52 protein-coding genes, 1 tRNA gene and 2 pseudogenes are annotated in these 56,604 nt (G+C 63.4%); 32 read left to right on the top strand and 23 right to left on the bottom strand.

Annotated features, from left to right (window positions below):
* Window positions 1-301: 301 nt before the first annotated feature.
* The 4 genes from GR328_RS21915 to GR328_RS21930 all read left to right on the top strand — a co-directional run bounded on the left by GR328_RS21915 (window position 302) and on the right by GR328_RS21930 (window position 4,034).
* Window positions 302-1,465: an acyl-CoA dehydrogenase family protein gene (locus GR328_RS21915; RefSeq protein WP_160887663.1), complete on the top strand. Its 1,164-nt coding sequence runs from the start codon at window positions 302-304 to the stop codon at window positions 1,463-1,465.
* Window positions 1,466-1,473: 8 nt separating this feature from the next.
* The gene (locus GR328_RS21920; RefSeq protein ID WP_160887665.1) at window positions 1,474-2,940 is read left to right on the top strand and encodes an HWE histidine kinase domain-containing protein; all 1,467 of its coding nucleotides are present in this window, start codon (window positions 1,474-1,476) and stop codon (window positions 2,938-2,940) included.
* 141 nt (window positions 2,941-3,081) lie between these two features.
* Window positions 3,082-3,393 carry a transposase gene (locus tag GR328_RS28090; RefSeq protein ID WP_160887667.1) on the top strand — a complete coding sequence of 104 codons (312 nt, stop codon included), beginning with the start codon at window positions 3,082-3,084 and terminating at the stop codon, window positions 3,391-3,393.
* 14 nt (window positions 3,394-3,407) lie between these two features.
* Window positions 3,408-4,034 (top strand): transposase, encoded by a 627-nt coding sequence (locus GR328_RS21930; protein ID WP_160887669.1) that lies wholly within the window; start codon window positions 3,408-3,410, stop codon window positions 4,032-4,034.
* Here the strand turns inward: GR328_RS21930 and GR328_RS21935 are convergent.
* From GR328_RS21935 to GR328_RS21945, 4 genes and pseudogenes are all read right to left on the bottom strand, one after another.
* Window positions 4,031-4,813 (bottom strand): helix-turn-helix domain-containing protein, encoded by a 783-nt coding sequence (locus tag GR328_RS21935; protein WP_160887671.1) that lies wholly within the window; start codon window positions 4,811-4,813, stop codon window positions 4,031-4,033. The genes GR328_RS21930 and GR328_RS21935 overlap by 4 nt on opposite strands.
* A gap of 305 nt (window positions 4,814-5,118) precedes the next feature.
* Window positions 5,119-5,395, bottom strand: a pseudogene (locus GR328_RS27675) (transposase); the annotation flags it as partial.
* Between the two features lie 184 nt (window positions 5,396-5,579).
* Window positions 5,580-7,772: a PAS domain-containing protein gene (locus GR328_RS21940; protein ID WP_205790211.1), complete on the bottom strand. Its 2,193-nt coding sequence runs from the start codon at window positions 7,770-7,772 to the stop codon at window positions 5,580-5,582.
* Window positions 7,773-7,827: 55 nt separating this feature from the next.
* Entirely contained in the window at window positions 7,828-8,010 is a 183-nt protein-coding gene (locus GR328_RS21945) for a type II toxin-antitoxin system ParD family antitoxin (RefSeq protein ID WP_160887675.1), read from the bottom strand.
* A 720-nt stretch (window positions 8,011-8,730) separates the two neighbouring features.
* Between GR328_RS21945 and GR328_RS21950 the strand changes: the two genes are divergently transcribed.
* From GR328_RS21950 to zupT, 15 genes are all read left to right on the top strand, one after another.
* Window positions 8,731-11,679 carry a PAS domain S-box protein gene (locus GR328_RS21950; protein WP_246216028.1) on the top strand — a complete coding sequence of 983 codons (2,949 nt, stop codon included), beginning with the start codon at window positions 8,731-8,733 and terminating at the stop codon, window positions 11,677-11,679.
* Between the two features lie 533 nt (window positions 11,680-12,212).
* Entirely contained in the window at window positions 12,213-13,346 is a 1,134-nt protein-coding gene (locus GR328_RS21955; RefSeq protein WP_160887677.1) for a sensor histidine kinase, read from the top strand.
* Between the two features lie 523 nt (window positions 13,347-13,869).
* A complete protein-coding gene (locus tag GR328_RS21960) occupies window positions 13,870-14,103 on the top strand; it encodes a hypothetical protein (protein WP_160887679.1) in 234 nt (77 codons plus the stop codon).
* A gap of 89 nt (window positions 14,104-14,192) precedes the next feature.
* The gene (locus GR328_RS21965) at window positions 14,193-14,912 is read left to right on the top strand and encodes a Crp/Fnr family transcriptional regulator (RefSeq protein WP_246216029.1); all 720 of its coding nucleotides are present in this window, start codon (window positions 14,193-14,195) and stop codon (window positions 14,910-14,912) included.
* 347 nt (window positions 14,913-15,259) lie between these two features.
* Window positions 15,260-15,808, top strand: a complete 549-nt coding sequence (locus GR328_RS21970) for a sigma-70 family RNA polymerase sigma factor (protein ID WP_160887683.1) — start codon at window positions 15,260-15,262, stop codon at window positions 15,806-15,808.
* A complete protein-coding gene (locus GR328_RS21975) occupies window positions 15,801-16,562 on the top strand; it encodes an anti-sigma factor (RefSeq protein WP_160887685.1) in 762 nt (253 codons plus the stop codon). The genes GR328_RS21970 and GR328_RS21975 overlap by 8 nt, the downstream gene beginning before the upstream one ends.
* 17 nt (window positions 16,563-16,579) lie before the next feature.
* A complete protein-coding gene (locus GR328_RS21980) occupies window positions 16,580-17,296 on the top strand; it encodes a Bax inhibitor-1/YccA family protein (protein ID WP_160887686.1) in 717 nt (238 codons plus the stop codon).
* Between the two features lie 32 nt (window positions 17,297-17,328).
* Entirely contained in the window at window positions 17,329-17,895 is a 567-nt protein-coding gene (locus GR328_RS21985; protein ID WP_160887688.1) for a DUF2076 domain-containing protein, read from the top strand.
* A 156-nt stretch (window positions 17,896-18,051) separates the two neighbouring features.
* Window positions 18,052-18,507, top strand: coding sequence for a PRC-barrel domain-containing protein (locus tag GR328_RS21990; RefSeq protein ID WP_160887690.1), 456 nt, complete (start codon window positions 18,052-18,054; stop codon window positions 18,505-18,507).
* 135 nt (window positions 18,508-18,642) lie between these two features.
* Complete coding sequence (locus GR328_RS21995; RefSeq protein ID WP_160887692.1) at window positions 18,643-19,311, top strand: exopolysaccharide biosynthesis protein; 669 nt, start codon at window positions 18,643-18,645, stop codon at window positions 19,309-19,311.
* Between the two features lie 72 nt (window positions 19,312-19,383).
* Entirely contained in the window at window positions 19,384-20,070 is a 687-nt protein-coding gene (locus tag GR328_RS22000; protein WP_343039450.1) for a CNNM domain-containing protein, read from the top strand.
* A 90-nt stretch (window positions 20,071-20,160) separates the two neighbouring features.
* Window positions 20,161-20,625, top strand: coding sequence for a hypothetical protein (locus tag GR328_RS22005; RefSeq protein WP_160887694.1), 465 nt, complete (start codon window positions 20,161-20,163; stop codon window positions 20,623-20,625).
* Window positions 20,626-20,685: 60 nt separating this feature from the next.
* Complete coding sequence (locus tag GR328_RS22010) at window positions 20,686-21,444, top strand: TerC family protein (protein WP_160887696.1); 759 nt, start codon at window positions 20,686-20,688, stop codon at window positions 21,442-21,444.
* A gap of 72 nt (window positions 21,445-21,516) precedes the next feature.
* Window positions 21,517-21,963 carry a 4-aminobutyrate aminotransferase gene (locus GR328_RS22015; RefSeq protein WP_160887698.1) on the top strand — a complete coding sequence of 149 codons (447 nt, stop codon included), beginning with the start codon at window positions 21,517-21,519 and terminating at the stop codon, window positions 21,961-21,963.
* Window positions 21,964-21,984: 21 nt separating this feature from the next.
* Window positions 21,985-22,779 carry a zinc transporter ZupT gene (gene zupT, locus GR328_RS22020; protein WP_160887700.1) on the top strand — a complete coding sequence of 265 codons (795 nt, stop codon included), beginning with the start codon at window positions 21,985-21,987 and terminating at the stop codon, window positions 22,777-22,779.
* A gap of 136 nt (window positions 22,780-22,915) precedes the next feature.
* Here zupT and GR328_RS22025 read toward each other — a convergent pair whose 3' ends face one another.
* The 3 genes from GR328_RS22025 to GR328_RS27680 all read right to left on the bottom strand — a co-directional run bounded on the left by GR328_RS22025 (window position 22,916) and on the right by GR328_RS27680 (window position 26,765).
* Window positions 22,916-24,406, bottom strand: a complete 1,491-nt coding sequence (locus GR328_RS22025) for a TrkH family potassium uptake protein (RefSeq protein ID WP_160887702.1) — start codon at window positions 24,404-24,406, stop codon at window positions 22,916-22,918.
* Window positions 24,407-25,801 (bottom strand): Trk system potassium transporter TrkA, encoded by a 1,395-nt coding sequence (trkA, locus tag GR328_RS22030; protein WP_160887704.1) that lies wholly within the window; start codon window positions 25,799-25,801, stop codon window positions 24,407-24,409. It abuts the gene before it with no gap.
* Window positions 25,802-26,465: 664 nt separating this feature from the next.
* The gene (locus GR328_RS27680; RefSeq protein ID WP_170304151.1) at window positions 26,466-26,765 is read right to left on the bottom strand and encodes a hypothetical protein; all 300 of its coding nucleotides are present in this window, start codon (window positions 26,763-26,765) and stop codon (window positions 26,466-26,468) included.
* Between GR328_RS27680 and GR328_RS28650 the strand changes: the two are divergent.
* Window positions 26,709-27,280: pseudogene (locus tag GR328_RS28650) on the top strand (multinuclear nonheme iron-dependent oxidase). The gene GR328_RS27680 and the pseudogene GR328_RS28650 sit on opposite strands and share 57 nt — an antisense overlap.
* On the opposite strand, the gene GR328_RS22040 reads toward GR328_RS28650, so the two are convergent.
* From GR328_RS22040 to GR328_RS26945, 3 genes are all read right to left on the bottom strand, one after another.
* The gene (locus tag GR328_RS22040; protein ID WP_160887708.1) at window positions 27,243-28,472 is read right to left on the bottom strand and encodes an MFS transporter; all 1,230 of its coding nucleotides are present in this window, start codon (window positions 28,470-28,472) and stop codon (window positions 27,243-27,245) included. The pseudogene GR328_RS28650 and the gene GR328_RS22040 sit on opposite strands and share 38 nt — an antisense overlap.
* 333 nt (window positions 28,473-28,805) lie before the next feature.
* Entirely contained in the window at window positions 28,806-29,237 is a 432-nt protein-coding gene (locus GR328_RS22045; RefSeq protein WP_160887710.1) for a hypothetical protein, read from the bottom strand.
* A gap of 646 nt (window positions 29,238-29,883) precedes the next feature.
* Window positions 29,884-31,842 carry a PAS domain-containing protein gene (locus tag GR328_RS26945; RefSeq protein ID WP_246216032.1) on the bottom strand — a complete coding sequence of 653 codons (1,959 nt, stop codon included), beginning with the start codon at window positions 31,840-31,842 and terminating at the stop codon, window positions 29,884-29,886.
* 900 nt (window positions 31,843-32,742) lie between these two features.
* On the opposite strand from GR328_RS26945, the gene GR328_RS22055 reads away from it, so the two are divergent.
* Window positions 32,743-33,579 (top strand): hypothetical protein, encoded by an 837-nt coding sequence (locus GR328_RS22055; protein ID WP_160887712.1) that lies wholly within the window; start codon window positions 32,743-32,745, stop codon window positions 33,577-33,579.
* Window positions 33,580-33,695: 116 nt separating this feature from the next.
* Here GR328_RS22055 and GR328_RS22060 read toward each other — a convergent pair whose 3' ends face one another.
* From GR328_RS22060 to GR328_RS22070, 3 genes are all read right to left on the bottom strand, one after another.
* Window positions 33,696-34,031, bottom strand: a complete 336-nt coding sequence (locus tag GR328_RS22060) for an SUMF1/EgtB/PvdO family nonheme iron enzyme (protein WP_343039454.1) — start codon at window positions 34,029-34,031, stop codon at window positions 33,696-33,698.
* Between the two features lie 9 nt (window positions 34,032-34,040).
* The gene (locus GR328_RS22065) at window positions 34,041-34,688 is read right to left on the bottom strand and encodes a hypothetical protein (RefSeq protein ID WP_160887716.1); all 648 of its coding nucleotides are present in this window, start codon (window positions 34,686-34,688) and stop codon (window positions 34,041-34,043) included.
* Between the two features lie 394 nt (window positions 34,689-35,082).
* A complete protein-coding gene (locus GR328_RS22070; protein ID WP_160887718.1) occupies window positions 35,083-35,901 on the bottom strand; it encodes a DUF1194 domain-containing protein in 819 nt (272 codons plus the stop codon).
* Window positions 35,902-36,143: 242 nt separating this feature from the next.
* Here GR328_RS22070 and GR328_RS22075 point away from each other — a divergent pair, with 242 nt between their 5' ends.
* From GR328_RS22075 to GR328_RS22090, 4 genes are all read left to right on the top strand, one after another.
* On the top strand, window positions 36,144-36,689 hold the full coding sequence (locus GR328_RS22075) for an RNA polymerase sigma factor (RefSeq protein WP_160887720.1): 546 nt from the start codon (window positions 36,144-36,146) through the stop codon (window positions 36,687-36,689).
* On the top strand, window positions 36,686-37,399 hold the full coding sequence (locus GR328_RS22080) for a hypothetical protein (RefSeq protein WP_160887722.1): 714 nt from the start codon (window positions 36,686-36,688) through the stop codon (window positions 37,397-37,399). Before GR328_RS22075 ends, GR328_RS22080 begins: the two co-directional genes overlap by 4 nt.
* Window positions 37,400-37,505: 106 nt before the next feature.
* The gene (locus tag GR328_RS22085; RefSeq protein ID WP_160887724.1) at window positions 37,506-38,864 is read left to right on the top strand and encodes a sulfite oxidase; all 1,359 of its coding nucleotides are present in this window, start codon (window positions 37,506-37,508) and stop codon (window positions 38,862-38,864) included.
* 2 nt (window positions 38,865-38,866) lie between these two features.
* Window positions 38,867-39,250, top strand: coding sequence for a hypothetical protein (locus tag GR328_RS22090; RefSeq protein ID WP_160887726.1), 384 nt, complete (start codon window positions 38,867-38,869; stop codon window positions 39,248-39,250).
* Window positions 39,251-39,314: 64 nt separating this feature from the next.
* Here GR328_RS22090 and GR328_RS22095 read toward each other — a convergent pair whose 3' ends face one another.
* Both GR328_RS22095 and GR328_RS22100 read right to left on the bottom strand, forming a co-directional pair.
* Window positions 39,315-40,628, bottom strand: a complete 1,314-nt coding sequence (locus tag GR328_RS22095; protein WP_160887728.1) for a hypothetical protein — start codon at window positions 40,626-40,628, stop codon at window positions 39,315-39,317.
* 712 nt (window positions 40,629-41,340) lie between these two features.
* A complete protein-coding gene (locus GR328_RS22100) occupies window positions 41,341-41,601 on the bottom strand; it encodes a LuxR C-terminal-related transcriptional regulator (protein ID WP_160887730.1) in 261 nt (86 codons plus the stop codon).
* A 467-nt stretch (window positions 41,602-42,068) separates the two neighbouring features.
* Here GR328_RS22100 and GR328_RS22105 point away from each other — a divergent pair, with 467 nt between their 5' ends.
* The gene (locus GR328_RS22105) at window positions 42,069-43,022 is read left to right on the top strand and encodes a carbohydrate kinase family protein (protein ID WP_160887732.1); all 954 of its coding nucleotides are present in this window, start codon (window positions 42,069-42,071) and stop codon (window positions 43,020-43,022) included.
* Between the two features lie 8 nt (window positions 43,023-43,030).
* Window positions 43,031-43,951, top strand: a complete 921-nt coding sequence (locus GR328_RS22110; protein WP_160887758.1) for a pseudouridine-5'-phosphate glycosidase — start codon at window positions 43,031-43,033, stop codon at window positions 43,949-43,951.
* 262 nt (window positions 43,952-44,213) lie between these two features.
* Here GR328_RS22110 and GR328_RS22115 read toward each other — a convergent pair whose 3' ends face one another.
* The 3 genes from GR328_RS22115 to GR328_RS22125 all read right to left on the bottom strand — a co-directional run bounded on the left by GR328_RS22115 (window position 44,214) and on the right by GR328_RS22125 (window position 45,909).
* On the bottom strand, window positions 44,214-44,636 hold the full coding sequence (locus tag GR328_RS22115) for a hypothetical protein (RefSeq protein WP_160887734.1): 423 nt from the start codon (window positions 44,634-44,636) through the stop codon (window positions 44,214-44,216).
* A gap of 178 nt (window positions 44,637-44,814) precedes the next feature.
* The gene (locus tag GR328_RS22120) at window positions 44,815-45,300 is read right to left on the bottom strand and encodes a hypothetical protein (protein ID WP_160887735.1); all 486 of its coding nucleotides are present in this window, start codon (window positions 45,298-45,300) and stop codon (window positions 44,815-44,817) included.
* 60 nt (window positions 45,301-45,360) lie between these two features.
* Window positions 45,361-45,909, bottom strand: coding sequence for a dihydrofolate reductase family protein (locus GR328_RS22125; protein ID WP_160887736.1), 549 nt, complete (start codon window positions 45,907-45,909; stop codon window positions 45,361-45,363).
* 255 nt (window positions 45,910-46,164) lie between these two features.
* Between GR328_RS22125 and xth the strand changes: the two genes are divergently transcribed.
* Window positions 46,165-46,950 carry an exodeoxyribonuclease III gene (gene xth / locus GR328_RS22130; protein ID WP_160887737.1) on the top strand — a complete coding sequence of 262 codons (786 nt, stop codon included), beginning with the start codon at window positions 46,165-46,167 and terminating at the stop codon, window positions 46,948-46,950.
* A 313-nt stretch (window positions 46,951-47,263) separates the two neighbouring features.
* Here xth and GR328_RS22135 read toward each other — a convergent pair whose 3' ends face one another.
* The 5 genes from GR328_RS22135 to lipB all read right to left on the bottom strand — a co-directional run bounded on the left by GR328_RS22135 (window position 47,264) and on the right by lipB (window position 52,257).
* Complete coding sequence (locus tag GR328_RS22135) at window positions 47,264-48,103, bottom strand: tetratricopeptide repeat protein (protein WP_246216033.1); 840 nt, start codon at window positions 48,101-48,103, stop codon at window positions 47,264-47,266.
* A gap of 437 nt (window positions 48,104-48,540) precedes the next feature.
* A complete protein-coding gene (locus GR328_RS22140; protein ID WP_160887738.1) occupies window positions 48,541-49,368 on the bottom strand; it encodes a protein-L-isoaspartate O-methyltransferase family protein in 828 nt (275 codons plus the stop codon).
* 56 nt (window positions 49,369-49,424) lie between these two features.
* Complete coding sequence (locus GR328_RS22145) at window positions 49,425-51,032, bottom strand: carboxyl transferase domain-containing protein (RefSeq protein WP_160887739.1); 1,608 nt, start codon at window positions 51,030-51,032, stop codon at window positions 49,425-49,427.
* A 110-nt stretch (window positions 51,033-51,142) separates the two neighbouring features.
* Window positions 51,143-51,469, bottom strand: coding sequence for a hypothetical protein (locus GR328_RS22150; RefSeq protein ID WP_160887740.1), 327 nt, complete (start codon window positions 51,467-51,469; stop codon window positions 51,143-51,145).
* 95 nt (window positions 51,470-51,564) lie between these two features.
* Window positions 51,565-52,257, bottom strand: coding sequence for a lipoyl(octanoyl) transferase LipB (lipB, locus tag GR328_RS22155; RefSeq protein WP_425487066.1), 693 nt, complete (start codon window positions 52,255-52,257; stop codon window positions 51,565-51,567).
* 260 nt (window positions 52,258-52,517) lie between these two features.
* Between lipB and GR328_RS22160 the strand changes: the two genes are divergently transcribed.
* The 4 genes from GR328_RS22160 (at window position 52,518) to GR328_RS22175 (ending at window position 56,601) form a co-directional block, all read left to right on the top strand.
* Window positions 52,518-52,602 (top strand) — tRNA-Leu (locus tag GR328_RS22160).
* Between the two features lie 221 nt (window positions 52,603-52,823).
* Window positions 52,824-54,248 (top strand): magnesium transporter, encoded by a 1,425-nt coding sequence (gene mgtE / locus GR328_RS22165; protein WP_160887742.1) that lies wholly within the window; start codon window positions 52,824-52,826, stop codon window positions 54,246-54,248.
* 92 nt (window positions 54,249-54,340) lie between these two features.
* Window positions 54,341-55,240, top strand: coding sequence for a glycoside hydrolase family 25 protein (locus GR328_RS22170; protein ID WP_160887743.1), 900 nt, complete (start codon window positions 54,341-54,343; stop codon window positions 55,238-55,240).
* 188 nt (window positions 55,241-55,428) lie between these two features.
* Window positions 55,429-56,601: an isovaleryl-CoA dehydrogenase gene (locus GR328_RS22175; RefSeq protein ID WP_160887744.1), complete on the top strand. Its 1,173-nt coding sequence runs from the start codon at window positions 55,429-55,431 to the stop codon at window positions 56,599-56,601.
* The last annotated feature ends 3 nt before the right edge of the window (window positions 56,602-56,604 follow it).

The following is a 56,604-nucleotide window of genomic DNA, read 5'->3' on the forward strand; positions in this document are numbered from 1 at the left end:
ACCTGAGACAAAGACGGCGGGATACCTCGACGCCCATGGGATGAGGTGAACCAGACTTGCAGCCCCTGCTTTCACGGAGGCTCGCTCAAGGCCAGCAAAAAGACCAAACGTGACTTCCCAAACCTGCCAGTTCCAGACCATCGGCGGGCATCGCCCTTCCAAAAAGAAACGCGCAAGCCACACGGCCCAGGTTGATGTTCTCGTTCTCGTACTCTAAATCTGCCGAGCTTCCGGGTGACGAGCAGGGCCCGGTTTCCTACGAGCGTGCGGTGCAACTCGTGCTATCTTGGGACAAGCTTTCATGGATGCAAATTTACCCGCAGGGCTGGTGAGCCTACAGTCCAGGGCCGCCGGGATTGCCGCCGCCATCCTGGCCCCCAATGCGGAGCGGGTTGACCAGGACGCCCAATGGCCGGCAACGGGCATGGAAGCCTTAGGAGAAGCTGGCCTGCTCGGCCTCCATGTTCCCCGCTCTCTCGGCGGCCATGGCGAGGGGCTGCTCGCCCTCTCCGTCATCACGGAAGAGCTCGGCAAGGCGTGTGGCTCGACCTCCATGTGCTACGGCATGCACTGTGTTGCCACCCAGGTCATCGCCGCCAAGGCAACCCCGGATCAGGAAGAGCGCTATCTGCGCCCGATTGCCCAGGGCCGACATATCAGTTCGCTCGCCCTGAGCGAGCCTGCTTCGGGCGTGTTTCTGTACCTCCCCCGGGCCACCTTCGAGCATGCCGGAGAGAGTTTTCTCCTCAATGGCGACAAAGCGTTTATCACCAGCGGAGGCGTAGCGGATTCCTATGTAGTCTCAGCTGTGGCCCAAGGTGACGAGCACGACCCGAGCACCTTTACCTGTGTGCTCGTCGACAAAGGCAGCGAAGGCCTTCACTGGGGCAAGCCGTGGAATGGGTTCGGCATGCGGGGCAACAGCTCGCGCTCGGCGCGCTTGCACAACGTCCGTGTTCCGGCGACCAACCTTCTGGGCCGCGAGGGGGACCATATCTGGTATGTCTTCGAGGTGATCGCGCCCTTCTTCCTGACCGCCATGGCAGGCACCTATATCGGCATCGCTCAATCGGCTCTGGATGGGGCAATCGCCTCATTGAAGGGGCGCCGTTTCGCGCACGCGGCGGAACCCCTGGCCGACAATCCCGTTCTTGCTCACGATGTCGCCGAGATGTGGCTGCGCGTGTCCCGGGCACGTCAATTGACCCACTATGCCGCAAAGCTCGGAGACGCTCGCTCTCCAGAGGCCGTTCAGGCCCTCTTTGCCGCAAAGATCGAAGCTGCGGATGCTGCCGTGGAAGTCACAAGAATGGCCATGACCGTAGCCGGCGGACGTGCTTACCAGGACGGTGGTCCTCTTCAGCGCGCCATGCGCGATGCCCAGGCGGCGCCCGTCATGTCGCCGACGACCCACCTCCTGAAGACTTGGCTTGGGCGCACGGCCCTCGGCCTGCCCCCACTCTGAGGCGTCACGTGCGCTCGTCCCCGACACGCCCCCACGTCGTCGCACTGGCAGGCGCAGGAGAGGCGAACGCACTGCGGACACTCCTGTCGGATCCTCTGCTGAGCGATCTCAGGGTCGATGTGGTGTCCGATGGGCCGAGTGCCCATCATATCCTGCGGGAGAATGGCGGGACATCGGTACCTATCGTTCTGATCGGATCGGAGGTGAGTTCCCCGTTGGCTGCTGCCAGGGACCTCAGGCGGGACAACCAAAGCCTAAGCATTCTCTTCCTGCTGGACGTGGACCGTTACGAGTCCTTTGCCCGCATGCTGCCGTTCGTTCCCGAGTTGCACGGGGCGCTCGTGATCACGAAAGCGGCGGATGCTGGGGAGCTCAGGCGCCTGCTGATGGGAGCCTTTGCGAGTGCGCTGCGCCAGTCCGAGGCGGCCCTCGTTCGCGAGTACATCAACCGGCGACTTACTCAGACCTCAAATTCGGGCGAGGCGCACCAGCAGCACCTGCTGTCACAAAGCTATTTGACCACTCTCCTGACCTCCACACCGGATGCCATCTTCGCGGCAGATCAGGATGGAAAGCTGCTCGCGTGGAACGAGGCAACATCCGACCTCTTCGGAGTTCTCCTCGACGACAGCATCGTCGGCCGCAGTGTTTCGTCTCTTTTTCCCTTGGATCTTCAGCCTGAGACCGAGCGGTTGCTAAGCCGGGTCAAGTCGGGTGAAGTGGTCAGGGAGCATCACACGAGGATCGTACGCCCGGACGGAATCTTGATCGACGCGGAAATCAGTGTTGCACCGGTCTATGTGCAAGCCAGGCAACTGGCAGGAATTTCCTTCACCGCCCGGGACATCACTGAGCGCAAACAGGCTCAGCGCCGCCAGAGTCTTCTGATCAACGAGCTCAACCATCGCGTGAAGAATACGCTGGCAACGGTTCAGTCCCTGGTTCAGCAGACGCTTCGGAATGCACCCGATCCATCGGTGTTCCAGGCAGACCTGATGGGGCGACTCATTGCGCTCTCTCGCACCCACGATCTGCTAACCCAGAGCAGTTGGGAAGGAGCCTTTCTGAACGACGTCTTGGACGTGGAGCTTGCTCCCTATGGTAGAGGTGGCGAGCCGCGATATGAGGTGAGGGGTCCGCGGCTGTACTTGCCCTCACAGGCTGTGCTCTCCCTTGGTTTGGTCTGCCATGAACTTGCGACGAATGCCGCAAAGTATGGTGCATTCTCCAGGACGGAAGGTTGGGTCAGCGTATCCTGGTCCCAAAGCCCAACGGGTATAAGGATCGAGTGGGTTGAGCGGGGCGGGCCGCCTGTGGCCGCCCCAACACGGAAGGGCTTTGGCTCACGGCTGATCGAGCGCTCGATCAGGAACGATCTTGGAGGCGAGTTCCTGGCCGAGTTCAGGCCTGAGGGGTTCCGGGCAGTCATGACTCTGCCACCCGAGCAGATGCCCGCCGGCTACATCACACCATAACAAGCCTGCTACTACGGCGCTGCCCTCAACAATCACGTTGTAAATGTCAGCCTTGGCTGCGGCCGACTGCGCCAAGGCAAGGCTGCCCTCCAGCTGTCCCGGGAGCTCGGCGTCCAGCACAAGGCCGACTGGGTGCTCCTGATGAAGCTCAGGGAGGTCGTGGCGGCCCGCCCGGACGAGATGGTTCTGGAGGATGAGGACGAGAGCGACGGCAAGTATGCGGGCGGGCACGTGAGGCCCCAAAACAAGGCCGAGGATTGCATACGACTGCCGCAAGGAAACCGCAGCCCGAGCCGTCTCTGTGCCCTGGCAATCCGGCAGCGTGGGTTCCTCGGCCGGACCTTTACCCGCCCCCGCGAGGAGGACAGTGACGCTGCCTGGTCGGCCGGCAGGGACCATGTGTCCGGTGATGCGAAAGTCTGCGCGGACGAGCACGGCAGCTACATGGCCTGATCGGCTTCAACCGCATGGGACGGGTGAACCAGTCGAAGGCGTGTTCTACCGAGGACGGCACCAACACCAACTTCATCGAGAGCTTCTTCAGCCGCATCCAGCGGGCTTATGCCGGTGTCCATCACCGCTTCTCGACCCGATATTTCGACTGGTACGTCGCCGATCTCGTGCGGAAGGAGGATGCCCAGCGGATGAGCAACGGGGCGCAGACGCAATCAATGCTCGCACAGGCTCTCCGGAGGCGGACGTCAGGGCACCTGTATAACCAGATCCACCTCGTCCTTGCGGGTGACATTGTGCCCGGTCGTGAAACCCGTCGGGCATGGAGCCGTCTTCGGCAGTCCCGTGTCGTGGGCAACATCGTCACGAGCTCACACGGCCATCTTCACCTGAGGCTGAAGCTCGAAAATGGCAACGGCTCCGTGCGCGAACTCCTTGCCGACGATGCCCTCGGTCGGCAGCCCGAGACCATCGCGGTAGAACGCGACGGCTCGCTCCAGATCCTCGATCCCAAGCGTCAACACCGAAATACGTGGTCTCATTCGCCCTCCGTCCATGCACGGACCGCCATCAGGCCAGCACCACCGGATCACATCGTGGTCGAGTTGGAGGAAATCATCTTGAACAAAGCGGCCAGTTAGGCCGCCACCTGGCGCACGAACTCGCCCGCCGTCATCCCGCACAGGGACTGGACCTCGCGCGTGAGGTGGGCCTGATCGGCATACCCGGCGCGGAGCGCGAGGGGGGACAGCCCCTCATCCGCATTCGTTCGCGCGAGGACCTGGAATCTCTGGAAGCGCAGGATCCGGGCGAAGGTCTTCGGGCCGTAGCCGAAAAACTCATCACATTGGCGGCGCAAGGTTCTCTCGCTGATCCCAAGGCGTTCGCGCAGCGCCATGATCTTGCGCCCTTCAGCACTCGCGTCCGACCTGGGAAACTCAAATATCATTGTCGCCCCCTGGCGCGGGTGCTCCACCTCCGGTGCCTCGGCGGCGGGAAACTCCTGTAAGACGCGGAGCTTATCTCCTACCGAGGAGGCAACTCCGATCCCATCCGCGACGCGGTCGGCCGTACCACTCCAGAACTCTGCCATCGGAACTTCCCGTCCGATGATCTCCGCCAGAGGCTGACCTAGCCACTTGGCTGCGGCTCCAGGCGTGAAGCGAATGCCGAGAACAATGGAGCCCGGTCTCAATTCCGGGGTCGCGGCGGCGATGTCGGGACCTACCACCGTGAACCGACCTTCCCGCCAGAGGAGATCGAAACAGCCATCGGGAACGACGACGACAGGTCCTGAATGGTCCGGAGAGACTGAACTCATCCACACGGACTGAAAATGCGGGAGCAGCCGGGCGACCGGACGCGCCTCGACATATCGCCCGGGACGGCTGGCCAGGATCGGTTCATACGCACGCGGCATGACCGATCACCCCTTCCGAACGGCTCCCGACCCATCCGCAAAATGCCATTCGGGAGGTGCATCTTCAATGGGCCGAACCTGGCCTTCTAAAGGAACGGCGGCTCGATCTTCTATCCTTGTGCGATGCATCGCTCCGTTGCGATCTCCCACAGGTGCCTACGGCCATGACCGGTTCCGACCAGGTGCACGCGTTTGCGCTTCTTCAGTGCGCTCAAGGCGGCCGAGACATGCGTCACGAAACGGGGAAGGACCGGGTCTTGGAGAAGGTGGAGGGGTCCTGCACCTCCCTCCAGCCCAAGGCGTCAGAACCAGCGTCAGGCCAGATTGAGGTGCCCCTCCCTCGCACAAGCGCCGCTTGGAGCTGATGCGGCGGACGCCACCGATCAGCAGCATGCGGATCATCAGCTCGCGATCAACAGAGGGCCGGCCTGTCGTTCCGGAAAAGCTCGCCAGATGCTGACGCAACTCGGAGCAGTCAGCAACGCGGTCGATGCGCCGCAGCAGGTGATTGGAGGGTGCATGGTCCTCGGGCCGGAACGCCTAGAACAGGCTCTCCTGCATCGCCAGACGTTCGCCCGTCATGCCCCGATCCGCCGCCCTTCGCGAAGACATTCTCATCGGAATCATCCACAAGCAGATGAGGTGGATGGCTCCCTCTGGCGGCCTCTGAGGGCCAGGATGGGTTGTGTCAGGCAACCCCGGAGAAAAGAGCCATCCGCCGTGGCAGTTCCCACGATCGGCCTGGATTTGGTTTAGACATCATGGTTCATGCGATCGGAGCGTCAACTGTGCAGACGACGCCGGTTACGGCAAACAGGATCTGTGCCTCACCATTAAGATCCTGGGCAAGGCTGCGTTCGATCAGGCGTGTGCCGAAGCCACGGCGGGTCGGCGGCGCCACGATGGGTCCTCCGGCCTCCCTCCATTGCAGATGAAGGCGGGCAGGAACTTGGAGATCATCAACTTCCCAAGTGACCCTAATCATGCCTGTGACATTGGAAAGAGCGCCATACTTACCCGCATTGGTGGCAAGCTCCTGGAGCGCCATGGCGAGCGCAAGAGCCATCCGGGGCGGCAGGCGAATCCAAGGTCCTTCGAGGTGGAAACGATCTTCGCCTTGGCCCCTGTAGGGCTCTACTGCCTGCTCTACGATCTCGCGCAGCTCCGCGCTCTCCCAGTTCTCCCGGGTAAGCACATCGTGTGTTCGTGAGAGCGCCAGGAGGCGTCCCTCGAGAGCATCCTTCGCATCCTGAGCAGTCGCAGCGTTGCGAAGTGTCTGCGAGGTGATCGACTGTACCGTAGCCAAGGTATTCTTCACCCGGTGATTCAACTCGTTGATGAGAAGGCGCTGGTGCTCCTGAGCCTTCTTCTCAGCGCGGATGTCACGCACCTCGATGATGGTGCCGATGGTGTTGGCTTCCTCATCCGGGATCGGGCTGGCCGTGAATGCAACCGGATAAAAGCTGCCGTCCTTATGAACGAAGACTTCCTCGCCCTGCACCTGGTGCTCGTCCGGGAACGCCCGATCGATGAGGCAATCCTCGAGAGGAAAGTGGCTGCCGTCAGGGCGGGTGTGGTGGATCACGTCGTGTAAGGGACGTCCGGTCACCTCTGCAAGGGTGTAGCCCGTGAGCTTCTCGGCAGCCGCGTTCATGTAGACACAGTGCTGCCGCTCATCCATGAGGAAGATCGACACTGAGGCGTTGTTGAGCACCGCGTTCAGCCGCCGCTGGCTTTGCCGCAGGGCTTCCTCAGCTTCTTTGGTTCCAGTGATGTCGCGCGAGACGGAGAGGAGCTTTTCGACTTCGCCGTGTGCCCCCCTGATCGGGGTCACCGCGACGTCCCACCATTTAGGCGTTCCTTTGGCTGTGGGCGTCGGCCCCTGAAAGCGAGCAGTGCCGCCCGCCAAAGCGGTCTCCACGGCTTGCCGTGCCTTCCCATGCTCCGGACCTGACCAGAAGGAGCGCCAGTCACAGCCTTGAATGGTGCCGAAATTATCGACCTCCATCACCTGCATGCCTCCCTGGCTCATGAACTGAAGCCGGGCGTCGCTATCAAGCACCTTGATGCAGTCGCTGGAGCTGTCCAGGATACGGCGGTTGAACTCCTCACTGGCGCGGAGAGCCTCCACGGAATGCTTGGCTTCCGTAACATCGTAGCCTTCGACGAAAATGCCGGTGACCTGCCCATCGGCATTCTTGATCGGCTGATAGATGAAGTCGACGAAGCGCTTCTCAAGCAGGCTGCCAGGCTCCCGTTGAATGCGAACGGGCACACCCCGCCCAACGAATGGCTCCCCGGTTCTGTGGACCTCATCCAAAAGCTCGAAGAAGCCTTGACCTTCAAGCTCGGGCAAGGCCTCTCTCACCGGTTTGCCGGCAAGCTCCCGGTGCCCGACAAGCCGCAAGTAAGCATCGTTTGCCAATTCGAAAACGTGGTTCCGACCGCGCAGCATGGCCATGATGCCCGGGGCCTGCTGAAACATCTGCTGTAGCAACTGGCGCTCTGCGACATTCCTGCGCTCTGCCAGCACCTTATCGGTTGTCTCTGTCACCGCGCAGAACATGCCGGCGATCTGGTCATTTTCGTCCCAAACGGGCGTATAGGAGAAGCTGAACCAAGCCTGCTCCAGATAGCCATGCCGCCGCATGGGGATTAGGAGATCTTCATGCCAGCTCGGCTTGCCCTCCAGTGTACTGTCGACCAAGAGCTTGATCTGGCTCCAGATGTCAGACCAGACCTCGGCAAAGGGGCGGCCCAGCGCATCCGGGTGCTTGGCCCCGAAGATCGGTGCGTAGGCATCGTTGTATAGAAAAGCGAGTTCCGGCCCCCAGACGATGAACATGGGCTGCTGGGCATTCAGCATCACACGCACGAGCGTGCGCAGGGACTGAGGCCAGATCTGGGGATCACCCAATGGCGTGACAGACCAGTCGTGAGCGCGTATGCGAGCGCCCATTTCGCCGCCGCCTTTGAGGAAGCTCGGTATCGCCGGAGCCGCGTCCAACGGGCGCTTAACCAGCATTGAAAGTCTCAGAGCACGCTTTTTGGTTCGTACCGATCAGGCGTTCCCTCGCGTCGAGCAGGCGGAGAGCGACGCGCACCACCTCACTGGCGCTGCGGCGTCGCCCTGAAGCGACCTTGCAGTTGACCAAGGATTGCAGCTCGGGAGTGAACGAGGTGTTGCGGATTGCCATGGATGAGGTGCGAAGGAGGGGTAGAAGTGTCACAACGCTTGACACAGCGCTTCGTTCCAAGTTGAAGCGCCCCTTGGATAATCCCTCCCGGAAACGGGTGTTGCGCTTCACGCTTGTGGAATCACACCCCCCTGAGACGCAGAACCTCTGGTTTTGTACTTAGTTGCCCCACCCTCATGAATGTGAGCCGTAGGTACGCGCTCCGGCAGAGCTGGGCTGAAGCCCTGCCGCGTGGGGCACAACAGGCGGGCTGTTCGGGTCAACCTATCCAACCTGAGGCACAACTCGTCCTTGAAGCCAAAGAGGTCCTCGGGTCCGCCGCCAGGAAAGTATGCCCATGAAATCCTTGCCGCTCATTCCAAGAGCGGGAGTACCGCCCCTACCTCGGCACTGATGCTGATGATTCGCTCGCCATTGCAGGGCTGGCTCTGATCCAGGATTTCGGGGCGGCAACCGAACAAGACGCCCTATCCTATGCACGTTGTCCACGGTCGCGGAGTAATGTTCGGAGGCCGCCTTCCAAGCGGTCGCGCGACTAAGAGCGGAGAGGCGTCGTCGAGCCAATCCGCCCCGATCCGTCGATCGACGGTACCGCCGAGGTGGAAAATGCAGCCCACCTCTTGGAGCGGTCGGAGGTGGTGCCAGGCTCTTGTCAAGCCAGAGGCTGAACCATAGTTATGCGCCGAACTTGGCCATCGGGTACCTGCGTCAATGTCATCGATGTTACACGTCCCCTCTACCGAAACGGCGGACGCAACGAATCTCGACTTTCTGGGCAACAGCGAGATGGGCCTGCGCACGCGGAGCTATGACTGGTCGCGTACCTCGCTCGGGCCGATCTCGGCGTGGCCACAGAGCCTGAAGACCACAGTCGGGGTTCTCCTGCGCTCCCCGGTTCCCATTGTCCTGTTGTGGGGACCTGACGGCGTCATGATCTATAACGACGCCTATTCGGGCTTTGCAGGTGGCCGTCATCCACTCCTGTTCGGCTCGAAGGTGCGCGAGGGCTGGCCCGAGGTCGCCGACTTTAACGACAACGTGATGAAGGTCGGCCTAAGCGGTGGCACCCTGTCCTACCGTGATCAGGAACTCACACTCTACCGCAAGGGTGTTCCCGAGCGGGTGTGGATGAACCTGGATTACAGCCCGGTTCTGGACGAGAGCGGCCGACCGGCGGGCGTGCTCGCCGTCGTGGTGGAGACAACCCAGCGTATCCTCGCCCAGCGGGCGCTGGCAAAATCCGAGGAGCGCCTGTCCTACGCCCTCAATGCGGCGGGCATGGTCGGCACCTTCGACTGGCACATCCAGACCGATACGTTCTATTCTGACGCGCGGTTCGCGGCGATGTTCTCGGTCGACCCAGACAAAGGAGAAGCCGGTACGTCGCTTGCAGAGTACCTCGGTGGCATCCACCCCGACGACCGGGAGAGGATAGGCGACGCGATCAACCACACCATTGCGACCGGCGAAAAGTACGCGCAGGTGTATCGCCTGCTTCAGAAGGACGGCACGATCCTTTGGATCGAGGCACGGGGCGAGTGCCTGTACGATGACGACGGCAAGCCCTGGCGCTTTCCCGGCACCGTAGTCGACATCACCGAGCGCAAACGCGTCGAGGAGCAGCTTGCCGAGACCTCGCGCCGGCTCGACGCGATCCTGAACAACACCAAAATGGCGGTGTTCATGATGGACGACCGCCAGCAATGCGTCTACATGAACAAGGCGGCCGAGGACCTGACCGGCTACACGCTCGCCGAGACGCAGGGCCGCCCCCTTCACGACGTCGTCCATCACACCCGCCCCGACGGCACGCCGTATCCCCTGTGCGAATGCCCCATCGACCAGGCTCTCCCCGAAAACAATCAGGAGCAGGGCGAAGAGATCTTCGTCCATAAGGATGGCAGCTTCTATCCGGTGGCCTTCACCGCCAGCCCGATCCGGGACGAAGCCGGGCGGCCCATTGGTACCGTGATCGAGGCGCGCAACATCGAGCAGGAGCTTCGGGCCAGGGCTGCGCTCGAAGCGTTCAACGCCACACTGGAGCAGCGCGTAACGGATGCCATCGCCGAACGGGAGAAGGTCGAGGCTCTGCTTCGTCAGTCGCAGAAGATGGAGGCGCTGGGCCAGCTCACGGGCGGCGTGGCGCACGACTTCAACAACCTGCTCCAGGTAATCAGCGGCAACCTGCAGCTTCTGGCCAAGGACATCGCCGGCAACGAGCGCGCCGAAGCGCGCGTACAGAACGCGCTTGCGGGCGTCTCGCGCGGCTCCAAGCTGGCGTCCCAGCTCCTGGCCTTCGGGCGGCGCCAGCCGCTGGAGCCCAAGGTCGTGAACATCGGTCGCTTCATCAAGGGCATGGATGAGATGCTGCGCCGGGCCCTGGGCGAAGAGATCGAGGTCGAAACGGTGGTCTCGGGCGGATTGTGGAACACCCAGATCGATCCGGGCCAGATCGAGAACGCGATCCTGAACTTGGCGATCAATGCCCGTGACGCGATGAACGGTCAGGGGCGCCTGACGATTGAGGCGGGCAATGCCCTGCTCGACGACCGCTATGCCCTCCAGCATGATGTGGCTGCCGGCCAATACGTGATGCTGGCGGTGACCGACACGGGAAGCGGCATTCCACCCGAGATCCTGGATCGGGTGTTCGATCCCTTCTTCAGCACCAAGCCCGAAGGCAAGGGCACTGGCTTGGGCCTGTCGATGGTCTACGGCTTCGTCAAGCAGTCCGGCGGCCACATCAAGATCTACAGCGAGGTCGGCCAGGGCACCACAGTCAAGATCTACCTGCCGCGCGTCCATGAGCAGGAGGACGTGCTGACCGATCTGCGCACCGCGCCGGTGCGGGGCGGAACCGAGACCATCCTGGTGGTGGAGGACGACGACGAGGTCCGCGAGACGGCAGTCGCGCTCCTGTCGGACCTTGGCTATCGCGTGCTCAAGGCCCGCGACGCGACCAGTGCTCTCAACGTGATCGAGAGCGGATTGGAGATCGATCTTCTGTTCACCGACGTGGTCATGCCCGGACCGCTGCGGAGCCCTGAGCTCGCCCGCAAGGCGCGCATGCGCCTGCCGCACATCGCGGTGCTGTTCACTTCGGGCTACACGGAAAATGCGATTGTTCATGGAGGGCGGCTCGATCCCGGAGTCGAGCTTCTGGCAAAGCCCTATTCCCGCGAGGATCTCGCTCGGAAAATCCGCCATGTGCTGGCCAACCAGCAACAGCGCAACCTTGCCGCATCCGCGCCGCCGCCTCATGCGGAGCCTCGGGCCACGAAGGTCGCCAACGTGGTGAGTTGGACTGTTCTGCTGGTGGAGGACGACGATCTCATCCGGAGCAGCACGGCCGAGATGCTGATCGGGCTTGGTCACAAGGTACTGGAGGTTGCGGATGCCGCGTCGGCCCTGAAGGCGCTCGAAGGGAATGCGGTCGACATCCTGGTTACTGATGTTGGACTTCCAGATATCTCTGGAGCCGACCTGGTCCGACGCGCCCTGAGGATCCGGCCCGGGTTGGGAGTGGTCTTCGCCACGGGAGATGAGGCCATATCGGCTGAGCAGGATATGAAAAGTGCGGTGCTGCTGGTGAAGCCCTATGCCGAGGAGGATCTGGCGCGGGCTCTGGCTTCCTCGGTATCCAAATCCAGGTTGGACGCAGCGGAATAATCCGCTGCTCTCACGACGAACGAATAGCTTTCCCGATGAGCCCGGGATGCACGAGCGTGGATCACCGGCGGGCGATCACTCCGGTTCTGGAAGGCGATTCGTGCCCCCGTGCCCGATGGAGCAACGCCCTTCGCGCATAGCATCGCCCGAGCGGCGGGCGGTGACGGCAGAGAGGGTCCCGAAGTGCCCCTGGCCTAGAGGCGGAACCTGTCGGCATGCCACTTGCTTGAAGCCCTTCAAGCTATGGTGCAGTGGCGGCATTACGAAGAACCCGCGAGGCTCGACCGGGACCCGCGTTCTGGCCTGCCTGTCATCTGGGTTGGCGTTTGAAGCCCCTTCCGTCCCGCGAGCTCGTCGGATCGCCCGATGAGCTCGCGCTATGTTTGGAACTCGGACGTTACGATCGCAAGCCCCGGATCGGGGCCGCCGCTGCCTGGCGCCTGGAACAAACTTCTCTATTTCTGAGTTCTCGGACTGCCCAGGTCGAACCTTACGACCAGGGCAGAAATCGATGTGTATACTCCAGAGTTTCTATGCCGGAGCCTACGCCACCTTCCGAGCGCACCAGCTTCCGCCGCACGCCCGCGGGGGACTTGTTGAAAGCGATCGAGCGCTTGGCGAGCGCGGGAGAGATCGAAGAAGTGATCGAGGTGGTCCGATCGACGGCGCGCCGGTTGATCGGGTCCGATGGCATTGCGGTCATCCTGCGAGAGGGGGACGCCTGCTGCTATGTGGAGGAAGACGCAGTCGGCCCGCTCTGGAAAGGCCGTAACTTTCCGCTTTCGTCGTGCATCAGCGGCTGGGCCATGCTCCATCGCCGGACGGTTGTGATCGCAGACATTCGCCTTGACGAACGGATCCCGCAGGATCTCTACCGTGAAACCTTCGTGCGCAGCCTCGTGATGGCGCCTGTGCGGTCTGACGACCCGATCGGCGCGATCGGCGCTTACTGGGGCCAAGTCTACGAGCCAACATCCGACGAGGTCGAGACCCTGGAAACCCTCACCCGTGCGACCGCGACCGCGATGGAGAATGTGCGCCTGGTGAAGGCCCTGTCGCGTGCCCTTGAGGAAGCGGAGTTCGCGCGTGACGAACTTCGGCACCGCGTGAAGAACGCCTATACCGCCACGGAGGCACTCGCGAGGTTGACCTTGCCGCCGGAACATGCGCGAGCGCTCTCCGCGCGGATCGCCGCCCTGGCTCGCGCACACGATCTGCTGGATCGGAAACTAGCGCAGCAGGACCAGATCACGTTGGGCGAGCTCCTAGAGGCCGAACTCGAACCATATCATGTGGACGCTCCCGGGCGGTTCATCATAGGCGGTCCGGCTGTCACATTACCGGGTCCGCAGGCGCTGGCTCTCGGCCTTGCTATCAACGAACTCGCTACTAACGCGCTTAAATACGGCGCGCTCTCTGTCCCGACGGGCCGGTTAGAGGTCAGCTGGAGCCGGGATGCTCAGAATCTGGTGTTAGAGTGGCGCGAATCCGATGGACCGATGGTGAAAGGCGCCGCGCTCGAGAGCTTCGGCTCGCGGTTGCTGAGGCGGTTGGTGGAGGGTCAGCTCGGCGGTTCATTGCGTCGGCACCTGCAGGATTCCGGCGTGACTTGTGTCATCGAATTCGCCGCACCGACCATGATCGGCTCCGACCGAGTCGACACGTAGCGGCCACAGCCGGCAAGTGAACCGAGAAAAGCAGCCATGGCATAACGCAGATGGCGGCTCCACGGCGCCCGAAGAATGGGGCTTTCCGTCCACTACGGGCTGGACCACGGCGACAGCCTGCCCCCAAGTGGTTCTCGTATTGCAGCGGCCAGCGCGTTATCCTGGAGGATAGGCAAGCGGGTGTGCGGCTCATGATCATCGCACGCGAATTGGGCACCCGTGCCTTCAATGGCAGGGTAGATCGGAGTCCTGGGAAGGTGCGCCTTGGGTCAGCCGCGGTCATAGAGCTCCGCATAGGAAGGTCCGCTCGTGCAGCCGAGGCGGCAACCCAGACAACATCAATCTGTGCCGACAAGCGATGCTCCAGTGTGTTTCCACACCTCGAGCGGGAGAGCTCTCAGCGATAGTACAGCCGTGTTCCATCCGAGATTTCCACCAGTGATCCAGGAGCTGATGATGATTACGGCAATCGTGCGCTTTCCCCTGCCCCAGGGCCTCTCTCCTGAGGATGTGAAGTCCACCTATGAGCACTCCGCCCCTCAGTTCCAAGGAGCGCCAGGGCTCGTCCGCAACTACTATCTACTCGGAGCGGACCAGACCGGAAGGGGGTGTGTACCTGTGGCAGAACCGTGAGGCCGCTGAGGTATTGTACTCCGATGACAGGCGCCAGCGGATTGCCGAGCGCTTCGGCGCTCCCCCGACGATCGAGTACTTCGACACGCCGCTGATCATCGACAACGCTGAAAGCGCCGGGTGATCGTAGCGCACCTGTGATCCTAACCTGTGTTGTGGCGGCGATCCCAGCCTCTCCACACGGCTTGAGTTTTGATGGGGCGGAAGGCTGTCATGGTGCTCCAAACATCGAAGGCCACCCACCGCAGCAACTGGCTTCTGGCTGCCCTTGAGCCCGAGGATCTGGGTTACCTTGAGCCGCACTTGGACATTGTGATCCTCCCCAAAGGCACGATCCTCTATGAAGCCGGTGATCCGATCCGCTACACCTACTTCCCCCATGATGCCATCGTGGGCCTGATCAACGTCATGGAAGAGGGGCAGTTCGTCGAGGTGGCGTCGTTCGGGCGGGAGGGGCTGTTCGGCCTGATCAGCGCCATCGTCTCGCGAGAAGCTTTCGGGCGCTACAAGGTACAGGTGCCCGGCACCGCCTCGCGGATTGCCATCGACCGGATGCGGGAGGCGATGCGCGCCCGCCCCAAGGTGCAGCGGCTGGTGCTCAGCTACAGCGAGGCCCTGCTGGCCCAGACGTTCCAGACCGTCTCCTGCAATGCGATCCACACAGTCGAGGCCCGCTGCTGCAACTGGATCCTGAGCACGCGGGATCGGATTGAGGAGGACCTCCTGCCCCTGACCCATGCTGATCTGGCCGAACTGCTCGGGGTGCAGCGCTCGACCGTCAGCACGGTGCTGCGCACCTTCCAGACTCAGGGGCTGATCACGCAGCAGCGCGGGGGCATCATCATCGCGGATCGGGCAGGCCTGGAGGAGATGACCTGCGAATGCTATGCCAGGATCCGTCAGACCTTCGCACGCTTGCTGCCAGTGCCATAGCGTCCGCTGTGCGCTCCCAAGCTGACCAATGCGTGAGGTCCGAGAAGTACCATTACGGGACCTTTCTGGCTTGTCGCAAATTCCACTATGGTTACGAAGGTCGTATCCCGTGAACCGCACGCCCCACATTGGCGGCGCACAGAATGAGATCAATCGGCCCCCTGAATGATCTCCCTCACGCCCCAACATGACAGTAAGAGTGTCCTGGCGGTTCGACGCCGTGGCGGGGCTGGCGGCAATGTTTATGTTCTCGGCAGTGGAGTGTGAGAGCCGATCCGGTTCGGAGCCGCAAAGAAAAAACGTCGCATCATGGGGATTAGAAACATCGTAGGCTTCGTATACCTCGCATGAACGACACGAAAGGCACGGATGTGATCGGGCTGCTGGGGCCCTTGCGGCGCTATGCCCGCTCCCTCGCCCGGGACGAGGCGCAGGCCGAGGACCTGGTGCAGGACACCCTTGTCCGCGCCTACGAGCGGCGCGGATCCTTCCGCCAGGGCGGCAACCTGCGCGGCTGGCTGCTGTCGATCCTCCACAACGCCTTCATCGACAACCGCCGCCGACAGGTGGCGGAGCTGCGCCGCGTGGAGCAGGCCGCCAGCCTCGCGGACACAGCCGCCCCGCCCGAGCAGGAGAGCCGGGTGCGGCTCCAGCAGGTCCAGACCGCCTTCATGAGCCTGCCGGACGAGCAGCGCGCCGCCCTGCATCTCGTGGCAATCGAGGGCCTGTCCTACCAGGAGGCCGCCGCCGCCCTGAAGATCCCTGTCGGCACCCTCATGTCCCGTCTGGGCCGCGCCCGCGCCGCGCTGCGGGGGTTCGAGGCGGGAAGCGAGGTGCCGCACCCCTCGCACAACAAGCGTCCGAGCCTGCGCATCGTGGGAGGTTCCGATGTCTGACCCCGTCACCGAAGCGGACCTTCTTGCCTATGTGGACGACCAGCTCGACCCAGCCCGGCGGATCGAGGTGGAAGAGCACCTTGCCCACGATCCTGAAGCCGCCGCGCGGGTCATGGCCGACCTGAAGGACCGGGACGCCCTCCGGCTGCTCCATGCGGCTCCCCTGCCCCGCCCTGCCGAACCTGTGCTGGCGGCGGCGAGCCGGCTTGAGCGCGCTCTCGCCTGGCAGGAATTCTGGCAAAGGCTGCGCCGGGTCGCCGCCGTGGCGGCACTCGTCGGCTTCGGCTGGTTCGCGCACGGGCAGGTGGGCTTGAGCGTTACCGACAGCGCGGCCTCGCCCAAGCCGCCCGCCTTCGTCGAGGACGCCCTGCACTCGCACGAGACTGGCCTTTTGCGCGCCCGCATGATCTCGCAGCCCGAGGTCGAGGCCTACGACCCCGCCGAGATTCTAACCGAGACCGGGATCCGCCTTCCGGCCCTGCCCGACGACTGGCAGGTGCTGGACGCGCAGGTCTTTCCCTCGCGATATGGCCACAGCATCGAGATCGTCGTCGACGCCGGCGGCCTCGGCCGGGTGTCGCTCTTCGCTGCCCAGGCGCCGGTCTTCGACGTCATCGCCCCGACCCTGGCCAGCTTCGACACGGCGAAGGCCGTGTACTGGCAGACCGGCCCACTCGCCTACGCGCTGACCGGAACCGGCAGCGCCATAGCCCTTGAACGGGCGGCCCTCCGGCTGTCCCACACGGTTCGGTAAACCTTGGAGAAACATCGATGAATACCCCTTACGCTTGGCAGACTGCCTCGACCCGTGCGAGCGGCGCCCTCTTCGACGAGGGCCTGCGCCAGCACATGCTTCGGGTCTACAACACCATGGGCATCGGCCTCGTGGTGACGGGGCTCGTAGCGTTCTTCGTCGCCGCGACACCTGCCCTCTACGTGCCGCTCTTCCAGACTCCACTCAAATGGGTGGTGATGCTGGCGCCCCTGGCCTTCATCTTCTTCTTCTCCTTCCGCATGGAGCGGATGACGGCGGCGTCCGCGCGCATGGCATTCTTCGCCTTCTCGGCGGTGATGGGCCTGTCGCTCGCGTCCGTGTTCCTGGTGTTCACCGGCGCCAGCATCGCCCGCACCTTCTTCATCACCGCCGCCATGTTCGGCGCCACCAGCCTCTACGGCTACACCACCAGGCGCGATCTCTCGAAGTTCGGCTCATTCCTGATCATGGGCCTGATCGGCGTCATCATCGCCTCGATCGTGAACATCTTCCTCGCCTCGAGCGCCCTGCAGTTCGCGATCTCGATCATTGGCGTGCTCGTGTTCACGGGGCTGACCGCCTACGACACCCAGAACATCAAGGAGCAGTATGCCGAGGGCTTCGGGCACGAGACCAACGACAAGATGGCCGTGTTCGGCGCGCTCTCGTTGTACCTCAACTTCGTCAATCTCTTCCAGCTGCTGCTGAACCTCACCGGGCAGCGGGAAGAGTAATCCCCTCCATTGCCAGCAAAGGATCGTTTTACATGGACCATCAGGACCGTCAGGCCATCGAGCAGCTCTTCGGCAGGCTAGCCCAGGTTGAGCGCCAGTCCACGTCCCTGGACGCGCAGGCGGCGGATTTCATCCGCGCGCGTATCGGCCAGCAGCCGAACGCGCCCTACTACATGGCCCAGACCATCGTGGTGCAGGAGCAGGCGCTCAGCGCTGCCCATGGCCGCATTCAGCAACTCGAGCAGGAACTCGCCAACCGTCCAGCGGGCGGGGCCGGCTTCCTGGCCGGCCTGTTCGGGGGCGGACAGCCGCGTTCCCAGCCGCAGCAGCAACCCTATCAGCCGCAGCACGGCATGGCGCCTCCCATGGCTCCCGGCATGGGCGGCATGGCTCCCCGTCCAGGGGGCGGCTTCCTGGCCGGCGCGGCCCAGACCGCCATGGGTGTGGCAGGCGGCGTGCTGCTGGGCAACATGATCGCCAGCGCCTTCTCGGGCGGCGATGAGGCCGGTGCGACCGATGCGGCGCAGCCCGAGCCGCAGCAGGCCGCCACCGAGGACTTCGGGGATACAGGCGAAGACTTCGGTTTTGAGGACGTCTAGCCGCTAACAGCGAGAGGGGCGAGGGTCCAGATCCGGTCGCCACGCCCCTCTGGCGGCTTGCCCATTCGACATCAGTGTTCAAAGCAACGCGTTGCGCACCTGAAGTGACTTGGCCAGAGCTGGCCGGATGAGTGACTTGGCCAGATGAATGAGACTATGATCACCAAGCCTATCCTTGTTCCTGCTGCCACTATGGCGATATTCATCTCTGTTGCGGCGCAATCTCAGCCGGCGCCTTCAAGCCAGGAAATGACCACGGACTCTACGACCCGCACGTCGCCTTTGAGCTCCCCCTCAACAGCACTCACCGTCAGCTCGCTGAAGGGAATGGAGCTGGTTGCAGCAAACGGAGAGGAAATCGGCACCATCGAAGGGATTCTGGTGAGCACCCCCGACAGGAGACCATTCGCTCTCATTGAGCGCGGCGGTTTCCTGGGCCTTGGCGCCAAGGAATTTGCGATCCCACTGGAGAACGCCACGGTGGCGGGCGACCAGATCGCCGTGACCGACGTCAAGGCTGGTCAGCTTGACGGAGTGGTCGAGTACGACGAGAGTGACGCTGCCTTCCGTGAACTCGACGATATCCAGCCTGTGATCCTTCGACAGGGATAGAATACGTGGCGGCACGATCAATCATCGGTTCTCCGTGGCGCCGCCAGCCATTGCTGCACTCGGTCTCACTGAAGCCAAGAGCTTTCGCCCATCCGCCACTCGAATACATTCACCTTGTTGAGCATAGACAGGACCATGCTAGACCCTTCGAGTAGTCTCTCCACCGTCGTGTCACCGGACGACGATGTGGAGCCCCGACAACGGTTCTCCGAGGTCCTGAGCAACCTTGCCCGCCAGCCCAGTCCGGTCATCAGCATCGGCAATGTGCTGAACGTCTTCGGCGGTCGGGCCTTCGGCGCTCTGATGCTCCTGTTCGCCGCCCCAAACATGCTCCCGCTGCCGCCCGGCATGTCGGCCGTCTTGGGAGCTCCCCTCCTGTTCCTGACGGCCCAGTTGATGCTCGGGCGCCCAACCCTGTGGATGCCCCGCTTCGTCTGCGAGCGGTCGATCCCCCGCAGCTTCTTCGCCCTGCTGGCGGCAAGGCTCAGTCCCATCCTGCGCCGGGCCGAACGCCTCCTGCGGCCTCGGATGGGCCTGCTGCTTCACCCGTTGTCCGAGCGGATCGTTGGCGCAGCCTGCCTGGTGCTAGCCGCTATCCTGTTCCTGCCGATCCCGTTCGGCAACATTCCCCCGGCCTTTGCGATCTCGGCGTTCGCCCTCGGCATCCTGGAGCGAGACGGTCTTGCCATGCTCATCGGCTGGCTTGCTGCCATCGGCAGCCTGCTGATCCTGGCGGCGATCTCGTCGGCGATCATTGCCGGCATCAAGGCCTTTCTCGACCAGCTTTGGATTATCATGGGATGAGGAGGCTCGCCATGAACCCTGCGGGTACACGATCAGTATCGCTGGAGGGGGGCCGCAGGCGCCTGAGACACCGTGCTTGAACTCGTCACCGTTTTCATCCTCAACGGCCTCTTTGCCCTGTCCGGACTTGCCATCGTGTCGGCTCGCAAAGCCCGCCTGAAGATGATGACGGACAACGGCCCCGCAGGAGCCAGCACAGCCTTGAAGCTGGCCGAGGATCCAGGCCGCTTTCTTTCCATGGTTCAGATCGGCATTGCTGTGGCCGGCGTGCTGACCGGTGCCTTCTCGGGCGCAGCGCTCGGCGCCGTGCTCACCGGTATCCTGAAGGCGCTAGGGGTGCCGGACGAGGCCGCGGAGCCCCTGGGCTACGGCCTCGTGATCGGCTCCATCACCTGTCTCTCCGTCGGGGTCGGCGGGCTGGTGCCCAAGTGTCTGGCGCTCAGGAATCCGGAAGGGGTCGCCTGCGCGGTCGCGCCCCTGATGGCGCTGATCTCGCGAATCGCTGCGCCGGCCGTTTGGTTTCTTGATGCCTCGCCGAAGCCGATCTTCCGACTAGCGGGCCAGAGCACCGAATTCGGGACCGCCGTGACCGAAAAGCAGCCTGAGGCGATGCAGCGGGCGGACGGCTCGGGGCTGTTGGCCGACGAGATGGCCGACAAGGTCGGCATCGCCTTATCCGAGCGGCGCGATTACGAGACTGTTGCCGCCCCCCCTGATCGGCATATTGCAGCACATGCCGGAAACGGGCGGAGCGGTTGAAACCATGGGCTGGAGCTTCGGGGTGATCGACCTCGACGGGCGCCGCATCGACAAGGTGCTGGCCACCCGTGTTGAAAATCGTGAGGCGGCATGAGCATGGGCAGGTACTCCGCTCTCTTCATGGTCGCACTGGTCATGCAGCCCGGCATGGCGGCAGCCTGCAAGCTGGAGAACGCGACCTTCCGGCCGAAGTACTCTGCTGAGCACTTCGAGATCCGCAGCAGCCGAGACGGTCGTGGTTACGTCTTCGATCTTATGGTCTGGAAGACCAACGAACAGTTCCGCTTTCGGGTCGATGTCGACGCGAGCACGGGCGCAGGGACGATCAGGTCAGCTCCCGACAGTGCAGGCCAGAACCCCGGGATCAGGACGAGCTTCCGGCTGCTGGACGGCAAGAGCCTGGAGACCACGCTCGATGGAGAGATCGGCCGCGTGTCGTTTCTCGACATGGGGCGGGCTTTCGTCGATTTTCGGATGCGGAGCAGCCGTAGCGTTGAGCCGTACACCTCTCCGCCCTCGGGCCTGTGGAACGTGACGAACTGCCGATCGAGCTAACGGCACGCAGAAGCTGGCGATGCGGCCAACCCTGAACCTGACACAAGTGAGGATTTTACAATGGACTTTTCCTGGCTCTCCGATCCGACGGCCTTGGTGGCCCTGGCAACCCTGGTCGTGATGGAGGTGGTGCTCGGCATCGACAACCTGATCTTCATCTCGATCCTCACCAACAAGCTGCCTGAGCACCAGCGCTCGAAGGCGCGGCGCATCGGCATCGGCTTAGCCTTGATCCTGCGCCTCGGGCTGCTGGGCACCATCGCCATTATCGTCACCCTCACAGAACCGATCTTTACCGCCTTCGGACATCCCTTCTCCTGGCGCGACCTGATCCTGATCGGCGGCGGTCTCTTCCTCGTCTGGAAGGCGACCAAGGAGATCCACCACAACGTGGACCCCTCCCCGTCCGACGACGTCTTCGACACGGCCAAGGCCGCCATGACCTTCGGCTCCGCGATCACCCAGATCCTGCTGCTCGATCTTGTGTTCTCCCTCGACAGCATCATCACGGCGGTGGGCATGACCGACGTGGTGATGATCATGGTCATCGCCGTGATCGCGGCCGTGACAGTGATGCTGCTGGCCGCCAACCCTCTGGCTCAGTTCATCAACAACAACCCAACGGTGGTGATGCTGGCCCTGGGCTTCCTGCTGATGATCGGCATGACCCTGATCGCGGAAGGCTTCGGAGCGCACGTGCCGAAGGGCTATATCTATGCCGCCATGGCCTTCTCGGCCTTGATCGAGGGCCTCAACATGCTCTCCCGACGCGCGGCCCGCCGCAAGCGCCCCGAAACCTCCTCCGAACCGAAACATTGAGGTCTCACGTCGGGAGGCTGCTGCAAACGCAGCCCCCCGTCAGCTCGGTTTCGCCTGAAAAGGAGCTCTTGAATGGTCCACCGGAAACGTTCCGCCACCCTGGCAGTCGCTGGCGTTCTTGTTCTGTCCGCAACCGCCGCCCTGGCTCAGGCCAACAGCGCTTACAGGAGCACGGACGCGATCGCCGGCAAAACCCACCGTCTCGGGGTCTATGGCAACGTGCGGAAGGATTGCACATCTGGGCCACTGCCGACGGTCCGCGTGGTGACCCCGCCCAGGCACGGCGAACTGAACGTGCGCAGCGGGAAACTCAAGGCCGGCCGGATTCCCCGTTGCCCGACGCTGGAGCCGACGGCGCAGGGGATCTTTTACAAGGCCAACCCGACCTACAAGGGAACCGACGAGGTCAGCTATGAAGTCAGGTCCGCCAGCGGCAAGGTGGAAACTCACACCGTCAGGATCAGCGTGAAGGATGCGCGAACCCTGGATGCCAAGCCGGATCAGGACGCCGAGCTGTGATGGGCGCCAGGCTCGATTGAGATGAGCGGGCTGTTCTCGTCGGAGGTGCTGGTCGCGCTTGGCGTATGCGCCAGCGCGGGTCTCGCTACGGCGCTGGGCAGTCTGTTCGTCCTGAGGATGGACAAGACAAACCCGCATCACCTCGCCATAGCGCTCGCCTTCGCGGGCGGCGCGATGGTGTATGTCTCGCTCGTCGAGATCTTCCCCAAATCGGCGGCATCGCTGGGCGAGGCTTATGGCGCCAAAGCGGGATATTCCTGGACCACCGTGGGGTTCTTTTGCGGTATCGGTCTGCTCGTTCTCCTCGACCGCCTCGTTCCCAATCCTCATCCGGACGTGGCCGCGACCTCGCGGCGGGACAAGGCGGCCGTCGCCCGCATGAGCTTGCTTACCGCGGCAGCGATCACGGCCCACAACCTCCCCGAGGGGCTCGCGACGTTCTTCGCCACCCTGGATGATCCTGCCGTCGGGGCCTCCCTCGCCGTCGCGATTGCGCTTCACAACATCCCCGAGGGCGTCTCGGTTGCCGTTCCCGTCTATTACGCGACCGGAAGCCGTTCGAAGGCTGTCCTGGCGTCCCTGATCTCCGGCCTCGCCGAGCCCCTCGGTGCCGTTCTCGGCTATCTGGCTCTGGCGCCGATCATGTCCCCTGCCACTCTCGGTCTGGTGTTCGGGATCCTGTCCGGGACCATGGTGTTCCTTGCATTGGAGGAACTGCTGCCGGCGGCCAAGCGCTATGCCCAGGGCCGCGAGACCGCCTACGGTATGGTGGCCGGCATGGCGGTTGTGGCGCTCAGCCTGATCCTGTTGCGGTGAGCGCCGATCCGGTCCTGATCGGCTTTCGAGACTTGCTGCTCTTCTTTGCTCCGGGCGAGAAGGGAGCCCGCGGCTATGCGATCGCCGACTTGGCAGTGCAAGAGGGAGCATCGGATGGCTCATCGGCGGTTCAGCCCTATCCGCGCCAGAACTGGGGAAAAAACAGGATCAGCACCGTGAACAACTCCAGGCGTCCCAGCAGCATGCCGAAGCAGAGGAGCCACTTGGCGGCATCCGGGAGCGTGGCGAAGTTGCCCGCCGGACCTATGATCGGCCCTAAACCCGGCCCCACGTTCGACAGAGAAGCCACAGCGGCGCTGGCGCTGGTCAGAAAGTCGAGATCAACCGCCATCAGAGCCACTGTGAGCGCGCTGTAGCAGATGAAGTAGAGCGAGAAGAACACCACCACGGACCCGATCACCTCGTCCGGCAGCGCTCGTCCGGCATAGACCCGCGGGAACACGCCTCTTGGATAGAGCAGGCGCAGGAATTGGCTCTGGAGCATCCGGATCATCACCTGAAAGCGGAAGATCTTCATCCCGCCCGACGTGGAGCCGGTGCAGCCGCCGACGAACATGAGGCCAAAGAACAGGCCAATCATGATGTTGCCCCACACCGTATAGTCCGTCGTGGCATAGCCGGTCGTCGTCACCACCGACACGACATTGAAGGCAGCCAGCCGGAGCGCGTCAGCGGCGCCGTGCCCGCCATATGCGATCAGCCATGCGGCAACGGCGATGATCACCACGGCAAGGAGACTGACCAGAAACCAGATCTGGCTGTCGCGCAGGGCATCCTGCTGTCCCTGTAGCAGGCGCAGGTAGAGCACGAATGGAACCGCTCCGGAGAGCATGAACAGAGTCGCGATCCAGTGCAGGGTAGCGTTATCCCAGCGCCCCATCGAGACGTCGGAGGTTGAGAATCCAGCGGTTGAGACGGTTGTCAGCGCATGGGCCAGAGCCTCGAAAGGCGGCATGGCCACCAGCCAGTAGGCGAGACCGCAGACCACCGTGAGCGCCACGTAGATCAGGACGATACCGGTTGCGATCTCCCGCACGCGCGGCATGACCTTTTCGGAACGGTCGGAGGATTCCGTGCGGAACAGTTGCATGCCGCCGACCCCAAGAGCGGGCAGGATGGCGATTGCGACACCGATGATGCCGATGCCGCCCAGCCATTGCAGGAGTGCCCGCCAGAGAAGAATACCTCGTGGAGCCTCATCAAGGCCGATGATGACCGTTGCGCCGGTTGTGGTCAGGCCCGATACGGACTCGAATAAGGCGTTGGTGAAACTGTCCCGCAACTGGGCATAGTCGGAAATGTAGAGAGGGATTGCTCCGAACAGCGCGATGGTCGTCCAAGCCACAGGAGTCAGGAGGAACGCTTGACGCAAGGTGAGGCCCCCGGAGAGCTGGCATCGCGTCATGCGGATCAGGGCAAACCCGCAGGCGAAGGTGATCACGCTGCCGATCAGAAAGGCCCTCCAGTTCGGATCGCCCGTGAGCGCATCGATCGCCACAGGCAGGAGCATGGCCGCTGCGAGAGCCAGGAGCATGCGGCCTGTCAGGTAGAAAACCGGACGGATATAGGGTGGCGCCCATGCGCCGGAGAATCGTGCCTCGCCCATCTATTGACCCGCACCGACCGCCGCGCTCGGTGCACCAGCCAGGATAGCCTCGGCCTTGCGGAGGGCCCGGTAGCTCACAACAGCGATGATGCTGTCGCCGGGGTACACCCGCGACGAACTGGTTGGAATGATGACCTCGCCATTGCGCACGATGGCGCCCACCAGCATCCCATCCGGCAGCTTGGCGTCCCGCAGGGTGCCCCTGACCAGCCGCGACTCCTCCTGGGCGGTCGCCTGGATCACCTCGCCGAAATCCTCCCGGAGCGTATAGAGGGCGGAGATCGACCGGTGGCGCACATGCCGCAGAATGGTCGAAATCGTGATGGCGCTCGGACTGACGACCGCATCGATACCCAGAGTTGGCAGCACGTGCTCGTAGGAGGACTTGTTGACGAGGGTAATGGCCCGGGCGCAGCCCTCGCGCTTGGCCAGGACCGAGGCGAAGATGTTGGTTTCGTCGTCGTTGGTGACGGCGATGATCGTCTCGGCGCTCTGGACATTGGCCTCGAGCAGCACGTCCTTGTCGAGGGCATCGCCATGGATCACCACGGCGGCATCGCGGAGTTCTCCCGAGATGAACTCGGCCCGCTCGCGCGAATGCTCGACCACTTTGAGCGAGACCTGCGGAGCCTTGCGGGCGATCCGGCCGGCCAGGTTCAGACCGACATTCCCGCCACCTACGATCACGATGCGCCGGGCGACCTGCTCCTCGTGGCCCAGGAAGGCCATGACGCGATCCACTTGGCTGGTCTCGGTGATGACGTAAACATCATCGCCCCGCTGCACCTGATCGTCTCCCCGGGGCACGAAGGCTTGACCGTTCCGTACGATGGCCCCGACGACGATGCCCGAACCGCCTGCGGATGACAGTTCCTTCATCCGCCGCCCGACCAGGGCGCACGCGCCGGTATTGCAGTGGACGCCGAGAAGCTGGACCCGGCCATCGGCCAGCGCGACGGTATCGAAAGCGCCAGGCGTCCGGAGGCGGCGCACGATGCCATCGGCGACCTCGACCTCAGGTGAGATGATCACATCGATAGGCAGTTGGTCGGAGGCGTAGAGCCCCCGCCAGATTGGTTCCAAGTATCCATGGTGACGGACACGGGCGATGCGGCGGGGAACTTTGAAGAGGGAATAGGCTACCTGGCAGGCAACCATGTTGACCTCGTCCGAGCGTGTCACCGCAATCAGCATGTCCGCGTCGCGAGCACCGGCTCGCTCAAGGACCTCGGGATGGGAGGCGTGGCCGACCATCCCGCGGACGTCGTAGCTCTCATCCGTTCGCCGCGCCTGCTCCGGCGAAATGTCCACCACCGTCACATTGATGCCCTCGGTCGCGAGGTGGCGGGCAATGGTCGAGCCGACCTGGCCCGCACCGCAGACGATCACTTTCATGCCGACCTCATCATCCGAATACGCTTGACATCAGGGTATTTAGGGCAGCTTTCCCGCAAGTTGTGCGGATATGTTGAAACCACTCGTGGGCATAGGGTCTTGCGGGCGGATCCCCCTCATCCGCTTCCGGCTCAAGGCGGTTGCCCTGGTGCTTTGACACCGCCGCTTCCGCACTGGCCGCGGGAGCTCGGAACGGGCTGCCGGAAGCGCTCCTTCCACGCCGCGGGAGATCATATCGCCCTGCTCCACTAAACCGGCAGTAAGATGGAAGTGGCGCGCAGCCCCGCGAATGCCGAGCCTGAACATGCAGCCAAGGAGGTGAATGCTTCTCAATTCAGCCCATGAGGTTCACGTCTGAACCAAGCCGGTGGCGGTCACATCTGGTTCAGAAAGTTGAGGTGCAACCCTCAGGGAAGGCGTGCGTTCACCATCGGTACCATGGACACCGTGAGGCTGGCGATCAAGCGCGGACAGTCCGCGTCCCGATCACTTTCTGCCCCACACGTCCTGAACATCAAGCATTAGAGGTCGATCGATGAACGAGGTGGACGGAGTTCCATCTCCCCGATACCGGCGGAGCCTTCAGCCGCTTCAAGGACACGGACCTGACCCTCAAACCGGCCGCAGGCCGACGCTCAACCATAAGGGGAGGTCCCCGTCTCCTTCATTTGCCTCCTGACAGACAGCGAAAGGACACCACATGCTCAAAGTACTCGGAGGAACCATCGGCATCATCTTCCTGATCGGCCTCGCGGTTGTGATCGGCATCCTGGCGCTGATCTTCTGACGGCCGGACCACGAAGCCTGCCGATGCCGAGGTCCTGGCCGCGGCCGCGCCAGGCATCGCGTCCGCCCCAATCCGCAAGCGACCGAACTTCTGACCGAGATCGCAAGCCATTACCCGATCTTGATCCATACGGTCGGGGCATCCATCGGCAGCGCCAACGGGATCGATCGTCGCCATCTTCGACGGATGCGCGGTCTCTCCGGCTTCATCGATCCGATCCTCGTCTCCGGCCATACCTCATCGGGAACCCATCCTCATATGTCGGGTTCCGGACGTCGACCATGACCGAGATTGAGTTCCTGTCGGAGCTGGTGCGCCGGACTGGTCGCCGGCTCCTGTGCGACGTGAGCAACGTATATCTGAGCGCCCAATGGGCTACGGCGCCTACGCCCATCACGACGGCCTGCCCGCCGTTGCCGCGGACTTCGTCCGCTGGTTCCCGCCTCCGGCTCCTGGCATCGCCGAATACGGCAAGGGTTTCCCAATCAAGCTTTCTTGCGCGCCGCCCCGGCGCCGAGCGCGTTCCTACGTCCGGCGGCTTGCCCGCCTCAGATGCCTCCTGGACAAGTGGCATTGCCCCTCGACGAGCCTCCACTGCGCGTGGAAAGGCTCGCCGTTTTCGAGTCGTCCGTTCTTCCCGAACTCGTTCCCTGCCTATCGTGACCGAAGCCTCAGTCGCGGCGCGACCATGACGAGGAGGCAGGCAGAAACCAGAGTGTAGGCCGCCAGCATCGCGAGCTGGTGCGTGACCGTCACCCCGGCATCGAACAGGTAGCCCATCAGTCCCGGTGCGAGGGCCGAGGCCAGGACGCCCCCGGAGGATGCGAGCGCACGGATGGAGCCCAGGTGCCGCGTCCCGTACAGCTCGGCCCAGATCGCACCCAGGACCGTGTTGGCGCTGCCGAGGCTGAGGCCGGACAGCACCATGAACGCTGGCGCCGCATAGGGGTTATCCGAGGCCGTCAGCACCGCCACGCCGGCGACCAGGGGCAGGAGAAAGCCGGGGAGAACGCGGGCCGCGCCGAAGCGGTCGATGGCCCAACCCGTCGCGAGGGTCGCGATCACGGTGGTCGCCGCATTGGCGGCGTACCAGCCCACGAACCAGGTCAGGTCCCAGCCCTTGGCATGCACGATGGTGATCTGGTGGAAGAAGATGCCCGTGACGACGAAGGGCGAGGTCAGCACCCCGGGCATCAGGACGTAGAAGATCGGGTCCCGCAGGACTTCGGCCCGTGTCCACTGGCGCCGTGCAGGCACAACCCTCGGGTCGGCGCCGTGCATGGCGGAGCGTTCCGGCTCGTGGGGCTCATTGCGAAACAGGAGCAGGATCAGAGGGATCGACAAGAGGGCCACGGCGGCGGCGCTCAGCCACCACGTCATGCGCCAGCCATACGCTCCCGTGAGGGCGATGGCGATGATCGGCAAAACCGCCTGGCTCGCGGGGAAGCCCATCGCGGCGATGGCGATGGCCCGCCCACGGCGGGCGACGAACCAGCGTGCCATCGCGGTCAGCGAGATGTGCCCGGGCAGCCCTTGCCCGAAAAGGCGCAGACCGAACAGGACCGGAAACAGCATCCACGCCGCCGTGACACTCGCCATCGCGGCGGCCGTCAGGGCGAGGCCGGCCAGCGTGAGCACGGACACCCGTTTCAGGTCTCTCCGGTCTGCCACGCGTCCGACCCACATCAGCACGGTAGCGCTCGCGAGGGTCGCTGCCATGTAGAACGTCCCGAAGGCCCCATCGCTCAGGCCGAACTCGCCCTTGAGGTCACTGGCAAAGAGCGCAATGAAGAACGTCTGCCCAAACGCAGAGGAGAAGGTCAGCAGGAAGCCGCCGGCGAGCCATTGCAACCTTTGGAGGCCGCTTGTCTGAGGACTATGCAATGTCCGATCCGTATGAGGAGAGGCGTCGTTGAAGGGTTCCAGAGTGTTCGGCACAAGGAACGGCAGTTCGATCCTACACCGATCAGGCCGAGAACGTGCACCTGTGCTGGCGCAGGGCAGCCTTGCTGAAGTGCCTGGCTCCGCCAGTCGGCTGCCCTACCTAAGGCCACGCGAGAGGCGGAAAGGCCGCTTAGGGTCAAAGACGACCCTTGTGAGCAATCACATGTGCGGCGGCTCACCGCCCCGTTGCAGAAATTCGCCCAAGGCGAACCTTGTGCCAATTTCAGCCATTTGCCGCGGTTGTTCAGGCATCGTAGGGCAGGCCAGATGAGTTCACTCTTTTCCAGAGGTCTCATCCTCCGGCGGCACTAGGATGGTTTCGATGGAGATCCACCCGATGCAGGTCCTCATGATTGGCGCCAGATAGGCTTGGCTGCCACTGATTTCCACCACCCGGCACGGATAGGCTCTCTGGTCACCAGCAGGCCGGTAAATCACCGTCAACCCAGGTCGGATATCTTGAGTTGCATCAGACTGGGAGGACTTAGCAACGTTGCGGTTCTCAGCCACTGCGGGCCCCGGAACGGCAACGGCCTCACTGCCGGCCCTCATCCGCTCAAGGGCAGCAATGACTACGCGGGCCTGCTCCCGATAGCGCTCCGTCACAGCCCTCAGAATAGGCCCGTGCTGGCGTCCTGGATACCAGGCCGTCCCACCGATCTTTGCCAGTTCCTCAGCAACGACTTCGATTTCCTCTTCGGTCATGCCGCTCTGCGCCTGGTGGAGATGCAAGTCTGGCCATGCTCGTGTCCCGTGCACAGGCACTGGAACAGGTAAAAGCCATTCAACCCGTTACCGGCGGCGGCAGCCCGCTCACGGAAGCCCGGTGGCGCACTATCTGCAGGGCCAAGCGAGCCCTCGCGTAGCCACTGCTCCTCAAGCAGAAACCCGGGCAGCGGGCGATCGGCCGCCACGGCACAGAGAAGTTGAGGCCGCGGCCCATTCCGGAAGAGGTGATAAGTGAAATCGCGCCTGGCACCGCACGGCTCTTGAATCACTGGCAAGGTGTTTTCCTCATGGCTGATGCCTCGCAAGCTTGGCAAGCCGATACAACCAGCATGCATTGCGCCGGCCGAGTGTCATGGCGGACTATTCCTACGTAGAAGACCGGTATCCTTCAGGCCTGCATCCCAGCGCATCAGCCGCGTACTTTGGCACCTGTCGCCCTGATGGTGATGTGCTCCCGGTGGCAAGCCAGGAGCACATGCGTTCCCGACCGCTGCGGCTGAGCTCAGGGCTTCTGATCCGTCAGAGGGCCGCCCTGCCCGGCGGCATCGGAGAAGCCAAGGCGGTGGATGGAAGGGACCGGCCAATGCGCTGCACAACTTGCCGCTCTTATCTGAGCGCCGGCTCAACGGACTGGTGGTCTGGCTTGCAGCCCTGCCCCGACCGCAATCTGCACCAGCTCAGGCAGACTTTGGGCCCCCAGGCGCTCCATGATGCGAGCCCGGTGCGCCTCAACCGTCCGCGGGCTGAGCCCAAGATCGCGCGCAATCGTTTTGTTGGTGCCGCCTGCGAGAAGCCCATCCAGCACAGCCCGCTCACGGGGTGGCAACGCTGCAACGAGCGCCCTCACGCGCTCGGTGGCTTGATCCTGCTCGGCCCTCTCTCGGATGCTCGCCTGGGCAGAAGCAAGCGCATTCAGCACCTGTTCAGGCTGGTATGGGATATCAAGGAAATCCACGGCTCCGGCCTTCATCGCCTGAACCCCAACCGCAACATTCCGACCGGCCTCTCCGAGCACAATGACCGGCAGCCCGGCCCGGCGTGCCTTCAGCTCCCTCGGGATCGTCAGCCCGCCGGCTTCGGGGCCGCGAGTATCGAGTACCACGCAGCCTGGCACCAACACCGGCGCCACCGCGAGGAAAGACTGCGCCGAGGCAAAGGACTTCACCTCGTAGCCAGCGCCCTGGAGCAGAAGGCACAGGTCCCGACGTGAGGCCTCGTCGCCGCCTACTACATAGACTGTGGAGCCTTCGTGTTGGGTTATATCCTGGGCGATGCCGCCAGCGCGCCGGATCCGTCCCTGCTCATCTCGGATCGGAAAGAACGTGTCACGGATCCAGCGCACGCCGCCGTCAGGCCGAATGATATGGTACTCGTGCGTACCCTCCTCCCCGCGTTGGGCGCGCTCGACAGTGGAGCTCGCCTGGTCACGGTCATCGGGATGAAGGGCCTTGGCCCAGTGACCCGGATCGCGTAAGGCGGCCTCCACGGGCTCGCCCCAGATCGCCTCGTAAGCCGGGCTGATGTACTCCATCTCGCGGGTCTCGAGATTCTGGATCCACAGCACGGTGGAGGAGTGCTCGGCAAACTGCCGGAACCGCTCCTCGCTGTCCCGGAGCGCCGTCTCGGCCCGGGCCCGCAGGATCGAGGCCCATGTCCGTTCGGCCACCTCCTGAATCAGCGCTATCTCGTCATCGCGCCAATGGCGCGGCTCGGTCCGATGAACATAGAAAGATGCGACCATCCGCCCGTCCCTGACCAAGGGCGCGATGATGGTTGAGCGCTTTCCCGCCTGGAGGAACTCGGCGGCGACGGGATCCTCCCCGGTGCGCGGATGCGTCAGGGGATCGTCGATGCACACGGTGCGCCCCGCCCTCAACTCCCGGTCGATCTGAGAGCCAAAGTCACAGGTGCGGTGCTCGCCCGTAAGGCTTGGAGTCGTGGCATCGGTCCAGTCGCGCTCAATCGCAAAGGACGTCCCGCTCTCGCTCAGTTCATAGTACCCGGCGCGGTTGGCTCTCAGGTGACGCCCCAGCATCTCCGCGGCAGTTGCCATGACCTCGCGTGCCTCACTGACCCCACGCAGGCGTGTGCTCAGATCGACCAGAAACCGAAGCCGCTGCTCAGTGAGCACGCGCTCTGTCGTTTCCTGCAAGATAATGAGAACACCACCAATGTTGTCAGCCGCGTCCATGACAGGGCTGAGTGAGCCGGTCCACCAAGTCTCCTCGGGGTAGCCTCTTCGCTGCACGATGTCGATGGGCACGTCCTGAACATAGGTCGTCTTGCCGTGAAGGGCTCGCGTGACCATCGGGGAAACGATATGCCATATCTCGGACCAAGCCTGCGGCAGAGGTTGCCCGAGTGCCTCGGGTCGGTTCCCCCGCAGCTGAAGGGCGGGATCATTGTAGAAGGTGATGAGGTCCGCCCCCCATGCGAGATAGGTCGCGAAGGCAGAGTGGAGCATGTTGCCGAGTGTGACACGCAGCACTTCCGGCCAAGTTTCGATGGGACCGACCGGCGAGCCTGACCAGTCATACGCCTGGATCTGAGCTCCCATGGTGCTGCCGTTCAAGAATCGCATCGTGCGCAAGTCGCTGAATCTCCATCGTTTGCCTGTGATCGGGATCGCCCAAACTTGGCTGTAAAAGGTCTGCATCACAACCAAGGGCATCAATCGCGCTCATTGGCCATTCCGCTCAATTCGAGAGCGTCAAACTGACATGAAACAACATTTCATCTAAGGGTGGAGGGTATTTCTCCATCGTAATCTGCCGACATGACAACGCGAATGCGCCCGAATAGATGAAACATACCGGCACGATTACTTTTGCCCCTACGGGCCGGACCTTGGAGCGCCCCTTGAAAGAGAGGCGCTTTCCTTTTGTTTAGACAGGACCTTCAGGAAACCTGCCTCGCAGTTCGCCGAGCCTCGCTGAGAGCTTGATCTCAGAGGTAGCCTCCAGTCCAAACAATTTTTGATGCCCCTTCCCTTCATTGTTGTCGTCATCAAACGGCAAAGGGGCACGCCGAACTGGCGTAGTGGCATGTCGAATAGCTGCGCCATTTTCAGGCTGCGTGCGTCGGAAGGGCCGCTCAAGGTCAATTACGGCCTTCAAGCGTGGCCACATAAAGGTCATCTCCATTGCTCAGGCGTGGACATATCGCTTCCCGAAGACCTGCTACGCCGCCGATGGGCAGGCGTTCAAAGGCCTCGCTACCTTGACCGATCCACATCGCTCGATAACCGGCGACATCATCTGCAAGCCTGTCGGCAGCCGCCTAGAATGTTGCTACGGCGGTACGTCCTGTCAGAAGATGCGGCACCTTGGAGTAACGTCGAATAGGCGAAGTTTGTCCGGCGAGTGGGAGCATCGCGGCAGACAGGATGAGCCATTGGCGAGTAGTGGGCCGCAAATCGCCGACCCTGTCGCGCGGCAGTGAAGTGAGATGACCCATCCATTAACAATAGGAGATGCGATGCATGAGGCAACTCGGTTTAGTGGTCCTGTTGGTGACCGGCGGGAGCGCCGCACAAGCTAATCCTGCTCACCTCGCTCTTATGCCGACGGCTGAACCCACTGTTAGCGCCGCCAGCCCCGACCGCATCGCACTGGCCCATCGCAGTTCCGGCGACGAGACGAAGAGCCGTTGCAGGCCCATAAAATTCAAGGCGGGTGGGATCTCTGCCACTGTTTCCGGTACGGTCAAGGCCGAAACGCGCGATCGTCCGGTCGACCCGCTCTGCTATTCGCTGGCCGTGTCAGACGGCCAGAGAGTCCAGGTTCGGCTACTCTCGGGGACAAACGTCGCTATCGCTATCGAGGGCATTGGCGACGCGAATGATGCCTTCGACTTCGTGACCCGCAGTGGAACCTACGAACTGCGCGTCTTTACGCTCTTTCCGATGGGTCAGCACGCCCCCTTCCGAATGCGGATCGAAGTCTCCCCGCCTCCCGATACGCCGCGCCTTCCAAATTCATCGGAAGGTTTGCCAGACCGCGCGGCCGCATCCCCCGCCGGGAAACTAAGGGGGCGATGGCTCGGACTCCATAGACGCGTCCGATTCCCACTTGGCTGCGATAGCGGCGAGCCGGTTTTCTATAGTCAGGACGGCAAGTATATGACGGAAGGGGTGATCGGGACCTGGCGATTGCAGGGCAACCGGCTGACCGAGACGGCAACGGAAATCGCTGAACCAGGCGAGCCGGGCGCCATCGGACGCCCGCATGTCAGCCGGATCGCATGGGAGGGGCCGGACAAGTTCGTGAAGACCTTTCCAGATGGCAGCCGCATGACATTCCGACGTTGCCCGTCGTAAGTCCGCGCTCTTTCTGCCCTCCGCCATAGCAGTATGGCCTCGTTTCTCCGGCGCGCCGCATATTCCCTTTCGGCCTCAGTGGGCAATCGGTACTTCCGGCGAGTCATGGCTGAGAGCTAGGCGAAATAGGCCTTCGCTTCCTTCCAGGAAATGCAAGTGGCCGGATGTGTGCGCCCGACTTCCCTGCCAGGCGTTCGGAAACCTGCAAGCTCCACGAGCGCGGGTCCTCCTGGCTTGCCTCCCGGGAAGATTCCGGGAAGGTACTCGTCGGCCCTGGCGCTGGTCGCGCCGAGGAAATTACCCTTTTTGGGACCACGGCTCGGAACGTTGAGGAGGGCACTCTCCCCCGTCTGGAAGCCGGTCTCGTCTACGAAAGCTCCGAATTCGGCGACCGTTATCTCAAACTTTCCGATTGCGAATGAATACTCGAGTGTCACCTCATGCCGTGGAATTTCGTTTCCTCACTCGGCGAAGGCGATGTTCTTGTCCTCCTCCGTTGCGCCCATCCCATAGGAGCCTGCAGGCAGCACGACCATCTCTGGACAATTGTCACAGTCCTTAAAGGTTGGCAGTGGATTAACCCCATTGCTGGTGGGGGCAGAAGAAGATTCCCCAGAATTGGTCTGCACCTGAGCGCGGGACTCCGATTTAGGATCTCCAGCGTCAGCCGCGGAGCCGCCGTAACGCCCGCCCCGAAAGCGAATTCGGTGACCGTTGACGGAGATGTCGCGCCACTGACCGGTGCGGCTGGGCAACGCCTCCAGCGTTTCGGCGATGAGATCGCCAATACTGCTTGCCCTTGGTCCGCTCAAATCGAGCACAAAGGCACTACAGCCGCGAGAACCGCAAGAATTTGCATCTCTGATGATGACAAGCGCCTCTGGTGTTCCGTCAGCATTCAGATCGACGAGGCGTGTCGAAACCTTGGCGTCTTTCTCCAAGGGAATGCCCGCCTCCTTCTCGTGTCGCCTGATGAATTGCGTGACCTTTGCGCGTAGAGCGGTCTCGTTCGCGACCTGAGCGGAAACCGGAGCTGAGCCCCCAACAAAACCTGGAAGCATTACGGCAAGTACCGCCACGGCGGCGGCCATCGCGAGAGAGCCCCGCATTCCAGCCTCCCCTTATACACCCCAGCGGCCACGGGTCACCGAACCTTGTCGGGCAAACCTGACGTAGCACAAACATACCATGATGCGCCGATACTGGAAACGCGCTCGACTCCGGGCGCGCTTTCAATCCTGGATCGGGATCTTCGACGCGAGGATTTTCCCGACAATACATGTCGAGGCCGAAATCAACCGACAGCCTCTGACGTTGGGGCATCCCTGCACTTGAGCTCGGGCACCTGATCTAACTCACTTTCGATGGTCTCGCGGTCGCCGTCGATCCTGACCGCCCTTACCAACCGAAGCCGATCGACTGAGAAAAAGAGCAGGTTGCGCGGCCCGTTCGGAAGCATCCTCCGGGGTGGCGGAGCCTCCCATCCTTGCCGTGGCGGCTTTTTCAGTTGCCGTATCGCTGCCGGACCCGATTCTCGCCCGCAAGGCAATCCGCCCGCCTATCCGACTGGGCCGGCTGGAGACGTGGCGCGACATCCGGAACCTCCACGATCTCACGGATGATCTTCGTCCTGATGGCCTGGATCAGTTGATGGCGTTCGCGCACGGGGATCATGAAAGCTCCAGGCCCCCCGATGACGCAATCCCTGAAATAGAGATCGAGATCCTCGATGTCCCAGGCGCCGCTCGGGCGCTTGAGCATGATCGGCAGCCCGTTGATCGTCATGCCCGCAGCCACTGCCTCGTCCCGGGCCTTGGTGACGTTTCGGCCTTGGTTGTTGGCTCCATCTCCGGAGATGTCGATGGCCTGACGAACGGCACGAAAGCCGCTCGCCCGCAGCAGCTGCACACTCAGATCGATCACCGCCGACAGCGATGTGTACCCCCCGCGGCGGGTCGCCTCCCGCGCCAGCCGATCCGCGAAGCCGTGTGCATCACCCGAGTCTTCGATCACCGTCCAGGGCACGAGGATCCGTTGGTCGGCGGCACCGGCCCACTCGACATAAGCCACGGCGATGCGGCCCAGCATTCCGCCACGGATGGCCGCATGGACCTCAGGAGAGCGGAAGGCTTCGATGAAGCCCTCGCGCTGCAACAGCTGCTCCTCCGTTTCCATTGACTGCGAGACATCGACCGCCAGCACGAGTGCGAGGTCCACCTCGATCTCATCGGCATCGGCAGGCACAGTGCCAACCAGCAGCAGGAGGCCAAGAACCCAAACAGAGAGAACCCAGGCGGAGAGGCCAAGCGGCACGTGGACCATCGCAAGCTCCTTTCACGGTGGGAGCGGCATGGCGTCAGCCACCCTGGGGGGAACTGGCCAACCGCTGTCCAGCTATAGGTGCAGCGAGGAAAATGGCAGGGAGAAGACCTGCCTGATCCACGGATCAGACGCAGGGACGCGACCAGCTTCCGGTCGCCCGAAGAGCTACCCATCCCGAACTGTCCTTGACAGGCTGAGGGAATGTGCTTCGATAGCTGGGCAACAGCGGCAGGTCAGGTCCGATGGCGAAGGGCTACCGCAAGCTCCACGCGGTGGAGGGCCAGGTTGGCGGAGAGCCCCTTGCCCCCGCCACGACACCGCATGAGCTGCTGCCATCCCTCCTGCCGGCCCTCCGGGCCTTCGCCCGGCGATTCATCCAGGACGCCGAGGAGGCACGTGACGTGGCCCAGGAGGTGGCGATCCGCGCGCTGAGCGCCAAAAAGATTCCGCAAGAGCGCAGTGCCTATCGCTCCTGGCTTTACCAGATCACCCGCAATACGGCAGTGGATGCCTTCAGGCGCAGGGCATTGCCGATTCCGCCCGGGCCGGACCCGGTCAGTCCCTCACTCGCCGATCGCTCCGTCATCAACGCTGTGGCAGTCCGGCAGGCTCTCCAGCGGATCTCCGAGGACCATCGCCGCATTCTGCTCCTCATCGACGTGGAAGGACTGAGTTATGCCGAGGCAGCCCAACGTCTCCGGATCCCGCCCGGAACGGTCATGAGCCGCATTGCCCGCGCCCGCGCGGCGCTGCTGGCGCTTCTCGTCGAGGAGGAGGCCATACGATGAACCCTCATGGCCCGCACCAGGCGCTTTGGATGGAGCTGAATGCCCTCGCTGACGGCGAACTCGAATCCGACCGTCTGGCTGAAGCCGCGGCCCGGATCGCCGATGATCCGGATGCCGCAAGGGCATTTGCCGCCGTAGCCGCCCTCAAGGCTGCAACCGCCAAAACGAAGTCCCCGCCAAAAGCTTTGCCGCTGCCTGCCAGTCCGGGGAGCGCACGTCGCTCCGCTGCCGTCGCAGCCGCTGTCATTCTCGGCGTGGGGCTCGGGACAGTGCTCAGCCTGCCGCAACAGCAGCCGCCCCCGCCTCATGGCCTTCTGGCTCCTGCTTCTTTGGGGCTCCCCGACGACGTTACGGTTGGCGGCCTGCGGCTGCCGAATCTGGAGACCAGCAATCTGCGTCTCGAGCGGGTGATCACCTCTGACGGACCGCCTCCATCGCTTCGGGCAAGCTATGTCGGGGAACGCGGCTGCCGCCTGAGCCTGACCATCATGCGGTCTGACGATGCCGAGAGCCTGCCGGAATATGGTCTGGCGGAACAGGTCGCCTCCTGGAGAGCAGGTCCCTACCTCTACACGATGACAAGCACCACCCGGATGGATCTCCACCGCTTTGCCTCTGTCGTGCAGATCGCCCAAGCGGCCACCCTGCCCGCGGGCTCCACTCTCGTCGCCGACGCCGCCGATCTCATGAACAGGCCCTGCCTCGGGTGAGGTCCGAGGCCCGCAGGGAATAAACGGCAACCTTCCAGCGATTAACCCTGTGCACACGGGTGCCGTGCCGGAGGTCCGGCCGCGCTCGGGCATTGGGAGGAACGCCATGACCGGGACAATCGAACGATCGCTGGACGAACTCTATGCACAGGATCCCGAGAGAGCCGATGCCGTCGTCTTCGGCCGCCGCACGGAAGTGAGCCGTCGCGGCTTTCTCAACGGAGCTGGCTTGGCGGCCATGGGCGCCGCTGTCGGCGGCTCCATTCCCTTCTCGGCCCATATGCCGGCTGGTCTGATCCCGGCAGCCCTGGCCCAGAGCCCAACCGGATCCGGCGCAGCATCTGCCAACGCAACGGGAGGCCCGAAGCCATTCAGCTTCCCGGGCAAGGACCCGGGGCTGTCCGTGCTTGGAGAGCGTCCCCTGGTGGCGGAAACGCCGGAGCATCTCCTCGATGACGAGACGACACCGACCGCCAAGTTCTACATCCGCAACAACGGCCAGATTCCCGAGCCCGCCTCGAACCCGGACAGCTGGAAGATCAAGATCGACGGAGAGGTCAATAGCCCGCTGGACCTCACCCTCGGGGAGCTCAAGCAGCGCTTTCCGAACAGGACGTACCGGATGGTGCTGGAATGCGGCGGCAATGGCCGCTCCTTCTTCCAGCCTCAGGCCCGCGGCAATCAATGGACCAATGGCGGCGCCGGCTGCGCCGAATGGACCGGCGTGCCCCTCGCGGAGGTACTCAAAGCCGCCGGCCTCAAGGACACGGCGAAGTACACGGCCCATTACGGCGCCGATCCCCATCTCTCGGGCGATCCGTCGAAGGAGGCCCTGTCCCGCGGGATGCCGATCCCGAAGGCGATGGAGGAACATGGTCTGATCGTCTGGGCGATGAACGGGGAGCCGCTGCCGAACATCCATGGCGGACCGGTGAGGCTGGTGATCCCCGGCTGGCCGGGATCGCTCAGCCACAAGTGGCTGACCCGTGTCTGGATCCGCGACAGGGAGCACGACGGGCAGGGCATGACCGGCACCTCCTATCGCGTTGCGATCAGGCCGATGGTTCCCGGCAGCAAGGCGGACGATTCGAACTTCCGCATTCTCGAATCCATGCCCGTGCGGGGCATCATCACCAATCCGGCGAACGGCACGCGCCTTCCAGCCGGAACTCGGACAATCGCGCTGCGCGGCGCCGCCTGGGACGGGGAGCATGGTGTTGCGCGGGTCGACGTCTCGAACGACTTCGGAGCAACTTGGACTCAAACCCAACTGACTCCGCCGAAGAATCGTTATGACTGGTCGCGGTGGGTAGCCAGCGTGGAGTTGCCGGTCGACGGCTATTACGAACTCTGGGTCCGCGCCACGGACACGCAGGGGCGGATGCAGCCTCACATCGCGCCCGGCTGGAATCCGCAAGGCTACGGCGGCAATCCGATGCACCGGATCGCAGTGCTGGTGGGTTGAGCATGCAGGTCAAAAAACCCTCGATTCGGAAGGCCGGGCTCGCACCCGGCCTTCTGCTGGCCGTCCTCATCCTCTCGGGCGGCGCCACCGCCCAGACACCGGCCTTCACGCCTCAGGACGAGCGGTTAGAGGATCTGCCGGCCGGGGCCGGACGCGACGAGACGTTCGGGCTCTGCACCGCCTGCCATGGCTTCAGACTGGTCTCCAACCAGGGCCAGACACGCGAGCAGTGGGACGACACGCTCACCTGGATGACCGAGAGGCACAACATGCCCGACGTCCAAGGCGCGGAGCGCGAGCTGATCCTCGATTATCTAGCTCAGCACTACCCGCCCAGGGCTCCCTCCCGTGCAGGAGGGTGGAAGAACCCGTTCGCACCGCAATAGCATGCAACTGAACCTGGAGTTCCGAAGGCAGGAGAGCGGGCATGCTCAATGCCCGCTCTGGCACTCACGCCGCAACGTCCAACGAGATTCCGCGAGCTTCTGCGAATGCAACGAGAGCGGATTCGCCGTCGACCCGATGACGCTGGTCGATCACCCACCCGTCGCCGTCCTGCACCACGATATAGCCCCGCGCCTGGAGGCGAGAGATAACCGCCTGAATTCCGCTCCTCTCAGTCTTCGTGACACCGCGTTCCGCGATGAAACGGTTGATGGCAGCCTGAGCAGCCAAGGCCAGATCGACCGCATCGGCACGGCTCGTCGGCTTCGCCTTCGCCTTGGCCTGAGCCGCAACGCGTGCCGGATCCCGGCGCACGGATTTCCAGCCGCCCCGGCCGGACACCTGAACTGGATCCAGGCTCAGATTTGGCTCCGCACGAGCCGCTACCGGTGTCTCTACGACGACGATTTTCGGGGCCGGAGGGGGTGCTGGAGGCTGCGACTGGCGAGAAACCGGGGCCTGGGACACCCCCCGGGTCGCGGGAACGACAGGCTTTTTCGCGACGGGTTGGGCAGTTGCGCGCTTCGGCTCCTTCAGTGCGGGTTTCTCCTCACGGCCTGCGACGATATCTTGCAGCCGGCGCTGCGAGGGCACAGGGGCTTCGGCAATCTCCGCCTGAACCTTCATACGCTCGGCTTTTGCCTTTTCGGCCAGAGCTTCGGCGCTCCGCCTGCCGAGATCGGCGAGACGTCGGTCGATGCCGCGCTTCTCCGCGATGGCGTCCGTCGCCGCCCGAATCATGCCGGCCTCCGTCTCGGAGATGGAGTTCTTCAGGCGCTCAGTCAGCTTGGCTTCGAGGCGCACGAGGGCGCCCTCGAGGGCTGTGCGAGGATCGACCGGCGCAGGATCAGCCCTGTGTACGGAATCCGTAACCGGCCCCTGCGGCGTCACGAGTGGAGCGGAAGAAGGCTTCTGCGGTGCAGGTTGCATACGTGGCGCAGGCTTCTGTGCGGGGAGCTTGGCAACCCGTGAAGAAGCCGTTTCAGACGCCGTGATCTTTGCAAGTTTCGAGAGATCCCTGACGCCGATCAAATCCAGGTCCTGCATCTTCCAGCGAATCTGGGTGATGGTCCTCCCGAGTTCTTCCGCGATTCGCTTGTCCGTCATGGGCGGGTCGGCCAACACCAACTCGCGCAGGCGCGCGACGCTCGCCTCGTCCCAGGGCTGATGAGGCTGGACGAGAGTGCCGATCAGCCGCGCTCTGGCATAGGTTGCAGGCACCGGCCTTCCGAGCTTCGCGGCGGTCACAGGGACCGGAATTCTTGCCGCACGGTCACGTCGCAGAATGTCGAGTTCTTCTTCCGTCCATACCCTGTTCACTTCAGGGCTCTCCTTCTCTCAATGAAGCTGAGATCCGGCGATCCTGCATCATCACCGAATGAAGATGCGGAATGAAAGGAGGTCGCCGGACCTTGCCGGCAACGGTAATCGTTCAAGCCGGCTGCGGGGGATAAGGCACCAAGACCAGGGTGCCGGTTTGTGCGGATCTCATCGCTCGGGGTGAGAATGTGGATCCGAAGCAAGATCGCGGCCTGTGCCCATGCCCCGGCAAAATGAGGCTCCTGACCAAGCAAATGCTTCGCCACGCTGGCCAGTGCGGTCTGATGAAATGGAATTGCCGATGCATGGGAATGTTCGGGTGGGAACGAGCCCGTTGTGTAGTCGGCTTTATTCGGAAACTCAACAACAGCTCTGCTCTTTCAACCGCGGCGAACCGCGCCGGCCGATTCCGTATGGCCGCCTCCGCTGGTCACGATCAGGAGACGTTGTCGGATCCATCAGAGCCCGGCGACAAGGGATGCCCCGGCCCTGCTGTTCACTTGTTCTCGGTGTGGAAGAAGGCTGATGCTGTCGTGCCGACCGCAATGAGCATCGGGTCGGTTTTTGCCCCTGCGGCGATCGCCACTAGGGCACCGGACGCAGACCACCGATTCCGGCCACTGCACAAGCGGGCCGGGCAACCAATGCAACTTGTCCCGCATCCTCCCTGTACGGCCCTTCCCCGACAGAACATTTCGGGCTGCCGCAGAGGTTACAGAACAGAAAGCCGCCCTGCTTGGTCGGCCATCGTCCTGGCTCTGGCCTTGCGGAAAACGGACCTGATGTGCTCCTTGACGGCGGCTTCGCTCACTGAAAGCTGGGCGGCGATATCGCCCAGTTCTTGGCCCGTGGTGAGGCGGCGGAGAACTTCCGTCTCCGGAAGCGACAGCGCCAAGTCACGATAATCCTGATGCCGTTCCCAGTCGCTGTTGAGCCTCTGGCACAAGCAGCGCTGAAGATCTCTCGCGGTCATTCCTGTCGCCCCTCCCATGGAGATTTCTCTTATTCTATCGGATTGCCGCATGGCTTACTTTGCCTGCTGTTGCAATTTCTGTGCCGTTTGTCTCAAGCGGGGCGTTCAAAGGGAGTAGCACCTCCCAGGCGAGGAGCAACAAAGCCACAAAAGTGCGGCCGCGGCACCGAACGCCACGCAGCGCGGGCCTCGGCGACAGGGTATGTGGGTCGAGCACACCGAAGCAGGAGTGCTTAGGGGCAAGAGCGGACAGGAACCCTGCTGCTCAACTGGCGGAGGCAGGGGATGTTCCGCTACCCCAGCGGATACCGATGATCGCAGTCGATCGGGACGACAAAGAGCACAGTGATGCTCAGAATGAGGCGAGCATCGGATTGGATCCCGAAGGGGGGTCCAATGTTGGGTCCGATGCTCTAGCCTATCAGTTCCCTAGGAAACGAGCGCCACAAGATGAAAGGCCTGCATGCATGAGCCCAGGGCAGATCCAAGTGACCTGCATCGGCGGTGCGACCGTCGACCGGAAGTACCGTGCCGGCAAGCCCGTCCAACTGAGGACCTCCAACCCTGTCACATCCGAACGCTCTTTCGGTGGGGTGGCGCGGAACGTGGCAGAGAACATCGCCCGGCTCGGAGTGAAATCCTCTCTCGTCTCGCTCCTGGGTCGAGACGAGGACGGGAATGCGATCCGAAGGGACCTCATGAGGCTCGGCATCGGCACACAGCATCTTGCGACCTCCGGAGAGCATCCCACGGCAGAGTATGTCGCGATCCTCGGCCCCGACGGCGATCTCGCTCTCGGCTTGGCGGACATGGCGATCTTCGACAGCCTCAGCCCATCCCTCCTGCACCAGGTCTGGCCCGAAACATCCTCATCGTGGGTCTTCGCCGACTGTAACCTTCCCTCGCCGACTCTGCATGATCTCCTTGATCTAGCTCGCCGTGACGCTCGGATGCTCGCGATCGATGCCGTCTCGACGTTGAAAGTCATGCGCCTGCCGCGCGACCTCAACGGCGTCGGTCTCCTCTTCCTCAATCTGGATGAGGCGCAAGCCTTTCTGGGGCATCCGAGCACGTCACCGCGTGAGACCGCGACCGCTTTGCTCGAATGCGGCGCCGCAAGGGTCGTCCTGACCCTCGGCGCCGGCGGGCTGATCGCCATGGATCGCACGGCATTCACGAGCGTAGCCTCGATGCCGGCCAAGGTCGTCGATGCGACCGGAGCCGGAGACGCTCTCATTGGCGGCACCCTTGCTGCCCTGTTCAGGGGCCAATCCTTGGCGGAAGCCGTGCGAACGGGTACGGTCGCTGCGGCATTGACCGTGGAGTGTCCGCACAGCGTTCGCCCGGACCTCTCGCCCGCCCTGCTGGCATCCGCCCTGGCGCGGTGCGCCGGCCAAAAAGCTGAAGGGGAATTCTCATGAGCCAAGCAATGACAGGCCGTTTCCTCGACGCCGCGCCCGAAGTCGCATCCGCCCTCGAACGCGGTCGGGCCGTCGTCGCCCTGGAATCGACCATCGTCACCCATGGCATGCCCTACCCGCAGAACGTGGCGACGGCCCGGGAGGTCGAGACCATCGTGCGGGAGAACGGAGCCGTGCCGGCGACGATCGCCGTTATCGCCGGACGGATCAAGATCGGCCTCACGGATGAGGAGCTCGAGTGGCTCGGGACGGCAAAGGACGTGATGAAACTCAGTCGGGCCGACCTGCCCTACGCCGTTGCTGCGAGGCGGCATGGCGCGACGACGGTCGCCGCCACCATGATCTGCGCTCATCTGGCAGGTATCCGGATCTTCGCCACCGGCGGGGTCGGCGGCGTTCATCAGGGAGTCGAGAGCACCATGGACATCTCGGCCGATCTCGACGAACTGGCGCGGACCCCCGTTGCCGTCGTCTGCGCCGGCGCCAAGGCCATTCTCGATCTGCCGCGAACCCTGGAATATCTTGAGACACGCGGCGTGCCGGTCATCGGATACGAGACCGACGAGTTTCCGGCCTTCTGGAGCCGGACGAGCGGGTTGCCCATTCCTATGCGGCTCGACACACCGGAGGCCATTGCCGATCTCATTCGAACCAAGGAGGCGCTCCGCCTCGACGGCGGCACTCTCGTAGCCAATCCAGTTCCGGAGGCGGATGAGATCCCGCCCCAGGAAATGAAAGGCTTTATCGACCAAGCGGTCGCCGAAGCCAGCCGCCGTGGCATTGCAGGAAAAGCCGTGACGCCCTTCCTCTTGTCGTTCCTGTTCGAGAGCACGGGCGGACGCAGTCTGGCCGCGAACATTGCCTTGGTTAAGAATAACGCAGCGCTGGCGGCGCGTCTGGCCGCCGCGCTGGTCCAGTCAGCGCCTTAGGGCATCGTGCGAGAAAGTGGACCCGGTTTTTCGCTCGCTCCCCCGCACCGTCACCCGCCCTGTGCCGGTGATCCCGGTCCGTCGAGCACCGCGCTTTTCGGGTCGGGATGGCTGGGACGAGCCCGGCCATGACGGGAGGGAGCCATGACACGGCGCCCGGCGCAACGTGCGATCCCGAAAGAGAGTGTTGGATGATGCTCTCGTCCAAGGAAGAAGCATGGATCGATCCCGGGCAAGCGGGACCGCTTTCATGTCTGGCGCCCTACGCCGCCGAGCGGACAGCAGGCTCCTCATCCGCAGCTTCCGTCGTATTGCGCTCAAGCTGAACTGCGTAAGCTGCCTCCAAGCCGCGAAAGCGCAGGGTTTCTTCGGGCTCCGTCAGACCCATTACGACCGGTACGCGCTGGGAGAAGCGGACAAGGGCGCTGCGCAGGCAGCGGACATTCCTGGTCACGGGATGAACGCCGGCGGCAGCGTCGTTCACCATTTCCCTTGCAGCGGAATAAAGATCGTCGACGGCTGCCTCGACGCCCGGATCCCGTGTCAGCAGGCTCATGGTGTTGATCAGGAGAACGCGCAGGTCACGCAGGTCGGCCTCCGCCCCGTGCTCCACAATCGCCTCCGTTAAGAGTTCAACCGCCGAGATCCTCTCGCGGATCGTCTCTGCGAAACTTCTGTCAATCATGAGCACTACCCCCGGTGAATCGCCTGGACACCTTTTATCGGTCGCGAAAAAGGATGCGCGCGCATGGTTAATGAATGCTTACAGAAGTCGCCAAAGCCTTATTTTCGGGGCTTTTAGAGGCCCGCCACCACATTCCTCTGCGGCAAGCACGCGGGGATCGCCGATACGGCTTGAAGCGTCAGCACCCCTCGCATACGCCGCGCCGGGCCTTCTGCTCCAGCTGCTCGCCTTCCCTGAGCAGTTCCTCCTCCCGGGGGGAAGGACCGATGGCGGAAGGCTCGCCCGGCCGGCGTTTGGTGCCGGAAATGCCGCCCGTCGTGGTGGCATCGGCCCCGCCCGCCCTGGCCCCTCCCGTGCTGCCTTCGTTGCCGGGTGGAGGCGTCGGAGCGGTGTTCGGCCTGTTCTGCACGGGTGTGCGACCGATATTCGTGTCCCGATCGAGCGGGGTCCGAGCCCCCTGCCTGAGGCGTGGAACGGCCATGGGATTGTCGGCTGAGGCGGCCTCGCCTGTCGCTGGCGCGGTGCTGCCGGAGGAGGTTCCAGTCCCACTCCCGCCAGCAGCGCCCCCTCCTGAGCCTCCGCCGCCCGACGACGAGCTCTGTGCCCAGGCGGTGCCGACCATAAGGCTGCCAACGATCAGAACGGCTGGAATGGCGAAGCGCATGCGATTTTCCCCGCAAGGGCTCTCGCACATAAACTCGGCGCGCGCCCGGAAAGTTGCAGATCAGCGCCGCCATACCACGAGGCTGACCGGCCCCGCCGGGTCGATCACCTGCCTGGCGCCGGGTTCGAGCCCAGATCCGGAGAGGACCGCCTCCGCGCTCTTGCCGGCATCGCAGGCGGAAAAGAGCGGAATTCCATCCGGAACCACGATTCCCTCGGCACGCGTGAGGTGAAATGCGTCGTAACCTATCCCGAGGAAAAGGTCGAAGACCCGTCGCCCGCCCGGCACTGCGACCCTGCCCCCATGCGGCAGAACCATGCGGATCGCCTCCTCCCATGAGAACATCTGCGGGTTCCACCACCACCCGTCGGCGCGCCGTTCGATGCCGCGTGACGAAGTGGACAGGACCACCCGCATGCGGTTCCTAGGGTTCGGATTGGCCTCGTGTCCCAGTCGCCCCAGCACCGTCACGTCGGACCGATTGAGTTCGGCCTGGAAGTAGGCCCAGTCCGCATCGTTGCGCAGCACGTCGGGGGTCAGGCCCGTGGCATCGGCAATGCGGTCATTATCCGAGACGATGGCATAGCCGTGGATTTCAGCGCGGGACATGGGGCACCTTTCGCTCTGAAACGCACACGAGTGCTTCGGCCAGGAGGATCCATAGCACCAGCGCATTCCGCATGTGCCAGAGCGCATGCGAGCCGAGTGGTAGCGCAAGGCGGACTGCGCTGTCGATGGGCTGAAACCAGGAGGGTTTCGGGAGGGCGTTACGGAACGCAACAATGGGGATGGCGGCAGGTGCCACCTTGCAAGCTTTCCGCGAACATCCGATGAAAGCTGAAAGAGACAGACGAGGCAGACGAGATGCGTATAGCGACGTGGAACGTAAACTCGATCAAGCAGCGATTGGATCACCTCGCCACCTTCGTGAGAAGCGCCGAGCCCGATGTGCTTTGCCTCCAGGAACTGAAATGCGTTGACGAGTCCTTCCCGAGGGCCGAAGTCGAAGCGCTCGGCTACAACGTCGTGACCCACGGCCAGAAGACCTATAACGGCGTCGCCATTCTCTCCAAGAGCCCGCTCGAGGACGTGCGGCGAGGATTGCCGGGAGACGAAAGCGATGAGCAGGCGCGCTACCTCGAAGGCGTTCTGTCGACTTCTGCGGGTGTCGTGCGGGTCGCCTCCATTTATCTGCCGAACGGAAACCCCATCGGCACCCAAAAATTCGACTACAAACTCGCCTGGATGGACCGGCTGAACGCCCATGCGCGCCGTCTTCTGGCGCTGGAAGAATCCCTCATCCTCTGCGGCGACTACAACGTGATCCCCGAGCCGGAGGATGCCGCCAATCCCGGTTCCTGGGCGAGCGACGCCCTGTTCCAGCCGGAGAGCCGAGGGAAGTTCCGGGAGCTCCTGAACCTGGGATTTGCCGATGCCCTGCGCGCCTGCAGCGATCAGCCGGGGCTCTACTCGTTCTGGGATTACCAGGCTGGAGCCTTCCAGCGGAACAACGGGATCCGCATCGACCACCTCCTCCTGTCGCCTCAGGCGCAGGACAGGCTGAGAAGCGCATCAATCCGCAAGGAGGTGCGCGGCTGGGACAAACCCTCCGACCATGTGCCGGTGATGGTGGATCTGGATATCGAATAGCGCATCGTGTGGACCCGGATGATGCGCTGCTTGAAAGAGCGAGCATCAGATCGGATCCCTCGGGCCGAATGTTCCAGGCCCCGGAGCGCCGCTCCTCGTCACGCCCTCCCGGGGTCATGATATTCCGTCATGGCCGGACACAGCCCGACCATCCCGATCCGCAAAGCGCGGCCCCTCGATCAATCGGGATCACCGGTACGAGGCCGATGATGACAGGAAAGGCGGTGATCACGCGGCGAGCGCATGCGGCGATGCCGACCATATCCCTCGTCCGGTCGGATGGAGAAAGAACCGGGCCGACCCCAACGATGCGCTAGTGGCGGGACTGGATGTACTGTTCGAGAAGAGCAAGAGCGAGCTTGCGGTCGCTCTCCCCCGCGTTGGCGAAGGCCTCCTCATAGAGGCTCTCGATCCACTGGTCCTTGCCGGACGCAGTCGCCGCCTCGCGGGCGAGCGTGAGCCACATGAGGCCCTTGGCTCGCTGACGAGGCACGCCCTGGCCGTTGATCAGCATGTGCCCGAGGAGAGCCTGGGAGGGCGGATGCCCCTTTTCCGCGGCCAGATTGAGCCAGCGCGCGGCCTGTCGCGGATCGCGGGAGACACCCGTACCCTCCATGTAGAGACGGGCGAGGTTGTATTGTGCGTTGGAATCGCTGAAGTAGGAGGCTGCGTAGCTGAACATCTCCACGGCACGGGCGGGATTGGCGCTCACATAGGTGCCCTTGATGCCATCCAGAAAATAGGTGCCGAGCGCCACGAACGCACTCGATACGACCATGGCATTGGGCGAATCCGGGCTCTCGTCCGCATGCTGATCTGCGAGCTTGGAGAAATATTCGAACGCCTTCAGGTCATCGTGCTCGACGCCGTCGCCGTCCGCATACATCCGGCCGAGCTTCCAGAGGGCGAGCGTGTGCCCCTGCCCCGCCGCATATTCAAGGGCCGCGGCGGCTCCGATCTTGTCGCCCGCATTGTAGTCGCGCATTCCGGTTCGCAGCGCCTCGCGAACCGAGCCGTATTTCACGGCCGGAACGAGGCCGGGCGTCAGCGCCTGCGTCAAAGGCTGGGGACGGGGCGCGGCATCGAGAGCGAAGGCCGAGGAAGCTCCCAGCAGCGCGAACGCGCAAGCGGCTACCGTCACCCGACGGTTCATCTGCTTCATCATGTCGATCAGGCGCGCGTGCATGGACTTCAACTCTTTTCCATCCGGTTCTCACGAGAGCCCCCTCCAGGATGGAACTTTCGTGATCTGCCATGTGCTGCGCCACCTATGCAATGATCCTCGCAACAGGCCGTCCGACAATGTTAATCGGCTGCACCCCTGAAGCGCCTCACTATAAAGCGTTGGTTTAGAAGCACTTTAGCTGACTTTTACAGGTGCTCGCGCTTTATGGCGGGATCGCGGCGACGCTCGGGCCAAGAGCGGCAGGATCAGGAAGGTTTCTGGGTGTTGCTCGGGCGCAACAACTTTTAACCCTCGTTTATTACTTTATAGCATTTACGAAGCTTGCTTCTCCCGTCCTCCAGGAGAGTCAGCCTAGACCATGATTCCGCTACGTAAGGTGCGAAAGCACACAGGATGGATAGGTTCTACACTTCCGCCGCCGCGGCGGAGAACCAGACGTGATCGTAAACGGCGATCGCAGTTCTATCCGGAGACCTGTCCTCGGTGAGCCAGATCGACTGCACGGCGGCAAGATCGGACTCTCTGAAGCGGTGCTTCGATCCCTCCTGTTCCGCGCCGCTGCACGAAATGAAGCCGACTGTCATGAGCGGCTTGGCACTGAAGCCGTCTGAGAGGCGGCGGACCAGAACGGCAGGCCCCCAGCCCTTGTGGGGCTGCCACGGGAAGATCAGGCGACCGCCCGGTCTGAGGGCTTTCAGCCATTCGGCATCCGGGGCCGTGACTCCGGCATTCACATAGATCACATCGGCATCAGGGAGCGGGCGCCCGAAGGCCGTTTCGGCATGCACAACCACATTGAATTGGCCGCTCAGGTTCCGTTCGGCCTTGGCGGCAAGATCAGCTTCGTATTCGAAGGCCTCCACATGCCCACCCGGCTCCACCAGACGCGCCAGGATCGCCGTGTAGTAGCCGGTGCCCGCTCCGACATGGACCACGGTTTCGCCCGGTTGGGGACCGACCGCGTCGAGCCAGGCCGCATGCAGCGCGGGTTCACCGTTGTTGATGCCGCGTTCCTTGTCGATGGCGACGAGGACGTTGTCGTAGATGCCTGCGATGTCATGGGTCTGGACCGAGATACCGGCGCTGATCGTGGTCCAGGGCGGCGGCGGAAGGAAATCCTCACGGGGAATGCCAGCAAACGCCAGTTCGATGCGCCTGTCGCGAAGACCGGTCAGGCGCGCAATCTGCTCGGCATACGCGGAGCGGTATGTCTCACGCGGATTCTTTGGCATATGTTGAAACCCGCTCCGGCTTCAACCGGTTCCGAACGAAGCGCGCATTGGCGGGCTTACATCCTGAACACTCCGAACTTCGTTTCGGGAATGGGAGCATTGAGCGCGGCCGAGAAGGCGAGCGCCAGCACGCGCCGGGTCTCGGACGGCAGGATGATTCCGTCATCCCAGAGGCGCGCAGTGGCATGATAAGGGGAGCCCTCCTCCTCGTATTTGTTGCGGATGGGTGCTTTGAAGGCTTCCTCCTCCTCGGTGCTCCAGGACTTGCCTTCGGCTTCGAGATTGTCGCGACGGACCGTGGCAAGGACGCTCGCCGCCTGCTCGCCGCCCATCACCGAGATCCGGGAGTTAGGCCAGGTGAACAGGAAGCGCGGGGAATAGGCGCGTCCGCACATGCCGTAATTGCCCGCGCCGAACGAGCCGCCGACGAGCAGCGTGATCTTCGGCACCTGGGCGCAGGCGACCGCCGTGACGAGTTTCGCGCCATCCTTGGCGATGCCACCCGCCTCGTACTGGCGGCCCACCATGAAGCCTGAGATGTTCTGCAGGAAAAGCAGCGGAATGCGCCGCTGGCAGCACAGCTCGATGAAATGCGCGCCCTTCAGAGCGCTCTCCGAGAACAGGATGCCGTTGTTGGCCACGATGCCGATAGGCATTCCCCAGATCCGGGCAAAACCCGTCACCAGGGTGGTGCCGTAGAGCCGCTTGAACTCGTCGAACTCCGAGCCGTCGACCAGGCGCGCGATGACCTCGCGGATGTCGTACTGCTTCTTGAGATCGGTGGGCACGATCGCATCGAGATCCTCGATCGCATATTTCGGCTCCACCGGCTCGGCGATGTCGATGTCGATCCGCTTGCGGGTGTTCAGCGTGCCGACGATGCGGCGCACGATGGCGAGCGCATGCACGTCGTCGGTGGCGTAGTGATCCGCGACGCCGGACTGGCGCGCATGAACGTCCGCGCCGCCGAGGTCCTCCGCCGACACCACCTCGCCGGTCGCCGCCTTCACCAGGGGCGGTCCGCCCAGGAAGATCGTGCCCTGACGGCGCACGATGACGGTCTCGTCGGACATGGCGGGCACGTAGGCGCCGCCCGCCGTGCAGGAGCCCATGACGCAGGCAATCTGCGGAATGCCCATCGATGACAGGGTCGCCTGATTGTAGAAGATGCGGCCGAAATGGTCCCGGTCGGGAAACACTTCCGTCTGGTGAGGCAGGTTCGCTCCACCCGAATCCACGAGATAGATGCAGGGCAGATGGTTCTCGCGCGCAATCTCCTGGGCGCGCAAGTGCTTCTTCACCGTCATCGGATAATAGGTGCCGCCTTTGATCGTCGAATCGTTGCAGACGATCATGACCTCTCGGCCCTCGACCCGGCCGATGCCGGTGATGATGCCGGCGCCGTGGATCGCGTCCTCGTACATGCCGTATGCCGCGAGAGAGCCGATTTCCAGGAAGGGAGCGCCCGGATCGAGCAGGCGCATCACGCGCTCGCGCGGCAGGAGCTTACCGCGGGCGAGATGGCGCTCGCGGGCCTTCGCGGGTCCGCCCTCGGCAACGGCCTGCCGCCTGGCCTGGAGGTCACGGGCAAGCTCCGCCCAGGCGGCGCGGTTCGCCTGGGCGGCATCCGAGGTGAAGTCGGCAGAAGTGGCGATAACGGGCACGGCTTCAGGCTCCCTGATTCTCTTGTGGTTCCGTCACGGCTGAAACGGAGGGCCCTCCGTCAGTCGCTGGGACCAGGGAGCCCGCGCAGCGCCGTTCGTGAGGCTGCTCGTCAGCCCTTGGCCCGAATGACGACCTCTCTCCGCACCACGCCGGAGCCGCAGCGGTAGGCGATGCCGCGCACCAGCGACCAGTCGCGGGAGTTCTGCTGCAGATAGAGATGCGTGCCGCCCAGGGCGACCACGGCCTCCTTCATGCTGTCGAGCGCGGAGCCGAAGCCGGGGGTGGTCGGCACCACGGGACTCACCTCTCCCAAATTCTGACAAACCCGCACGTCAGCCGGCGAATCGACGACCTTCACCAGATCCACCGGATCGGGGCGGTAGCTGCAGGCCGAGACGCCGAGGAGAAGAAGGGAAGCAAGGAGGGTACGTTGCATGAAATATCCGCCAGTGATCATCCGTTTGCTCTAGCTTAGAGCACGAAGCGGCCGGGAGGAGAAGCCTGACCATGGCCGATGTGAAAAACTGTCCCTCAGTGGCCGGGAAGCAACGGCGCTTCGACCCTCTCGGTGGGACCGAAGATCTCCTCGAAGGCTTTGCGCATGACCGCATCGACCTCGGGCATGGTCACGGGAATTCCGAGATCCACGAGGCTCGTGACCCCGTGCCGGGTCACGCCGCAGGGAACGATCCCAGAGAAGTGGGACAAATCCGGCTCCACGTTGAGGCTGATCCCATGGAACGTTGCCCAGCGCCGGACCCGGATTCCGATCGCCGCGATCTTGTCCTCGGCCGTCTCGCCTTTGTCGGGCCTGCGTACCCAGACACCGACCCGGTCCTCCCGGCGCTCACCCCGGATGTTGAAGGCCGCGAGGGTCTCGATCAGCCAGGCTTCGAGGGCGGCCACATAACGGCGCAGATCCGGCCTGCGGCGCCTCAGGTCGAGCATTACATAGGCAACCCGCTGGCCCGGGCCGTGGTAGGTGTATTGCCCGCCTCTTCCCGTCTGATGGACTGGGAACCGGTCCGGATCCACGAGGTCTGTGGGCTGAGCCGAGGTCCCGGCCGTATAAAGCGGGGGATGTTCCACGAGCCAGACGAGCTCACGGGCTCGCCCATCGGCGACCGCCTGAGCTCGCGCCTCCATGAAGGCGACCGCCTCTTCGTAGGGCGTCAACCCTTCGGCGATGGCCCATTCGATGCAATCCGATCCGCCTTCGCTCAAGAATCGGTCGGCCAAGCTGTCGCGCAGGTTCGACACCGTTTCTCCTTCTGCTCACCGCGGGCTGTTGTGGTCCCGAAGAACGGAGCGGTCAATCCACCCCGGAATCTGCCCTTCATATAGGGATAGAAGGCCGCGCCATGCACGCCTTCCCAAACGAAATGTCGAGTTTCGCGACGGAGTGAAAAGATGGGCTTGCGGCGCCGGGATCGATCTGTTAGAGCCACCACCACCTCAGGAGAAACGCTCCTGAGGCGAGTTCCGCGGCCATGGCGGAATTGGTAGACGCGCTAGCTTGAGGTGCTAGTGGGGAGACCCGTGGAGGTTCGAGTCCTCTTGGCCGCACCAACTCACCGGATGCCTTTGGGCATGACAAAGAGGCTCCCTCCGGGGGCCTTTTTTGTTGCTCGAATCCTGTGGCGCACTAGGTTTCCGAATCTTCCCCTCGCAAACCTGAATCATTCTTTCAGGAACGGCGACTAAGCCTCCATGAACTGGGCCTTTCAGGCGCATTGCGCTGACTTGCACATGCTCCTAAAAGGCCGGCACAACCTTCCAAGGACAGGCGCATGATGGAAGTCGAAAACAGCGCGACGCTTCCACCGCCCGACGGGCCGATCCCTCCGCCCCTGGCTTTCAGGGATGAGGAAGGTGAGCTCAATCCGGAATTCCTCGCCGCCGCTGCGGATGCCATCGAGGCCTCGGATGCCGAGCGGCTGCGGGAGCTGGTGGAGGACTTCCACGAATCCGAGCTCGGCGACCTGCTGGAAGCCCTGGCGCCGGAGCACCGGCCTCGCCTCATCGAACTTCTCGGCTCGGCCTTCGACTTCACGGCGCTGACCGAGGTGGACGAGGCCGTCCGTGAGGAGATCCTCGAGGAACTCGAAACCTCGACCGTGGCGGAAGGCGTCCGCGACCTCGATTCCGACGACGCCGTCACGATCCTGGAAAGCCTTCCGGACGAGGAAAAGGCCGAGGTTCTCGAGCAGCTCCCGGCCATGGAGCGGGTGGCGCTCCAGCGCTCCCTCGACTATCCGGAAGACAGCGCCGGCCGGCGCATGCAGACCGAGTTCATCGCCGTGCCGCCCTTCTGGACGGTAGGACAGACCATCGACTTCATGCGCGAGACGGCGGACCTGCCCGAGACCTTCTACGAGATCTTCGTCATCGATCCGGCAGGACATCTCCTCGGAGCCGTCGCCCTCGACCGCCTCCTCCGCTCCAAGCGTCCCATCACGATCCAGGAGATCATGGATGACGAGCCGGACCGGGTGGAGGCCACCGAACACCAGGAGGAGGTCGCCCGCCTCTTCGAGCGCTTCAATCTCGTCTCCGCCGCCGTCGTGGATGAGGCGAACCGCCTCGTCGGCGTAATCCTGGTCGACGACATCGTCGACGTGCTGGAGGAAGAGGCTGACGCCGACATCAAGCAGCTCGGCGGCGTAAAGCCGGACGAGGAGCTCTCTGACACGATCCTGTACACCCAGCGCAGCCGCTTTCCCTGGCTCTTTGCCAATATGTGCACGGCCTTCCTCGCGGCGGGCGTCATTCGCGCCTTCGAGGATTCCATCCAAAGCATGGTGGCGCTGGCCATCCTCATGCCCATCGTCGCCTCGATGGGCGGCAACGCAGGCACGCAGACCATGACGGTGGCCGTCCGCGCACTCGCCACGCGCGATCTGGGCCGGTCGAACGCATGGCGGATCATCCTGCGCGAGGCGGCCGTCGGGCTCCTCAACGGCATCGTCTTCGCCGTCATCATGGGCGGCATGGCGGCCCTGTGGTTCCAATCCCCGGAGATCGGACTGGTGATCGGCCTCGCGCTCATCACCGTGCTCACCTTCGCGGCCCTGGGCGGGATCTTCGTCCCGCTGACTCTCAACCGCATGGGGGTAGACCCCGCCGTTTCCTCTGGACCGTTTGTCACCACGATCACCGATATCGTGGGCTTCTTCTCCTTCTTGGGAATAGCGACGCTTTGGTTCAATCTGTAATGTGATTGCAGCGACCTGATCGTAAGGAGGATGTTAACCCAGTTCGGGCATCCCTGATGCGATCAAGTTCTGCGTTCATTACAGATAGCCCGATGAAGACACGCCGCCGCTCCCCCCGCCGCTCCGAAAGCTCCGGTCTGACGACGTTCCTTCGGGTCGCCCGGTTCGGCACCCTGGCCGCCGTCGCCTTCGGCCTGGCCTCCTGTGCCATTGCACCCTCCTCCAGCCGTTATCCCATGAAGAGCGATGCCCGCCCGCATCACGGCGTGGCCAAGGCTCATCGTCTGCCGATTCACGGGGTCGACATTTCGAAATGGCAGGGGGATGTGGACTGGGCCTCCTTGCGGAAGGCGGGCACGAAATTCGCCTTCATCAAGGCCACCGAGGGCGGCGATCACGTGGACAGCCGCTTCCTGGAAAACTGGCACGGCGCGAAGAGGGCCGGCATTCCGCGCGGAGCGTACCACTTCGTGTATTGGTGCCGCCCGGCCCATGAGCAGGCGGCCTGGTTCAAAAGGAACGTACCGGCCGATCCGGACGCCCTCCCCCCGGTGCTCGACGTGGAATGGAACGGCCAGTCGGTGAACTGCCCGAAGAAGGTTCCGCGCGAGCAGGCGCTCGCCATGATCGATGTCATGCTGCGGGAGATGGAGGCGCATACGGGCAAGCGCCCGATCATCTATACCGACATCACCTTCCATAAGGAGATCCTGGAAGGGGAGTTCACCGATTATCCGTTCTGGATCCGCAGCACCGCAGCCGAGCCCCACGAGCGCTATGCCAACCGACGCTGGACGTTCTGGCAGTTCACCACCACCGGCCGCGTGCCGGGCGTGAAGGGGGACGTGGACCGCAACACCTTCTACGGCACCGAGAATCAATGGCGGATGTTTGTTCAGAGCGCCTGCGACCCCCGCGATTACCGCCGGCTCGCCGTCGCCGGAAAGTGCCTGCCTCTGGATCCGATCCAGACAGCCAGCATCGACGAGTAAGGCGCATTTCTTGGCCTCTCTTTGAAGCCCCCTCCCGCAAGGCAGGGGGCTTTCCATTGGCCTCCTCCATTCGACCAATTTCCTTGAGCCTCCCGCTTGAAAAGGTCAGCACTGCTGTCCAGGATCATGGCAGAACGACAAGCGAACCACGGCGCACCCGACGCCGATGGGCGATGGAGGACCTCAGGATGCTGCCGAACGCCGCAAAAGCCTTCAACTTCGATCTCGGCGAGACCGCCGACGCGATCCGCGAGACGGTGCGCGACTTCGCGCAGGAGAAGATCGCGCCGCGCGCCGAGGAGATCGATCGCACGAACCAGTTCCCGCGCGATCTCTGGCCGCAGATGGGCGAGCTCGGCCTTCACGGCATCACCGTCGAGGAGGAATACGGCGGCACGGGCCTCGGCTATCTTGAGCACGTGATCGCGATGGAGGAAATCTCCCGCGCCTCGGCCTCCGTCGGGCTTTCCTACGGCGCGCATTCCAACCTCTGCGTCAACCAGATCCGCCGCAACGGCAATGACGAGCAGAAGCGGCGCTACCTGCCGAAGCTCATCTCCGGCGAGCATGTGGGGGCGCTCGCCATGTCGGAGCCTGGCTCCGGCTCGGACGTGGTCTCCATGCGCACCCGCGCCGAAAAGCGCGGCGACCGCTATGTGCTCAACGGCACTAAGATGTGGATCACCAACGGCCCCATCGCCGAGACCCTCGTGGTCTATGCCAAGACCGATCCGGAGGCGGGCCCACGCGGCATCACGGCCTTCCTCATCGAGAAGGACTTCAAGGGGTTTTCCACGCACCAGAAGCTCGACAAGCTCGGAATGCGGGGCTCCGACACCTGCGAGCTGGTGTTCGAGGATTGCGAGGTGCCGGAGGAGAACGTGCTCGGGCAGGTCGGCAAGGGCGTGAGCGTGCTCATGTCCGGCTTGGACTACGAGCGCGCCGTGCTCGCGGCCGGGCCGCTCGGCATCATGCAGGCCTGCATGGACGTGGTGCTGCCTTATGTGCACGAGCGCAAGCAGTTCGGGCAGCCCATCGGTGAGTTCCAGCTCGTTCAGGGCAAGGTCGCCGACATGTATGTGACCATGAACGCGGCCAAGGCCTATGTGTACGCGGTGGCCAAGGCGTGCGACCGGGGCGAGACCACCCGCGAGGACGCGGCGGGCGCGATCCTCTATGCGGCCGAACGGGCGACGCAATGCGCCCTCGACGCCATCCAGCTCCTGGGCGGCAACGGCTATATCAACGATTACCCGACGGGCCGCTTGCTCCGCGACGCGAAGCTCTACGAGATCGGCGCAGGCACCAGCGAGATCCGCCGCATGCTGATCGGCCGCGAGCTGTTCAACAAGACGGCTTGAGGA

It is taken from the genome of Microvirga makkahensis (assembly GCF_009830105.1).
In the GTDB taxonomy this organism is placed as follows: domain Bacteria; phylum Pseudomonadota; class Alphaproteobacteria; order Rhizobiales; family Beijerinckiaceae; genus Microvirga; species Microvirga makkahensis.

What these genes read in the sequence shown, in the direction of transcription:
- GR328_RS21990 (WP_160887690.1), top strand. Translation starts at nt 18,052, where the DNA reads ATGATCACCAAGCCTATCCTTGTTCCTGCTGCCACTATGGCGATATTC.
- GR328_RS22135 (WP_246216033.1), bottom strand. Translation starts at nt 48,103, where the DNA reads ATGAACCGTCGGGTGACGGTAGCCGCTTGCGCGTTCGCGCTGCTGGGA.
- GR328_RS21965 (WP_246216029.1), top strand. Translation starts at nt 14,193, where the DNA reads ATGGTGCTCCAAACATCGAAGGCCACCCACCGCAGCAACTGGCTTCTG.
- GR328_RS22045 (WP_160887710.1), bottom strand. Translation starts at nt 29,237, where the DNA reads ATGACCGAAGAGGAAATCGAAGTCGTTGCTGAGGAACTGGCAAAGATC.
- GR328_RS21970 (WP_160887683.1), top strand. Translation starts at nt 15,260, where the DNA reads ATGAACGACACGAAAGGCACGGATGTGATCGGGCTGCTGGGGCCCTTG.
- GR328_RS22120 (WP_160887735.1), bottom strand. Translation starts at nt 45,300, where the DNA reads ATGCGCTTCGCCATTCCAGCCGTTCTGATCGTTGGCAGCCTTATGGTC.
- GR328_RS21930 (WP_160887669.1), top strand. Translation starts at nt 3,408, where the DNA reads ATGGGACGGGTGAACCAGTCGAAGGCGTGTTCTACCGAGGACGGCACC.
- GR328_RS22105 (WP_160887732.1), top strand. Translation starts at nt 42,069, where the DNA reads ATGAGCCCAGGGCAGATCCAAGTGACCTGCATCGGCGGTGCGACCGTC.
- GR328_RS21960 (WP_160887679.1), top strand. Translation starts at nt 13,870, where the DNA reads ATGAGCACTCCGCCCCTCAGTTCCAAGGAGCGCCAGGGCTCGTCCGCA.
- GR328_RS21935 (WP_160887671.1), bottom strand. Translation starts at nt 4,813, where the DNA reads ATGCCGCGTGCGTATGAACCGATCCTGGCCAGCCGTCCCGGGCGATAT.
- GR328_RS22055 (WP_160887712.1), top strand. Translation starts at nt 32,743, where the DNA reads ATGAGGCAACTCGGTTTAGTGGTCCTGTTGGTGACCGGCGGGAGCGCC.
- GR328_RS27680 (WP_170304151.1), bottom strand. Translation starts at nt 26,765, where the DNA reads ATGGCGACGATCGATCCCGTTGGCGCTGCCGATGGATGCCCCGACCGT.
- GR328_RS28090 (WP_160887667.1), top strand. Translation starts at nt 3,082, where the DNA reads ATGAAGCTCAGGGAGGTCGTGGCGGCCCGCCCGGACGAGATGGTTCTG.
- GR328_RS22075 (WP_160887720.1), top strand. Translation starts at nt 36,144, where the DNA reads ATGGCGAAGGGCTACCGCAAGCTCCACGCGGTGGAGGGCCAGGTTGGC.
- GR328_RS21915 (WP_160887663.1), top strand. Translation starts at nt 302, where the DNA reads ATGGATGCAAATTTACCCGCAGGGCTGGTGAGCCTACAGTCCAGGGCC.
- GR328_RS21940 (WP_205790211.1), bottom strand. Translation starts at nt 7,772, where the DNA reads ATGGGCGCTCGCATACGCGCTCACGACTGGTCTGTCACGCCATTGGGT.
- GR328_RS21950 (WP_246216028.1), top strand. Translation starts at nt 8,731, where the DNA reads ATGTTACACGTCCCCTCTACCGAAACGGCGGACGCAACGAATCTCGAC.
- GR328_RS22150 (WP_160887740.1), bottom strand. Translation starts at nt 51,469, where the DNA reads ATGCAACGTACCCTCCTTGCTTCCCTTCTTCTCCTCGGCGTCTCGGCC.
- zupT (WP_160887700.1), top strand. Translation starts at nt 21,985, where the DNA reads ATGAGCGGGCTGTTCTCGTCGGAGGTGCTGGTCGCGCTTGGCGTATGC.
- xth (WP_160887737.1), top strand. Translation starts at nt 46,165, where the DNA reads ATGCGTATAGCGACGTGGAACGTAAACTCGATCAAGCAGCGATTGGAT.
- GR328_RS22015 (WP_160887698.1), top strand. Translation starts at nt 21,517, where the DNA reads ATGGTCCACCGGAAACGTTCCGCCACCCTGGCAGTCGCTGGCGTTCTT.
- GR328_RS22085 (WP_160887724.1), top strand. Translation starts at nt 37,506, where the DNA reads ATGACCGGGACAATCGAACGATCGCTGGACGAACTCTATGCACAGGAT.
- GR328_RS22115 (WP_160887734.1), bottom strand. Translation starts at nt 44,636, where the DNA reads ATGATTGACAGAAGTTTCGCAGAGACGATCCGCGAGAGGATCTCGGCG.
- GR328_RS22110 (WP_160887758.1), top strand. Translation starts at nt 43,031, where the DNA reads ATGACAGGCCGTTTCCTCGACGCCGCGCCCGAAGTCGCATCCGCCCTC.
- GR328_RS22100 (WP_160887730.1), bottom strand. Translation starts at nt 41,601, where the DNA reads ATGACCGCGAGAGATCTTCAGCGCTGCTTGTGCCAGAGGCTCAACAGC.
- GR328_RS26945 (WP_246216032.1), bottom strand. Translation starts at nt 31,842, where the DNA reads ATGCGATTCTTGAACGGCAGCACCATGGGAGCTCAGATCCAGGCGTAT.
- mgtE (WP_160887742.1), top strand. Translation starts at nt 52,824, where the DNA reads ATGATGGAAGTCGAAAACAGCGCGACGCTTCCACCGCCCGACGGGCCG.
- GR328_RS22025 (WP_160887702.1), bottom strand. Translation starts at nt 24,406, where the DNA reads ATGGGCGAGGCACGATTCTCCGGCGCATGGGCGCCACCCTATATCCGT.
- GR328_RS22170 (WP_160887743.1), top strand. Translation starts at nt 54,341, where the DNA reads ATGAAGACACGCCGCCGCTCCCCCCGCCGCTCCGAAAGCTCCGGTCTG.
- GR328_RS22070 (WP_160887718.1), bottom strand. Translation starts at nt 35,901, where the DNA reads ATGGTCCACGTGCCGCTTGGCCTCTCCGCCTGGGTTCTCTCTGTTTGG.
- GR328_RS21945 (WP_160887675.1), bottom strand. Translation starts at nt 8,010, where the DNA reads ATGGCAATCCGCAACACCTCGTTCACTCCCGAGCTGCAATCCTTGGTC.
- GR328_RS21980 (WP_160887686.1), top strand. Translation starts at nt 16,580, where the DNA reads ATGAATACCCCTTACGCTTGGCAGACTGCCTCGACCCGTGCGAGCGGC.
- GR328_RS22175 (WP_160887744.1), top strand. Translation starts at nt 55,429, where the DNA reads ATGCTGCCGAACGCCGCAAAAGCCTTCAACTTCGATCTCGGCGAGACC.
- GR328_RS21955 (WP_160887677.1), top strand. Translation starts at nt 12,213, where the DNA reads ATGCCGGAGCCTACGCCACCTTCCGAGCGCACCAGCTTCCGCCGCACG.
- GR328_RS21985 (WP_160887688.1), top strand. Translation starts at nt 17,329, where the DNA reads ATGGACCATCAGGACCGTCAGGCCATCGAGCAGCTCTTCGGCAGGCTA.
- trkA (WP_160887704.1), bottom strand. Translation starts at nt 25,801, where the DNA reads ATGAAAGTGATCGTCTGCGGTGCGGGCCAGGTCGGCTCGACCATTGCC.
- GR328_RS22005 (WP_160887694.1), top strand. Translation starts at nt 20,161, where the DNA reads ATGAGCATGGGCAGGTACTCCGCTCTCTTCATGGTCGCACTGGTCATG.
- GR328_RS22125 (WP_160887736.1), bottom strand. Translation starts at nt 45,909, where the DNA reads ATGTCCCGCGCTGAAATCCACGGCTATGCCATCGTCTCGGATAATGAC.
- GR328_RS22090 (WP_160887726.1), top strand. Translation starts at nt 38,867, where the DNA reads ATGCAGGTCAAAAAACCCTCGATTCGGAAGGCCGGGCTCGCACCCGGC.
- GR328_RS22010 (WP_160887696.1), top strand. Translation starts at nt 20,686, where the DNA reads ATGGACTTTTCCTGGCTCTCCGATCCGACGGCCTTGGTGGCCCTGGCA.
- GR328_RS22080 (WP_160887722.1), top strand. Translation starts at nt 36,686, where the DNA reads ATGAACCCTCATGGCCCGCACCAGGCGCTTTGGATGGAGCTGAATGCC.
- GR328_RS22140 (WP_160887738.1), bottom strand. Translation starts at nt 49,368, where the DNA reads ATGCCAAAGAATCCGCGTGAGACATACCGCTCCGCGTATGCCGAGCAG.
- GR328_RS22065 (WP_160887716.1), bottom strand. Translation starts at nt 34,688, where the DNA reads ATGCGGGGCTCTCTCGCGATGGCCGCCGCCGTGGCGGTACTTGCCGTA.
- GR328_RS21975 (WP_160887685.1), top strand. Translation starts at nt 15,801, where the DNA reads ATGTCTGACCCCGTCACCGAAGCGGACCTTCTTGCCTATGTGGACGAC.
- GR328_RS21995 (WP_160887692.1), top strand. Translation starts at nt 18,643, where the DNA reads ATGCTAGACCCTTCGAGTAGTCTCTCCACCGTCGTGTCACCGGACGAC.